51 protein-coding genes, 1 tRNA gene and 1 other RNA gene are annotated in these 56,383 nt (G+C 64.8%); 28 read left to right on the forward strand and 25 right to left on the reverse strand.

The genetic code is table 11. The annotated features are described in order from the left end of the window. Nucleotides 1–207: 207 nt before the first annotated feature. The gene (gene ybaL, locus XdyCFBP7245_RS17730) at nt 208–1,902 is read right to left on the reverse strand and encodes a YbaL family putative K(+) efflux transporter (RefSeq protein ID WP_104616825.1); all 1,695 of its coding nucleotides are present in this window, start codon (nt 1,900–1,902) and stop codon (nt 208–210) included. Between the two features lie 755 nt (nt 1,903–2,657). Between ybaL and XdyCFBP7245_RS17735 the strand changes: the two genes are divergently transcribed. After that, complete coding sequence (locus XdyCFBP7245_RS17735; RefSeq protein WP_104616826.1) at nt 2,658–3,851, forward strand: cytochrome P450; 1,194 nt, start codon at nt 2,658–2,660, stop codon at nt 3,849–3,851. Between the two features lie 167 nt (nt 3,852–4,018). Here XdyCFBP7245_RS17735 and XdyCFBP7245_RS17740 read toward each other — a convergent pair whose 3' ends face one another. The 4 genes from XdyCFBP7245_RS17740 to XdyCFBP7245_RS17755 all read right to left on the reverse strand — a co-directional run bounded on the left by XdyCFBP7245_RS17740 (nt 4,019) and on the right by XdyCFBP7245_RS17755 (nt 12,560). Then, nucleotides 4,019–6,418 (reverse strand): TonB-dependent receptor plug domain-containing protein, encoded by a 2,400-nt coding sequence (locus tag XdyCFBP7245_RS17740; RefSeq protein ID WP_104616827.1) that lies wholly within the window; start codon nt 6,416–6,418, stop codon nt 4,019–4,021. Nucleotides 6,419–6,744: 326 nt separating this feature from the next. Further along, nucleotides 6,745–9,132: a TonB-dependent receptor plug domain-containing protein gene (locus XdyCFBP7245_RS17745; protein ID WP_104616828.1), complete on the reverse strand. Its 2,388-nt coding sequence runs from the start codon at nt 9,130–9,132 to the stop codon at nt 6,745–6,747. A gap of 275 nt (nt 9,133–9,407) precedes the next feature. Continuing rightward, a complete protein-coding gene (locus tag XdyCFBP7245_RS17750; RefSeq protein WP_170068701.1) occupies nt 9,408–9,833 on the reverse strand; it encodes a VOC family protein in 426 nt (141 codons plus the stop codon). Between the two features lie 348 nt (nt 9,834–10,181). Then, nucleotides 10,182–12,560, reverse strand: coding sequence for a TonB-dependent receptor plug domain-containing protein (locus XdyCFBP7245_RS17755; protein WP_104616829.1), 2,379 nt, complete (start codon nt 12,558–12,560; stop codon nt 10,182–10,184). A 181-nt stretch (nt 12,561–12,741) separates the two neighbouring features. Between XdyCFBP7245_RS17755 and XdyCFBP7245_RS17760 the strand changes: the two genes are divergently transcribed. Continuing rightward, nucleotides 12,742–14,655 (forward strand): ABC-F family ATP-binding cassette domain-containing protein, encoded by a 1,914-nt coding sequence (locus XdyCFBP7245_RS17760; protein WP_104616830.1) that lies wholly within the window; start codon nt 12,742–12,744, stop codon nt 14,653–14,655. A gap of 50 nt (nt 14,656–14,705) precedes the next feature. Beyond that, nucleotides 14,706–15,206, forward strand: a complete 501-nt coding sequence (locus XdyCFBP7245_RS17765; RefSeq protein WP_104616831.1) for a YcxB family protein — start codon at nt 14,706–14,708, stop codon at nt 15,204–15,206. A gap of 360 nt (nt 15,207–15,566) precedes the next feature. Here XdyCFBP7245_RS17765 and XdyCFBP7245_RS17770 read toward each other — a convergent pair whose 3' ends face one another. Both XdyCFBP7245_RS17770 and ampR read right to left on the reverse strand, forming a co-directional pair. Continuing rightward, nucleotides 15,567–16,781: a lytic murein transglycosylase gene (locus XdyCFBP7245_RS17770; RefSeq protein ID WP_104616832.1), complete on the reverse strand. Its 1,215-nt coding sequence runs from the start codon at nt 16,779–16,781 to the stop codon at nt 15,567–15,569. A 181-nt stretch (nt 16,782–16,962) separates the two neighbouring features. Continuing rightward, nucleotides 16,963–17,832, reverse strand: a complete 870-nt coding sequence (ampR, locus tag XdyCFBP7245_RS17775) for a LysR family transcriptional regulator AmpR (protein WP_104616833.1) — start codon at nt 17,830–17,832, stop codon at nt 16,963–16,965. Nucleotides 17,833–17,932: 100 nt separating this feature from the next. Here ampR and bla point away from each other — a divergent pair, with 100 nt between their 5' ends. Further along, complete coding sequence (bla, locus tag XdyCFBP7245_RS17780) at nt 17,933–18,844, forward strand: class A beta-lactamase (protein WP_104616834.1); 912 nt, start codon at nt 17,933–17,935, stop codon at nt 18,842–18,844. Between the two features lie 143 nt (nt 18,845–18,987). Then, nucleotides 18,988–19,935 (forward strand): alpha/beta hydrolase, encoded by a 948-nt coding sequence (locus tag XdyCFBP7245_RS17785; RefSeq protein WP_104616835.1) that lies wholly within the window; start codon nt 18,988–18,990, stop codon nt 19,933–19,935. 69 nt (nt 19,936–20,004) lie between these two features. Here the strand turns inward: XdyCFBP7245_RS17785 and XdyCFBP7245_RS17790 are convergent, their stop codons facing one another. The 3 genes from XdyCFBP7245_RS17790 to XdyCFBP7245_RS17805 form a co-directional block, all read right to left on the reverse strand. Beyond that, nucleotides 20,005–22,152, reverse strand: coding sequence for a phosphocholine-specific phospholipase C (locus XdyCFBP7245_RS17790; protein WP_104616836.1), 2,148 nt, complete (start codon nt 22,150–22,152; stop codon nt 20,005–20,007). Nucleotides 22,153–22,462: 310 nt separating this feature from the next. Further along, nucleotides 22,463–24,874 carry a TonB-dependent receptor gene (locus tag XdyCFBP7245_RS17795; protein WP_104616837.1) on the reverse strand — a complete coding sequence of 804 codons (2,412 nt, stop codon included), beginning with the start codon at nt 24,872–24,874 and terminating at the stop codon, nt 22,463–22,465. 640 nt (nt 24,875–25,514) lie between these two features. Beyond that, nucleotides 25,515–26,759 carry an MFS transporter gene (locus XdyCFBP7245_RS17805; RefSeq protein WP_104616839.1) on the reverse strand — a complete coding sequence of 415 codons (1,245 nt, stop codon included), beginning with the start codon at nt 26,757–26,759 and terminating at the stop codon, nt 25,515–25,517. Between the two features lie 365 nt (nt 26,760–27,124). Here XdyCFBP7245_RS17805 and XdyCFBP7245_RS17810 point away from each other — a divergent pair, with 365 nt between their 5' ends. Further along, nucleotides 27,125–27,442 (forward strand): FmdB family zinc ribbon protein, encoded by a 318-nt coding sequence (locus tag XdyCFBP7245_RS17810; protein WP_104616840.1) that lies wholly within the window; start codon nt 27,125–27,127, stop codon nt 27,440–27,442. Between the two features lie 176 nt (nt 27,443–27,618). Here XdyCFBP7245_RS17810 and XdyCFBP7245_RS17815 read toward each other — a convergent pair whose 3' ends face one another. After that, nucleotides 27,619–28,395, reverse strand: coding sequence for a DUF3011 domain-containing protein (locus tag XdyCFBP7245_RS17815; RefSeq protein ID WP_104616841.1), 777 nt, complete (start codon nt 28,393–28,395; stop codon nt 27,619–27,621). A gap of 156 nt (nt 28,396–28,551) precedes the next feature. Between XdyCFBP7245_RS17815 and aspS the strand changes: the two genes are divergently transcribed. The 20 genes from aspS (at nt 28,552) to XdyCFBP7245_RS17915 (ending at nt 46,355) form a co-directional block, all read left to right on the forward strand. Next, complete coding sequence (aspS, locus tag XdyCFBP7245_RS17820) at nt 28,552–30,303, forward strand: aspartate--tRNA ligase (protein WP_104616842.1); 1,752 nt, start codon at nt 28,552–28,554, stop codon at nt 30,301–30,303. A gap of 413 nt (nt 30,304–30,716) precedes the next feature. Continuing rightward, nucleotides 30,717–31,244 carry a GNAT family N-acetyltransferase gene (locus tag XdyCFBP7245_RS17825; RefSeq protein ID WP_104616843.1) on the forward strand — a complete coding sequence of 176 codons (528 nt, stop codon included), beginning with the start codon at nt 30,717–30,719 and terminating at the stop codon, nt 31,242–31,244. A 62-nt stretch (nt 31,245–31,306) separates the two neighbouring features. Further along, nucleotides 31,307–31,382, forward strand: a non-coding RNA gene (locus XdyCFBP7245_RS17830) — sX9 sRNA. Between the two features lie 205 nt (nt 31,383–31,587). Then, nucleotides 31,588–32,271: an alpha/beta hydrolase gene (locus tag XdyCFBP7245_RS17835; protein WP_211287737.1), complete on the forward strand. Its 684-nt coding sequence runs from the start codon at nt 31,588–31,590 to the stop codon at nt 32,269–32,271. Nucleotides 32,272–32,360: 89 nt separating this feature from the next. Next, nucleotides 32,361–33,089, forward strand: a complete 729-nt coding sequence (locus XdyCFBP7245_RS17840) for a YebC/PmpR family DNA-binding transcriptional regulator (RefSeq protein WP_104616844.1) — start codon at nt 32,361–32,363, stop codon at nt 33,087–33,089. Nucleotides 33,090–33,219: 130 nt separating this feature from the next. Then, on the forward strand, nt 33,220–33,744 hold the full coding sequence (gene ruvC, locus XdyCFBP7245_RS17845) for a crossover junction endodeoxyribonuclease RuvC (protein ID WP_055849080.1): 525 nt from the start codon (nt 33,220–33,222) through the stop codon (nt 33,742–33,744). A gap of 118 nt (nt 33,745–33,862) precedes the next feature. Then, complete coding sequence (gene ruvA, locus XdyCFBP7245_RS17850; protein WP_055849084.1) at nt 33,863–34,447, forward strand: Holliday junction branch migration protein RuvA; 585 nt, start codon at nt 33,863–33,865, stop codon at nt 34,445–34,447. 54 nt (nt 34,448–34,501) lie between these two features. Continuing rightward, nucleotides 34,502–36,409 carry a potassium transporter Kup gene (locus XdyCFBP7245_RS17855; RefSeq protein ID WP_104616845.1) on the forward strand — a complete coding sequence of 636 codons (1,908 nt, stop codon included), beginning with the start codon at nt 34,502–34,504 and terminating at the stop codon, nt 36,407–36,409. A 2-nt stretch (nt 36,410–36,411) separates the two neighbouring features. Then, nucleotides 36,412–37,533: an SMI1/KNR4 family protein gene (locus XdyCFBP7245_RS17860; RefSeq protein WP_104616846.1), complete on the forward strand. Its 1,122-nt coding sequence runs from the start codon at nt 36,412–36,414 to the stop codon at nt 37,531–37,533. Nucleotides 37,534–37,572: 39 nt separating this feature from the next. Next, complete coding sequence (gene ruvB, locus XdyCFBP7245_RS17865) at nt 37,573–38,613, forward strand: Holliday junction branch migration DNA helicase RuvB (RefSeq protein WP_104616847.1); 1,041 nt, start codon at nt 37,573–37,575, stop codon at nt 38,611–38,613. Nucleotides 38,614–38,665: 52 nt separating this feature from the next. Continuing rightward, the gene (gene ybgC / locus XdyCFBP7245_RS17870) at nt 38,666–39,124 is read left to right on the forward strand and encodes a tol-pal system-associated acyl-CoA thioesterase (protein ID WP_104616848.1); all 459 of its coding nucleotides are present in this window, start codon (nt 38,666–38,668) and stop codon (nt 39,122–39,124) included. A gap of 11 nt (nt 39,125–39,135) precedes the next feature. Beyond that, a complete protein-coding gene (gene tolQ / locus XdyCFBP7245_RS17875; protein WP_104616849.1) occupies nt 39,136–39,915 on the forward strand; it encodes a protein TolQ in 780 nt (259 codons plus the stop codon). A 178-nt stretch (nt 39,916–40,093) separates the two neighbouring features. Then, nucleotides 40,094–40,543, forward strand: coding sequence for a protein TolR (tolR, locus tag XdyCFBP7245_RS17880; protein WP_104616850.1), 450 nt, complete (start codon nt 40,094–40,096; stop codon nt 40,541–40,543). Then, complete coding sequence (tolA, locus tag XdyCFBP7245_RS17885) at nt 40,533–41,576, forward strand: cell envelope integrity protein TolA (RefSeq protein ID WP_104616851.1); 1,044 nt, start codon at nt 40,533–40,535, stop codon at nt 41,574–41,576. Before tolR ends, tolA begins: the two co-directional genes overlap by 11 nt. A 268-nt stretch (nt 41,577–41,844) precedes the next feature. Next, nucleotides 41,845–43,164 carry a Tol-Pal system beta propeller repeat protein TolB gene (gene tolB, locus XdyCFBP7245_RS17890; RefSeq protein WP_039423448.1) on the forward strand — a complete coding sequence of 440 codons (1,320 nt, stop codon included), beginning with the start codon at nt 41,845–41,847 and terminating at the stop codon, nt 43,162–43,164. Nucleotides 43,165–43,221: 57 nt separating this feature from the next. Then, on the forward strand, nt 43,222–43,740 hold the full coding sequence (pal, locus tag XdyCFBP7245_RS17895) for a peptidoglycan-associated lipoprotein Pal (RefSeq protein WP_039423449.1): 519 nt from the start codon (nt 43,222–43,224) through the stop codon (nt 43,738–43,740). Nucleotides 43,741–43,746: 6 nt separating this feature from the next. Beyond that, a complete protein-coding gene (ybgF, locus tag XdyCFBP7245_RS17900; RefSeq protein ID WP_104616852.1) occupies nt 43,747–44,565 on the forward strand; it encodes a tol-pal system protein YbgF in 819 nt (272 codons plus the stop codon). 42 nt (nt 44,566–44,607) lie between these two features. Next, nucleotides 44,608–45,291, forward strand: coding sequence for a 7-carboxy-7-deazaguanine synthase QueE (gene queE / locus XdyCFBP7245_RS17905; RefSeq protein WP_104616853.1), 684 nt, complete (start codon nt 44,608–44,610; stop codon nt 45,289–45,291). Nucleotides 45,292–45,557: 266 nt separating this feature from the next. After that, the gene (queC, locus tag XdyCFBP7245_RS17910; RefSeq protein WP_104616854.1) at nt 45,558–46,232 is read left to right on the forward strand and encodes a 7-cyano-7-deazaguanine synthase QueC; all 675 of its coding nucleotides are present in this window, start codon (nt 45,558–45,560) and stop codon (nt 46,230–46,232) included. 47 nt (nt 46,233–46,279) lie between these two features. After that, nucleotides 46,280–46,355: transfer RNA gene (locus tag XdyCFBP7245_RS17915), tRNA-Lys, on the forward strand. A 119-nt stretch (nt 46,356–46,474) separates the two neighbouring features. Here XdyCFBP7245_RS17915 and XdyCFBP7245_RS17920 read toward each other — a convergent pair. The 14 genes from XdyCFBP7245_RS17920 to XdyCFBP7245_RS17990 all read right to left on the reverse strand — a co-directional run bounded on the left by XdyCFBP7245_RS17920 (nt 46,475) and on the right by XdyCFBP7245_RS17990 (nt 54,270). Further along, nucleotides 46,475–47,659: a site-specific integrase gene (locus tag XdyCFBP7245_RS17920; RefSeq protein ID WP_104616855.1), complete on the reverse strand. Its 1,185-nt coding sequence runs from the start codon at nt 47,657–47,659 to the stop codon at nt 46,475–46,477. Beyond that, on the reverse strand, nt 47,659–47,880 hold the full coding sequence (locus XdyCFBP7245_RS17925; protein ID WP_104616856.1) for a hypothetical protein: 222 nt from the start codon (nt 47,878–47,880) through the stop codon (nt 47,659–47,661). The genes XdyCFBP7245_RS17920 and XdyCFBP7245_RS17925 overlap by 1 nt, the downstream gene beginning before the upstream one ends. A 342-nt stretch (nt 47,881–48,222) precedes the next feature. Beyond that, a complete protein-coding gene (locus XdyCFBP7245_RS17935) occupies nt 48,223–48,447 on the reverse strand; it encodes a hypothetical protein (RefSeq protein WP_104616858.1) in 225 nt (74 codons plus the stop codon). Then, nucleotides 48,444–48,716, reverse strand: a complete 273-nt coding sequence (locus XdyCFBP7245_RS17940; protein WP_104616859.1) for a hypothetical protein — start codon at nt 48,714–48,716, stop codon at nt 48,444–48,446. Before XdyCFBP7245_RS17940 ends, XdyCFBP7245_RS17935 begins: the two co-directional genes overlap by 4 nt. Further along, a complete protein-coding gene (locus XdyCFBP7245_RS17945; protein ID WP_104616860.1) occupies nt 48,709–48,891 on the reverse strand; it encodes a hypothetical protein in 183 nt (60 codons plus the stop codon). The genes XdyCFBP7245_RS17940 and XdyCFBP7245_RS17945 overlap by 8 nt, the downstream gene beginning before the upstream one ends. Beyond that, nucleotides 48,884–49,309: a hypothetical protein gene (locus tag XdyCFBP7245_RS17950; protein WP_170068702.1), complete on the reverse strand. Its 426-nt coding sequence runs from the start codon at nt 49,307–49,309 to the stop codon at nt 48,884–48,886. Before XdyCFBP7245_RS17950 ends, XdyCFBP7245_RS17945 begins: the two co-directional genes overlap by 8 nt. Before the next feature lie 78 nt (nt 49,310–49,387). After that, nucleotides 49,388–49,660 (reverse strand): hypothetical protein, encoded by a 273-nt coding sequence (locus XdyCFBP7245_RS17955; RefSeq protein WP_104616862.1) that lies wholly within the window; start codon nt 49,658–49,660, stop codon nt 49,388–49,390. Then, on the reverse strand, nt 49,660–49,947 hold the full coding sequence (locus tag XdyCFBP7245_RS17960) for a hypothetical protein (protein ID WP_211287738.1): 288 nt from the start codon (nt 49,945–49,947) through the stop codon (nt 49,660–49,662). The genes XdyCFBP7245_RS17955 and XdyCFBP7245_RS17960 overlap by 1 nt, the downstream gene beginning before the upstream one ends. Next, on the reverse strand, nt 49,944–50,162 hold the full coding sequence (locus tag XdyCFBP7245_RS17965; protein WP_104567594.1) for a hypothetical protein: 219 nt from the start codon (nt 50,160–50,162) through the stop codon (nt 49,944–49,946). The genes XdyCFBP7245_RS17960 and XdyCFBP7245_RS17965 overlap by 4 nt, the downstream gene beginning before the upstream one ends. A 323-nt stretch (nt 50,163–50,485) precedes the next feature. Continuing rightward, entirely contained in the window at nt 50,486–53,182 is a 2,697-nt protein-coding gene (locus tag XdyCFBP7245_RS17970; RefSeq protein ID WP_170068703.1) for a toprim domain-containing protein, read from the reverse strand. Between the two features lie 9 nt (nt 53,183–53,191). Next, a complete protein-coding gene (locus XdyCFBP7245_RS24810; RefSeq protein WP_104616863.1) occupies nt 53,192–53,404 on the reverse strand; it encodes a hypothetical protein in 213 nt (70 codons plus the stop codon). Further along, the gene (locus XdyCFBP7245_RS17980; protein ID WP_104616864.1) at nt 53,401–53,679 is read right to left on the reverse strand and encodes a hypothetical protein; all 279 of its coding nucleotides are present in this window, start codon (nt 53,677–53,679) and stop codon (nt 53,401–53,403) included. Before XdyCFBP7245_RS17980 ends, XdyCFBP7245_RS24810 begins: the two co-directional genes overlap by 4 nt. 10 nt (nt 53,680–53,689) lie before the next feature. Beyond that, the gene (locus XdyCFBP7245_RS17985; RefSeq protein ID WP_104616865.1) at nt 53,690–54,010 is read right to left on the reverse strand and encodes an ogr/Delta-like zinc finger family protein; all 321 of its coding nucleotides are present in this window, start codon (nt 54,008–54,010) and stop codon (nt 53,690–53,692) included. A gap of 2 nt (nt 54,011–54,012) precedes the next feature. Next, nucleotides 54,013–54,270 (reverse strand): DNA-binding protein, encoded by a 258-nt coding sequence (locus XdyCFBP7245_RS17990; RefSeq protein ID WP_104616866.1) that lies wholly within the window; start codon nt 54,268–54,270, stop codon nt 54,013–54,015. A 70-nt stretch (nt 54,271–54,340) separates the two neighbouring features. Here XdyCFBP7245_RS17990 and XdyCFBP7245_RS17995 point away from each other — a divergent pair, with 70 nt between their 5' ends. Further along, nucleotides 54,341–54,778 carry a helix-turn-helix domain-containing protein gene (locus XdyCFBP7245_RS17995; protein WP_104616867.1) on the forward strand — a complete coding sequence of 146 codons (438 nt, stop codon included), beginning with the start codon at nt 54,341–54,343 and terminating at the stop codon, nt 54,776–54,778. A gap of 362 nt (nt 54,779–55,140) precedes the next feature. Next, entirely contained in the window at nt 55,141–55,434 is a 294-nt protein-coding gene (locus tag XdyCFBP7245_RS23855; RefSeq protein ID WP_146091692.1) for a hypothetical protein, read from the forward strand. Nucleotides 55,435–56,383: the final 949 nt, after the last annotated feature.

The following is a 56,383-nucleotide window of genomic DNA, read 5'->3' on the forward strand; positions in this document are numbered from 1 at the left end:
TGGCGAAACTCCGAAGATCCAAACGCGATTCTCCGGAACGATGCGGACATTCTGCCCTCTTAGGCCTCGTTGTTCAGACCTTCCCTAGCGCAACGTTAAGACTGCTGAGTTAACCGGTGCGCATTGCACCTGTGGACTGCGGCGCGATGTCTACGTTCGCCCAATGGCTGTATCTACGGTGTCGTCGGCTTTGCCGGCAGGCGGCGCTTACGACGCCGGCACGTTCAACGCCCGGTACGGCGGCGTGGACATCACCATCTCGGCCAGCGAGTAGGCCAGTTCGCGTTCGGCCAGTACGGCGCCATCGGCGCCGTGTTCGAGCAGATGCTTGACCTCGGCATCGCTATGCGCACGTGCCAGCAAGGTCAGCGACGGGTTGATCGCGCGTAACTTGGCCAGCGCCTCGCCCGCTTCCAGCGGTTGCGGGATTGCCAGGATCGCGATTTTTGCGTTCTCCGGACGTGCCTCGGCCAGCACCAGGTCGGCCGCTGCGCTGCCACGGATGCCGGGGATGCCGGCCGCATGCGCCTTGGCCACGTGGTCGCCGTTGTCGTCGATCACCAGCACCGGCACGCCACGGCTGCGCAGCAGCTGCGCCAGCGCGCTGCCCACGCGGCCGTAGCCGATGACGATCGCATGCCCGTCGGCCGGCAAGGGCGGGCCGGGCGGCAGTTCCGGTTCCACCTTGGCCGGTGCATCCTGGGCCTGCTTGGCCTGCCAACGGTCCAGCCATGAGAACAGGAAGGGGTTGGCCACGATCGACAACAACGCGCCGGCCAGGATCAGATCGCGCCCGGTCTCCGGCAGGATTGCCAGCTGTACGCCCAGCCCGGCCAGGATGAAAGAGAATTCGCCGATCTGCGCCAGACTGGTGGAAATGGTCAGCGCCGTGCCGGTGGGGTGGCCGAACGCACGCACGATCACAAACGCCGCCAGCGACTTGCCCAACGTGATGGTCAGGAAGGTGGCCAGCACCTGCCACGGATGCGCGACCAGGATCATCGGGTCGAACAACATGCCCACCGACACGAAGAACAGCACCGCAAACGCGTCGCGCAACGGCAGCGAATCGCTGGCGGCCTTATGGCTGAGCTCGGATTCCTTGAGCAGCATGCCGGCAAAGAACGCGCCCAGCGCAAACGACACGCCAAACAAGGTCGCCGACACGAACGCCACCCCCAGCGCGATACCGAGCACGGCCAGGGTGAACAGCTCGCGCGAGCCGGTCGCAGCCACTTTTTCCAGCGACCACGGAATCACCCGCCGGCCGACCACCAGCATCGCCGCGACAAACGCCACCATCTTGAGCAAGGTCAGGCCGAGTGCGGCCAGCAGCGAGCTGGACGCGCCGTCGTGCGCTGCTGGCGTACCGGTCCCGAGCGCATCCGCCAGCGCCGGCAGCAACACCAGGGCCAGTACCATCACCAGATCTTCGACGATCAGCCAGCCCACCGCGATGCGGCCGCGCTGGGTGTCCAGCAAGCGGCGTTCTTCCAGGGCGCGCAGCAGCACCACGGTACTGGCCACCGACAACGCCAGGCCGAACACCAGGCCATGAATCAACGGCCAGCCCATGCTCCAGGCCAGCGCCCAGCCGAGCAGTGTGGCCACCACGATCTGCGCCAGCGCACCGGGCACCGCGATCCACTTCACTTCCATCAGGTCTTCGAGCGAGAAATGCAGGCCCACCCCGAACATCAGCAACATCACGCCCAGCTCGGACAGCTGGTTGGCCATGGTCTGATCGGCCACGAATCCCGGTGTAAACGGCCCAACGCACACGCCAGCCAACAAGTAGCCGACCAGCGGCGAGAGCTTCATCTTCTGCGCGAGCGTGCCCAGGATGAAGGCGACCGCGAGGCCGACGGCGATGATGTCGATGAGGCTGGTGTCGTGGTGCATTCCAATCCGTTGTGAGAGTGTCCGAAGTGATGAAACGGCGTGGCCAGCCAAACGAACTGCGCCGGGCAGCGCCTGCGGGCATCGCGAATGAAGTGCTGGAATCCGGCGCGGGGGACCAGGGCCGCAGAGCGGTCCGGTTGGCCGGACGCCCATAGTACACAGCGCATGATTAATGCGATGCGACACGTAGCGCCTGCGGCCACGAGGATCGATCCGTTGGCGACGATGATGCGGGTCGCTCGAACCGATGCCGGCACTGCCAACCGACAGACCGATGCGGCCGCGGCGTCGCCCGACAGTGCAGCCATCGACAGCGGCCCCCATCGATAGCGCACTGCAACGGTGCCGCAGCGCGCACTGGCGTTGTGACGACACGCCGCGTAACCATGGCCGATTGCACGTTCCCGGGTGACCGGCGCAGGCAGTTGTTTGCGTGTGCACGCCATCGCTGGCGCTGGGCTGCAGCAGGCCCGAATCGATCGCGACGCGACTGCGCGCATTTCTCGCAACGCAGGTGACGTTGCGCATGCAACGTGGCAATCGTGGAGAAGGTCGCACGCTGTCATCGAGACCCGCGCATCGACGCAGCTGCGCCGGCGCACAGGGTTTGAAGTTTGACGACACGGCTTCGCGCCTGCGCAAGGCAGATGCATGGCGACGGCTGACAATCCAGGCATCGCTCCGTCCAAGCGGTCTGCAGTCCTTCCCTACGCCTACATCGCGCACCCCGCGATCACGCCCCACGAGCACAGGTCATGCACCTCAGCGACTTCGCAACCGAACAGTTTCGCCAGGACCCGTATCCGACGTATGCACGCCTGCGCGCCGAGGGGCCGCTGGTGAAGGTCGCAGAACGGCGTTTGATGACCGGCCACTACGCAATGGTCGACAGCCTGCTCAGCGACCGGCGCGTTGGCCGCGATTATCTGCAGAGCATCTGTCTGCGCTATGGCGAGGCCGCCGTGGAGATGCCGCTGTTTCAAGGTATGAGCCGCATGTTCCTGTTGGTCAATCCGCCAGTGCACACGCGTCTGCGCGGGCTGATGACCCAGGCATTCAGTGCGCGGCAGATGGAATCCATGCGCGAGGTGGCCAGCGACACCGCCGCGGCGTTGATTGCGAGCTTCCGTGCGCACGGCCACTGCGATGTGCTGCGTGACTTCGCTTTTCCGCTTCCCATTCGCATCATCTGCCGCATGCTGGACATCGACCCTGCCGATGCCACCACGGTCGGCCATGCGACCAGCGCGCTGGCCAAGGTATTCGACCCGCTGATGACGCCCGAGGAGCTGGAGGCCACCAACGCGGCGTATCTGCAGCTGGAAAGCTACTTTCATGCGGTGATCGATGCGCGTCGAAGCAGCGACGGCGACGATCTGATCTCACGCTTCATCCGCTCAGAAGACGAGGGGCACCGGCTGAGCAGCGACGAGATCGTCTCCAATGTGATCCTGCTGTTTTTCGCCGGCCACGAAACCACTTCCAACATGATCTGCAATGCCCTGGTCGCTCTGCATCGGCATCCCGAGCAGTTGGCGCTGCTGCAGGGCAACCCGGCATTGCTGCCGAATGCGGTGCTCGAATGCCTGCGCTACGACAGCTCGGTGCAGATCGCCGCACGCACGGTGTTGCAGGATTTCGAGCTCGCCGGGAGCGCGTTGCACGAAGGCGACATGGTGTACCTGATGCTGGGTGCGGCCAATCACGACCCGGCGCAATTCAGCGACCCGCAGGTGCTGGATATCCGCCGACAGCAGGGCCGCGCGCTATCGTTCGGCGGCGGTATCCATCATTGCCTGGGTAACCGGCTGGCGTTGATCGAAATGGAGGCAGCGCTTGCTGCACTGCTGGAACAACTGCCGGCATTGCGCCTGGAGCAGCGTGACACGCTGACATGGAACGACCGCGCCAATCTCCGCGGCGTGGATGCCTTGCTGGCCTCCTGGTAAGGCAATGGCTGCCGCGTTGAACGCACCGCGCGGCGGCGAACCGCCACACGCATAGTCGCGACCACGGCAACAGGCACCACCGGGCGACCGGAAATGCCCGCACCACGCCTGCGCTGATCGTGGTCTTCGATCAGCGCAGGCGCTCAACCAGTCAACACACCTGGCCATCAGAACCGATAGGTGACCCGGCCATACCAGTAGCGGCCGTTGAAGCCGAACGGCGACAACGACGAATACTGCAGGCCGCCGGCACGGTCGTCATAGGCGGTGGTGAGCTGCGCCTTGGTCGGGTACTGGTTGGTGATGTTGTCCGCACCCACGGTGAAGGTGAACTGGTTCCAGGTCTGGCTGGCGGCCAGATTCAACAACCAGCGCGCGTCGTAGGTCTGGTCCTGGCTGCCATCGACCGGGTCGCTGATGCGCTTGATCGATCCGTAGCGGGTGGCGTTGAAGTTCAGCCCAAATCCGCCGATCGACCAGTCCGCCGCAGCCATGTACTTGGTCCGCGGCGTGGCATCGGTGAGCAGGCCCTGGCTGGCGCGGCCGAAGTTGGGGTTGGACAGCTCCAGGATGGTGGTCTTGTTGTAGTTGGCGCTGGCGCTGAGATTGAGCTTGCCGTAGTTGCCCAGATCGGCCAGGTAGCTGTTGATCCAGTCCACACCGCGGGTGCGGCTGGTGGCGCCGTTGACGAAGAACTGCACCGCCGCCACCTGGCCGATCGGCTGCGCCAGCTGCAGCTGATCCGAATACAGGATCTGGTCCCAGATGCGGATCTGGTAGATGTCCAGGCTGGAGGTAAAGTTGGCGGTGGGCTGCCACACGCCACCCAGGCCGTAGTTGGTGGATTTTTCCGGGCTCAGCGGGCGTGCGCCGAGTGCGACGGCCACCGGATCGGAGGTGCGATAGGTGCCGACCTGCACCAGCTCGCCGTCCTGGATCAGCGTCACCACCGAAGCGTAGTTCTGTTGCGCCAGCGACGGCGCGCGGAAGCCGTTGGAGATGGTGCCGCGCAACGCGAACGTATCGGTGAAGGCGTAACGCGCCGACAGCTTGCCCGAGCGCGTGGAGCCGGCATCGCTGTAGTTTTCGAAGCGCCCGGCGATGCCGCCGGAGAGCTTGTCGGTGATGTCCGCTTCCAGGTTGGCGTAGACCGCGTTGCTATGACGGCCGAAGCGGCCGGCCACCGACGGTTCCAGGCCGGAGAACACCTGTGCGCCGCCGGGGTAGGGCGCGCCGGTGTCGGGATTGATGGTGTTGGGGTCGAAGAAGTACGAAGCCGGCGAGCCGGCGGTGATCTCATAGCGGTCCTGACGGTGCTCCGCGCCGAAGGCCACATTGACCGGATACGCCAGGCCCCAGTCGAATGACTTGTTGACGTCGACGTTGATCGTGCCCTGCTCGGTCTCGAAGCCGCCGGAGTTGAAGTCGGTCGGCGAGGCGCCGGTGGTGTAGTACAGATTGGTGTTGATGCTGTTGAGGATGTTGAAGGTCATGTCGTTCTTGCCGTAGGTGGCCGACACGTCCCAATTCCACTCGCTTTCGGTGCTGCCCTTCAGACCCAACACGGCCGAGCGGTCGTTGGTGGGGTTGTAGATCTGCGGCAGAAAGCCGTTGGGATAAATCGCCTGCACATTGCGCGCGGTGTTGTCGGCGGCGCGGTAATAGCCGTTGGAAGTGACTTCGCGACGGCTCATGCTCAGATGGCCGTACAGCTCCACATTGGGCGAGAACTCATAACCGAATGCGGCCAGGCCCTGATAGAAGTTGGACGCCGGGTCGCCGTGGCGTTGATACGGCACACCGCCCGGATTGGGCGTCCCCGGGACGGTGGTGGCGCGGTTGGTGTTTTCGCCGCGATTGGTGCTCATGGTGTTCTGGTAGTTCCACGACAGCCGCACCCAACCCGGTGCGGTATCGCCGCCGCTGCCGCCGAAGGCCAGACCCACCGAACCGTCGATGCCGTTCTGCTCGCCATCGCCCTTGTCCATGATGCCGCCGTTGACCGAGATGCTGTTGCTGCCCGCAGCCGCACCGTGTTTGAGCACGATGTTGACCACGCCGGCGATGGCATCGGAGCCGTATTGCGCCGATGCGCCATCGCGCAGCACTTCGATCCGCGCAATCGCCGACATCGGCAGCGAGTTCAGATCGGCCGGCGCCGAGCCGCGACCCACGTATGGGTTGTAGTTGATCAGCGAAGAGGTGTGATAGCGCTTGCCATCGACCAGCACCAGCACCGCATCCGGCGACAGCCCGCGCAGCGTGGCCGGGCGCGAGGCGTCATTGCCATCGGAGATCGCCGGGCGCGGGAAGTTCAGCGACGGCAGCAGCTTGCCCAGCGCCGTGGCGATGTCGGTGGCGCCGGTAGCCTGCAGCGATTGCTCGGTGATGATGTCGATCGGCGATTCGGATTCGGCCACCGTGCGGTCGCTGACGCGGGTACCGGTGACGATCAGGGTGTCCAGGGTTTTCTGTGGCTGGGTCGATTGCGACTGCGCACTGGCAGCGAAGGAACAGACGGTGAGTGCGACTGAAATCGCCAGCGAGAGTGCGTTGGAGGTGTGCATGGGAGTCAAGGCTCAAAGGGGATGAAGGACGCAGCGGTGAAGTGCGGGTAACCGGGGAAAGACAACTGCGTGGGGTGATCGGGCATGCACGCCGGGTCTTTGCGGCTGCAAAGCGGCAGGCGTCGCAATGCCGGCAATCTGCAACGCGCCATGCAGCGCGTTGTGCATCCTTGCGGGGCGTCCTTGCGAAAGCGGCGAAACGACGATTCGATCGCCTGCACTCCCCAGTCGCGAGAGTGCAGGCGCAAGACCGCTGCAGTCGGCGACGCGCTGTACTGCGCTGCCGTGCGAGGTAAGCGCTGGTCGTTACCGACCGGCGCCGGCGATTACCACTTGTAGTTCACGTTGGCGTACACCAGTGCACCGTTGAAACCGAACGGCGAGGCGCTGCTGTACGGCAGGTAGGTCCGCGTGCCCAGCCCGGCTTCCTGGCGGTCCGGATACTCGTTGAGCACGTTGTCGCCACCGACGGTGAAGTTCCAGGCGCCCAGCTTGTAGGAGGCGGCCAAGTCCAGCGTCCACTTGGCTGCGTAGGTCTGGTCGCTGCCGGCGTTGGTGCCGAAGGTGCTGAACTCGCCCCAGCGCGTGGCGGTGCCGGTGAACGACCAGTTGCCCGGTGCCCAGGTGCCGCCCAGGAAGAACTTGTCGCGCGGCGTGCCTTCGGTGATGCGGCCCAGTTCTGCGCGGCCGATGCGCACCGCAGTCGGGTCGATCGCCACCAGCGCTGCCGGGTTGTCGGCGATCTTCTCCACGTCGGTCTTGTTGTAGTTGTAGCCGGTGGTCAGCTCCACGCTGCCGCCATCCAGGTTCCAACGGTAGGTGCCGACCGCGTCCACGCCCTGGGTCTTGGTGTCCACCGCATTGGTGAAGTAGCGCCCGCCGCCGATGCCCGGGAAGCCATTGGCCTGCAGATAGTTGCGTGCCGCGACCGAGGTCAGGTTTTCCGACAGCACGATGCGGTCGTCGATATCGATGCGATAGGCATCGATGGTGATGTAGAGGTTTTCGACCGGCTGCAACACCACGCCCAAGCCGTAGTTCTTGGATTCCTCGGCCTTGAGCGGTTCGGCGCCGAGCGCGATTGCGGCAGGGTTGTCGGTGCGGAAGGTGCCGATCTCGAACGGAATCGCGGTCACCGAGCCGTTGGGCTGGGCCACGTTGAGGAACTGCGTGGCGATCGACTGGAAATTCTGCTGCTGCAGCGACGGCGCACGGAAGCCGGTGGATGCAGTGGCACGCAGCGCTACCTTGTCGGTGAACGCATAGCGCAGCGACAGCTTGCCGGTGGCGGTGTCGCCGAAGTCGCTGTACTTCTCGTAGCGCCCGGCCAGGCCGGCCGAGAACTTCTCGGTCAGATCCGCTTCCAGATCCACATAGGCCGAATGGCTGTTGCGGTTGTAGTAGCCGGCATCGGAGAGTTTGAAGCCCGGGAACACCTGCGCGCCAGGAATCAACGCGCCGTTTGCGGACGGAATACCGCCGTTGGCCGACGAGGCCGCATCGCCAGGCGACTGGTTGAACTTCTCGCCGCGCCATTCCGCACCGAAGGCCAGCGTGATCGGGTAGGCCAGGCCCCAATCGAGGGTCTTGGTGAAGTCGGCGTTGAGCACGTTCTGCGTCACTTCCAGCGTACCGGCATGGAAGTCGGTCGGGCTGGCCAGCCCCAGGCTGTTGTTCAAGCTGTTGCGCACATCGAAGGTGAGATTGTTCTGGCCGTAGTTGTAGCTCAGATCGATGTTCAAGCCGCCTTCGGTGGACGTCTTCAAGCCACCGACCCAGGACACGTCCTTGCTGACGTTATAGATCTGCGGCAGGAAGCCGTCCGGATAGATTTCCGGGCGATTGCGGTTGTCGCCGGCAAAGCGGAAATAGCCGTTGGACAGCACTTCGCGCCGGCTGACCATGCCGAACGAGTAGAAGGTCAGGTAATCGGTGGGGCTGTATTGGCCGTTGAACGAGATGGCACCCTGGTCGATCTCGGGGTCGCCGTAGCGCTGCTCCACGCGGCCGCCGAACGGCAATGCGCGGTTGGTCTGATCCGAATGCCCGGCCTGCGCAGCCAGATGCACCTTGCCGGTGCCGGCGAAGCTGAAGCCGGCATCGCCGGACAGCTGATACTGCTCGCCGTCGCCGGCGCTGTACTTGCCATAGCGGCCGTTGACGCTACCGCCTTCACCGCTGCCCTTGAGCACGATGTTGATCACGCCGGCAATCGCATCGGAGCCGTATTGCGCCGACGCACCGTCGCGCAGCACTTCGATGCGCTCCACCGCCGCGATCGGGATGGTGTTGAGATCGGCCGGCGACGAACCACGGCCCTGGGTGTCGTTGAGGTTGATCAGCGCGGTGCTGTGATAGCGCTTGCCGTTGACCAGCACCAGCACCTGATCGGGCGACAGGCCGCGCAACTGCGCCGGGCGCACCGCGTCCGAGCCGTCGGAGATGGCGGGCCGGGGGAAATTGAGCGAGGGGATCGCGCGTGACAGCGCGGTAGCCAACTCGGTGGTGCCGGTCGATTCCAGTGCCTGTGGCGAGATGATGTCGATCGGCGATGCCGATTCGGCCACGGTGCGGTCGGCCACGCGCGTACCGGTCACGATCAGCGTGTCGAGGGTTTTCTGGGTGGGAGCTTGCGACTGCGCAACTGCGGTTGAAGCGGAAAACGACAAGGCAACAACAACAGCGACTGCGAGTGGACTGGACTTGCAATTCATGCGGTAACAACTCCGAGTGGGGAACGGATGCACGCAGTGGGCCCCCCTCCCAGGCCGCGTCCGTTGCGGCAGCTGCGGTGCGTTCTCAACCATTAACCACGCGTAACCACATGTCAAATTTTGGTTACGTTGCGCATGCAACTGTCATCGAACGTATGCTCATGTCAACGTTGTCATCGTGCACCAAAGTGAGGCGTCGGTTGCAGTTCCCTACGCTGGGCAACGGATTGCGTTGCCCCATTTTGGACATCGATACCTGTTATGAAACTTGTGCATCAATCTGTGATCTGCACCGCATCTGCACTGCATTGCGCAGGACCGTGGAAGACCGCCTCGATGTTGTTGCCGTCCGGGTCGAGTACAAATGCCGCGTAATACCCCGGGTGATAGGGGCGCAAACCCGGCGCGCCGTTGTCGCGACCACCGTTGGCCAGCGCGGCACGATGGAACGCCTGCACCATCGCAACGTCGCGCGCTTGAAAGGCCAGATGATGGCGGCCGGTCAATACACCTTGCGCCACCGTGTCGCGGTTGGAGACGAACAGTTCGTCGGCCCAGAAGTCGCCATCGCCGTCGCCGCCGATGGGAATGCCAAGCACCGCGAGCACGGCCTGATAAAAGCGTTTGCTGGCGGGCAGGTCCTGCACCACCAGATGCAGGTGATCGATCAAGCGGCCCCGACTCAGCTGCGATGCTTCCATTGGCGTGCTCCGGCAATGACAGGAGCACCGGTCTTAGCACGCACCGGGCGTAAGCCTCGTCATCGCGTTGCCTGGGCTGTGTGGACGCATGGCAGCCAGCCAGCGCATCGCAGCTTGATGGCACGCCTGTGGTGTGCGTGCCGTGCACATGTCACGCAACGCAGAGCGGCATTCGGCGAGTGGTTGCGCCTGCCTGCGCGTCTGTCACAAGCGCACAACCGCAGAAATGCACACGCCCCGGACTGGCCGGGGCGTGTGGGCGAACATCGATGTCGGTACTGCAGCGCCGCACAGCATCAACGTGCAGCCGCGTTCCATCGTCAGCCGTCGCTAGCGGCGTTGGCGGTGTTACCAGCGGTAGTTGATCCGCCCGTAGACATACGCACCGTTGAAGCCGAACGGCGACAGATTGCTGTACGGAAACTGCCCGCTGGTGGAGTTGGCGAAGTTGTTCTCGTCCGGATACTCGTCCAGCAGGTTGTCTGCGCCCAGCGTGAGCGTCCAGCGATCGACCTTGTAGCTGGCCGAGGCATCCACCACCCACTTGGCGCCGAAGGTCTGGTCGCTGATCGCCGCCGCCGGACGCGTGCTGTACTTGCCGTAGCGCGTGGCGCCCAGCGCCAGCGTCCAGTGCTCGGAATTCCAGCTGCCGTTGACCAGGAACTTGTCGCGCGGGAAGCCTTCTTCGATGCGACCGCGCTCGGTGCGGTCGATGCGCTCCAGGCTTAGTCCGTTGGCCGACAACGCCGCCGGATTGGCCGCCACGCTGCGCACCTCGGTTTCGGAATAGTTGTAACCGGCGGTCAGTTCCACGCTGCTGGCGGCCAGCTGCCAGCGGTAGCTGCCGACCACGTCCACACCGCGCGTGCGCGTATCCACCGCGTTGGTGAAGTAGCGCCCACCGTTGATGCCGAAGATGCCCTGCGCTTCCAGCAGGCTGCGCACGCCGGCACCGGTGAGGTTGGACGACAGCACGATGCGGTCGTCCACGTCGATCTGGTAGGCATCGATGGTGAGGTAGAGCGCATCGGTGGGCTGCAACACCAGGCCAAGGCTGTAGGACAGCGAGGTTTCCGCATCCAGCGGTTCGGCACCGAAGGCGCGCGCCACGTTGCTATCGGCCGGGAAGGTGCGGATTTCGAACGGATTGGGGTTGCCGGCCAGGAAGGTGGTGCTGGTGGACTGGAAATACTGCTGCGCCAGCGACGGTGCGCGGAAGCCCGAGGCCACCGTGCCGCGCAACGCGATCTTGTCGGTGAACGCGTAGCGGCCGGACAACTTGCCCGAGGCCTGGCTGCCGAAGTCGTCGTAGTCTTCGTAGCGGCCGGCCAGGCCAGCGGAGAACTTGTCGGTGAAGTCGGCTTCCAGGTCGGCGTACAGCGCATAGCTGTTGCGCGAATACTGGCCCGACACGCTAGGGGCGAATCCGCCAAAGCCCTGCGCGCCACCGGCCAAGGTGCCGTTCTGCAGGTACGAACCCACTTCGCCCGGCGACTGGTTCCACTTTTCGTTGCGGTATTCGGCGCCGAAGGCCACCGTCACCGGATACGCCAGACCCCAGTCGAAACCGCGCTTGACGTCCAGGTTGACGATGTTCTGCGTGGTCTCCAACGCGCCGTCGTAGAACGACATCGGCGAGGTTGGCCCCAGGCTCACGTTGAGCGTGTTGCGGGTGTGGAAATCGATGCGGTTGTAGCCGTAGTTGTAGCTGGCGTCCCAGTCCCAACCGCTGGCGGTGGAGCCGCGGACGCCGGCCACCAGCGAGCGGTCCTTGGCGTAGCTCTGGATTTCCGGCAAAAAGCCCTGCGGGTAGATCGACAGGATGTTCTGGCTGCTGCCCGGCGCGCGGAAGAACGCGAACGAGGTGATGTCGCGGTTGCTGGCGGTGGCGAACGCGTAGCCGGTGATGCTGTCGCTGAACTGGTATTCGGTATTGAGCGAGGCGGCCTGCGCGTTGACGTCGGGGTCGCCGATCTTGAATGCCTTCTGGCCCACGGCCGGCTGCGACACGCTGGGCGCGCCGGCATAGCCGCGGGCGCGGTCGGTCGGGTCCTGCTGATTGAGCTGGGCGGCCACATGCAGCCAGCCGCGGTCGCCGCCGTAGGCCACGCCGGTGTCGCCGGACAGCTCGTAGTTGTTGCCGTCGCCGGCCGAATACTGGCCGAACCCGGCCTGCAGGCTGCCGCCCTTTTCCGCGCCCTTGAGCACGATGTTGACCACGCCGGCGATGGCATCGGAGCCGTATTGCGCCGACGCGCCGTCGCGCAGCACTTCCACCCGCGCGATCGCCGCCACCGGGATGGTGTTCAGATCCACCGCCGCCGCGCCGCGGCCGATGGTGCCATTGAGATTGAGCAGCGACGAGGTATGGCGGCGTTTGCCGTTGACCAGCACCAGCACCTGGTCGGGCGACAAGCCGCGCAGCTGGGCCGGGCGGATCGCGCTGGTGCCGTCGCTCAGCGCCGGGCGCGGGAAGTTCAGCGACGGCAGCGCGCGCGCCAGCGCGGTGGCCAGTTCCGGGGTGCCGGTGGCCTGCAGCGACTCGGCGCTGATGATGTCGATCGGCGATTGCGACTCGGCCACGGTGCGGTCGGCCACGCGGGTGCCGGTGACGATGACCGTATCCAGGGTATTGGCGGTGGCCGGCGCGGCGTCCTGCGCCAGGGCGGGAGACGCAATCAGTGCAGCGACCACGGCGGTCGCAAGCAAGGACAGGGGGTGATTCATGACAACTCCGAAAACGGCAGCCCGAGCGGGGCCAACTAGACTGGGCGGGTGGCGATCACGGCCGTGCGAAGCGCACGTGTCGTCCAACTTGAAGGCGCTAATTATTCGTTAACGCTAGAATGGCGTCGCAGGAATGCTGCTCATCTGCTCATTCCTTTTCGTTCTATCGGACTGTCCATCAATGATTTCCCTGCGCAACTTCTCCATGCGACGCGGCGAGCGTCTGCTGTTGTCCAACGTCGACCTGACCATGCATGCCGGCTACCGCGTCGGCGTGGTGGGGCGGAACGGTACCGGTAAGTCCAGCCTGTTCGCCGCGGTGAAGGGCGAGCTGGAGGCCGACAAGGGCGACGTGGATCTGCCCGGCAAGGTGCGCACCGCCAGCGTCTCGCAGGAAACCCCGTCGTTGCCGGACCCGGCGCTGTCGTTCGTGCTCGGCGGCGATATCGAGGTATCCGCGGTGCTGCAGGAAGAAGCGGCAGCCACCGCGCGCGAAGACTGGGAAGCGGTCGCCAATGCGCACCAGAAGATGGCCGAACTCGGCGCTTACGATGCCGAAGCGCGTGCCGGCAAGCTGCTGCACGGCCTGGGCTTCCCGGCCGACACGCACCACCGCGCGGTGTCGTCGTTCTCCGGCGGCTGGCGGGTGCGGTTGAACCTGGCGCGCGCGCTGATGATGCCCAGCGACCTGCTGCTGCTGGACGAGCCGACCAATCACTTGGACATGGACGCGGTGCTGTGGCTGGAGCAATGGCTGCTCAAGTACCCGGGCACCTTGCTGTTGATCAGCCATGACCGCGAGTTTCTGGACAACGTGGCCACCCACACGCTGCATCTGCATGGCGGCACCGCCAAGCTGTACGTCGGCGGCTACACTGATTTCGAGCGTCAGCGCATCGAACACCTGCGCCAGCAGCAGATCGCGCACGACAAGGAACAGACCGAGCGCGCGCATTTGCAGAGCTTCATCGACCGCTTCAAGGCGCAGGCCAGCAAGGCGACGCAGGCGCAGAGCCGCATGAAGCGTCTGGCCAAGATGGCCGGCACCGAGGCGGTGCGCGCCGAGCGCGAATTCCGCATCCAGTTCGCGCAGCCCAATCGGCTGCCGTTTTCGCTGATTCGATTGAACCATCTGCAAGCGGGCTATCCCGCTACCCTTCCCCCGCAAACGGGGGAAGGTGCCCGGAGGGCGGATGGGGGGAGCGCCGCGACCGTCATCCTGCACGACGTCGGATTCGGCCTGGAGGCCGGCGATCGCATCGGTCTGCTCGGTCCCAACGGTGCGGGCAAGACCACGCTGGTCAAGACCCTGGTCGGCGAGCTGGCGCCGCTGGCGGGCGAGCGCAATGCGCATCCGGACCTGCGCATCGGCTACTTCGCCCAGCACACGGTGGAGTCGCTGCACGAAGGCCAATCGCCGATGGATCACTTCCGCGATCTGTCGCCGGATGGCGCCAATCAGGCGTTCCGCGATTTCCTGGGTAAATGGAATTTCGCCGGCGACCGCGCCTTCGAAGTGGTGGACGGCTTCTCCGGTGGCGAGCGTGCGCGCCTGGCGTTGGCGTTGATCGCCTGGCAGCAGCCCAACGTGCTGCTGCTCGACGAACCGACCAACCATTTGGATCTTGAAATGCGCGAGGCCCTGGCCGAGGCGCTGAGCGACTTCGAAGGCGCCATCGTGATGGTCTCGCACGACCGCCATCTGATCGGCCTGGTCTGCGACAGTTTCTGGCGGGTGGCCGATGGCGTGGTCGAGCCGTTCGATGGCGATCTGGACGAATATGCCGCCTGGCTGCGCAGCCGCCCGGCCGCGCAAGGCACCAAGCAGAAGATGGCCGAAGTGGCACCGACCCCGCCACCGCCGACCAAACCGCTGCCGCCGAAAAAAGCCGTCAACCCGCACAAGCTGGCCAGCGCTGAAAAGCGCGTGGGCGAGCTGGAAGCGCTGCTGGCAGAGCTCGACCGCGAACTGGCCAACCCGCGTAACTACGCCGACACCGACAAGATGGCGGTGCTGGGCCGCGACCGCGAGGCGACGGCGCAGCAGCTGGCTACAGCGGAAGCGGCGTGGATGGAGTTGATCGAGAGCGCGTAACGCGCAGGCGTTACGATGCGCGTCGGGCCAAGCACAAGGAAGGAGCGAACATGATCAGCGTCACCATCAGTCTGGAAGACCATCTGGCCGCACAGCGCCTGCATGCACGGCAGACGGCCAAGCTGTTGATCGTGTTCCTGGTGGTCCTGCTACTGATCGGAGCGGGTTTGCTGCAACTGATCGGGGCCAGCGAAATCATCGGCCCGGTGCTGATCGGCGCCGGGGGCGGCGGCTTGATCGGCCTGGTGTTGTTGCACGTCTGGGGCTTGCCGCGGAAGATCAAACGCCTGCACGCCCAGCAGGCCTCGCTGCGGTATGCCTACACGTTTGCGTGGGACGAGACCGGGCTGGAGATCACCTGGGCGGACGGGCGGCTGCGCCGGCCCTGGTCCGATTACATCCGCTACCGCGAGAACGAGCGCGTGCTGCTGCTGTATCACAACGACCGCTTGTTCGAACTGTTCGCCCCGCATTGGTTTGCCGACCAGGCGCACTACGAGGCGTTTCGCCAGGTGGCGGTGCAGGGGATCGAGGCGTCCGCGCGCCGCTGAGCGGGTCGTTGAGTTCGCTCAGCCGGAGCGCTGTTGCTCGGCCACCATCCAGTCGCGCAACCAAGATGGCGGTACCGGGCCGCAACCGCGAGGCGGCGGCGCAGCGGCTGGCCGCAGCGGATGCGACGTGGATGGAGCTGCTGGACGGGGCGGACTGACAGCGCTGGCTGGCCGATTGCCGCGCTACACGCCGCAGCGCGGCCTCGCGCGGATCACGCGCTGCTTGCTGCTTGCTGATGCAGCACGCGCCGCAGCGCGGCGTCCGCCATACATGACGGCCTGATGCCGGAACCGCGCCGCTGAGCACGGCGCCTCGCCTCGCCGCCGCCGTCAATCACACGGCGCGGTCCACGCCTGCACTCACTTTGCCCGCAGACGCGTCAGCAACGAGGTGCTGGCGTAAGCATCCTGCGGCAATCCCTGGCTGCGCTGAAATGCACGGATGCCCTGGCGCGTCTGCGGCCCCAGCGCACCGTCGACTCCGCCGACGTCGAAGCCCTTGTCGGTCAGCCGTTGCTGCATTTCGGTGATGGCATCCACGCTGTTGAGCGGTGGATCGTCCTTCGGCCAGGGCTGCGCGACCCCGGCGCCGCCCGCATAGCCATCGGCCAACAACCCCACCGCCAGCGCGTAGGCGGTGGAATTGTTGTAGCGGAGAATGCTGCGGAAATTGTCGAACACCAGGAAGGCCGGCCCGCGATAGCCGGTGGGCAGCAGCACCGAGGCCTGTTCCTGGGCCAGGGCCGGCGCAATTGGCTTGTCCGCACACAGCACGCCCTGGCGTTGCCAGTCGGCGACGGTCTTCTTGATCGTCATATCTGCCTGCGCGTAGTCGAAGTCGGCCGCTAGGTGAACCTCCTGGCCCCACGGCAGGCGGCTGTTCCAGTTGCTCTTGTTGAGATAATTCGCAGCAGAGCCCAACGCATCTGCACTGGAGCGCCAGACGTCGCGCGTGTGATCCCCATCGGCGTCGACGGCATAGTCGCGGTAAGTGCTGGGAATGAATTGCGTCTGTCCCATGGCACCGGCCCACGAACCCACCAGTTGCGACCTGTCGATCCCTTTCTCCGTTTGCAGGATCTGCAAGGCGGCGAGCAGTTGCGCGTTGCCATAGCGTGTACGCCGGCCCGAGTGCGCCAGCGTTGCCAGTGAGCGGATCACGTAGCGGTCGCCGATCTGTGCGCCGTAGTCGCTTTCCATGCTCCAGATTGCGGTCAGGATGCGTGGATCCACGCCGTACTGCCGCTGCAGCTGCTCGAACAGCGTGCGCTTGCTGACCAGCAGTTGCTGGCCCTGCTGGATGCGCGAGGGCGTGACCCGGCCGTCGAGATACTCCCACAGGTATTGGGTGAACTCGGGCTGCTGCTGATCCAGCGCATGCACGGACGGGTCGGCGGTGACGCCGGCAAACGCGGTGTCCAGTGTGGTGGTCTCGATGCCGGCGGCAAGCGCGCGCTGGCGAAAATCGACGAGCCATTGTTCAAAGCTTTGGGTCGTCGCAGGATCCTGTTCGGCGGCGGCAGGAGTTGCGGAGCTGGGCGCGGTGACTTGTGCGGCGGCGTGGGTCGCGGTCATGCACGCGCCGGCAAGGATCCATAGACGAAGATGCTGCGAGAGGGGTTTCATGGGCATGCCTCGGACTGACGATGGCATGCATGCTAGTTGTCGTGTTGCCGAAATAAAGCTATGGCAGCTATTCGTTTTTGCGCTGTATTTCAGTGCGGAATCAATTGCGGCGTGCGCCAGGCCACTGTGTTCACGTCGACAGCGTGCGCACCAGCCAGCGGTGAAAGCCGAGCGCAGGGCCGCCGGCCGGCCGCGAACGCAGATGCGTCAGCCAATAACGCCCAGCGTCGATCTGGATCGGGAACGGGCACACCAGGCGCCCGGCATCCAGGTCCTGGCGAAACATCGGCAACGGCAATAACGCCACGCCGGCACCGGCTGCCGCCGCGCTGGCCAGGGTCAACGACGAATCGAACATCGTCCCGCGTGCGGCGACCTCGGCCACGCCCGCCGCGCGAAACCATTGCGGCCATTCGTCCAGGCGGTACGAGCGCAATAACGGCAAGTGCGCCAGATCGGCCGGCGTGCGCAGGCCACGCGCCATGCTGGGCGCGCACACCGGCGCAAACGGCGCCTCCATCAGCGCATGGGAGATCTGGCCCTGCCAGTCGCCGTCGCCGAAACGGATCGCCAGATCCAGCCCTTCGCCTGCCAGATCGACCCGGTTGTTATGGGTGGACAGGCGTAATTCGATATCCGGGTGCGCGGCATGAAACGCCGGCAATCGCGGCAGCAGCCAGCCGGTGGCGAAGGTGCCCACCACGCCCACGCTGAGCACTTCGCGATAGCGCCCATCGGCAAAGCGTTCCAGGGTGGCGGCGATGCGGTCGAAGGCCTCGCCGAGCACCGGTGCCAGCGCCGCCCCTTCGTCGGTGAGCGCCACACCGCGTGGCAAGCGGTGAAACAGGCTGGTGCCCAGCTGCTGTTCCAATGCCTTGATCTGGTGGCTGAGCGCGGCCTGGCTCACGCACAACTCGCCGGCTGCGCGGGTCAGGTTCTGATGACGTGCGGCCGCCTCGAAGGCGCGCAGGGCATTGAGCGGAAGGCGAGGGCGGGGCATGCGTAGAGATTAGTTGAATTCATGCCAGGGATCGAAACATCGCAATTCTCCGGCTGCCGGCCTGCGCCGATACTGCGGGCTCTCCCGAGGAGGCTGGCCCATGTTGAACCGTCGACAATTCTTGTGCGCAACCGGCGCGAGCGTGCTGCTTGCGGTGTCCCGACCCGCATGGGCGCTGACTCCCGCAATGTTGCCGGGCGACGTGTTGCGAGCGGAATGGGCCGAGATCGAACGCCGCAGTGGCGGCCGCCTGGGCATCGGCCTGCTCGACAGCGCCACCGGCAAACGCATCGGCCAGCGTGAGGACGAGCGCTTCCCGATGTGCAGTACCTTCAAATTTGTATTGGCTGCGGCGGTGCTGCAGCGGGTGGACAAAGGCGAGCTGACGCTGGCGCAGCGGGTCAAGATCCGCGCCTCCGACATGCTTTCGCATGCGCCGGTCACCGAGCGGCATGTCGGCGGGTCGCTGAGCGTGGCCGAGTTGTGCCGCGCCACCATGATCTACAGCGACAACCCGGCCGCCAATCTGCTGTTCCCGCTGGTTGGCGAGCCGGCCGGGCTGACTGCGTTTTTGCGGGGGATCGGCGATACGCACACCCGCAGCGACCGCCACGAGCCGGAAATGAACCGCTATGCCGAAGGCGAACCGCGCGACACCACCACGCCTGCGGCAATGGCCGCCACGCTGCGCACGCTGCTGCTCGGCAACGCGCTGCAGCCTGCCTCGCGCAAACAACTGGCCGACTGGATGATCGATAACCGCACCGGCGATACCTGCCTGCGCGCCGGTCTGCCGCACGACTGGAAGATCGGCGACAAGACCGGCAGCAACGGCACCGACACCCGCAACGACATCGCGATCCTGTGGCCGCCAAAGGGCAGGGCACCGCTATTGCTGACGACGTACTTGAACGGCGCCAAGGTCGACGATGCTGGGCGCGATGCGGCGTTGAAGGCGGTCGCAGCCGCCGTCGCGGACGCTGTCACTGCGGTGGACCTGTTCGCGCGATGACGGCCGGCGTGGCGGCGCTCGCCATCGGATCGCAACGCCCCCGTGCTTGCCGGCTTCATTTCGCGTGTCAGTCCGCAACGTGCTTCCTGTTCCGCTTCCACTCTTGAGGTTCGACGGTGCAAATAAGGTTGTGTCATTGGTGTATGGCAGTTGCGCTGCTGCTTGTTCATGGGTCTGTGCCGGCACGTGCCTGGCAACCGGCGCCGGGCCAGGTAGAGATACCGCTCTGGCCGCAGGCGGTGCCTGATGCCTTGCGCAATCCAAAGCCCGAAACGGTGGGCACCGGCGAGGGGCGATTGCCGTGGACCAAGGTGAGCGATGTCAGCCGCCCGACGATGACGGTGTATCTGCCAAAAAATCGCAACACCGGTGCGGCGGTGCTGGTGTTCCCCGGTGGTGGCTATCAAGTCCTGGCCATGGATCTGGAAGGGACGGAGATCTGTGATTGGCTGACCGGGCGCGGGATGACCTGTGTGCTGTTGAAATACCGTGTACCGAACTCGGGGCCGACCTGGAACAACGGTCGCCGCTATTACCCAAAGGTGCAAACAGCCTTGCAGGACGCGCAGCACGCGCTAGGACTGGTGCGCGCACGAGCCAGCCAGTGGGGCGTGGACCCGCACAAGATCGGTGTGCTTGGCTTTTCTGCCGGCGGTCATCTGGTGGCGGCGGCCAGTACGCACTTTACAAAGCGCACCTATCAGCCGGTGGACGCGTCCGACGCACAGAGTTGCCGGCCGGACTTTGCCATTGCCGTGTATCCGGGCCACTTGTGGGCGCACGAGGATGCGGACAGCGCCACACGCGATCCGACCCATCTGCCGCTGCGGCCAGACATCACCGTCACTGCACGGACGCCGCCGACCTTCTTGCTGCAGGCCGAGGACGATACGGTGGATGGCGTCAGTCAATCGCTGGCCTACTACGTGGCGCTCAAGCAGGCCGGTGTGCCGGTAGAAATGCATTTATATGCCGAAGGCGGACATGCGTTCGGTCTGCGCGCGGGCACACTGCCGATCGCGCAATGGCCGCATCTTGTGGAGACCTGGTTGGGGACGATCGGCATGCTGGATGCGGCCGGCACGCGCTGAGCGCAACGGTACCCAAGTGTGCTGGCCCGATAGCCACATGCGCACTCGGCGCATGCCGAGCCGCACGGCTCAGCCCAGTGGGCCAATCACGATAGGCCTGTCCTGCTGCAGCCGCGCCGGCCCCCCCATCGCCGGATCGCTGACGCTGTCTGCACCGGTTTCGATGCGACCGGCCAGACGTTGGCTTGCGCCGTCGTGTTCGATCCACAGGTCGTACCAGCCGCCGCTGGCTGCCGCTTTCCAGCTGCGTTGCCAGGTCTGGCCGCCCGCAAGCTGCAGGTGCTCGCGCGGTTGCGCCTGCGCATACGCGGCCGGTTGCAGTGCGATCTGGATCGGCGTGGTGCCGGTGTTGTGCAACGACAACGACAGCGCCGCCGGGTCGTCCGCTGCCTGGGTGATATCGGCCACCAGCACTGCAGCGCTCAGGTCGCCGCGATAGTGGCGATGGAATCCGTTGGGGCCGATCAGCCACAGATCGTAGCGACCATCGTAGGTGGTCCAGTCGCCGTCCACCGTGGCACCGTTGCCTACCGTGTAGCGGCGCGGGATCGCCGCCAGGTCGTAGCGGTCGTAGACATGCAGTACCGCCGCCGCGCCGCTGTTGCGCAGGCGTAGCTGCACCTCGCCGCTCGCTTGCACATGCGCCAGTTGCACGCTCGGGCGATACGGCACGGCGCGCGAACGGCGCACGCCGAACGGTTGCTCGGGTGGCTGCAACGTGGCCGGCAGCGGCGGCAACGTGTGCTCGCGTAAGGCTGCTGCACGCGCTGCCGCATCGCCCACATCGGGTAGCGATGCGACGAATGGGCGTGCATCGGCGTTGCGGAAATCGAATGCATTGGTCAGGTCGCCACATACCGCGCGCCGCCATGGCGTGATCTCCGACGCCTGCACGCCAAACCGCCGTTCCAGCAGGCGCAGCACCGAGGTGTGGTCGTATACCTGCGAATCCACCCAGCCACCACGGCTCCACGGCGAAATCACATACAGCGGCACGCGCGGACCAGGCCCGTACGGGCGGCCGCGCAGTGCGGGTAGATCCACTTTTTGCTCACCCGGTGCAGGCTGGCGATGATAGTCGTCGTCGGTGGCGATGCTGGAGGCGCCGGCAAACCCGCTGGTTGCGCGCGGGTCCGGCGATGGCGGCGCCGGCGGCGGCATGTGATCGAAGAAGCCGTCGTTCTCATCGAACATCAGCAGCAATGCAGTGCGGCTCCACACCGCCGGATTGGCGGTGAGCGCATCCAGCACGCGTGCGGTGTAGGCCGCGCCTTGCGCCGGGCTGGACGGGTCCGGATGTTCGCTGCCGGCCGCATCGGCAATGACAAAACTCACCGACGGCAGCCGATCGGCCATCACGTCTGCGCGCAACTGCTCCACGCCCCGCGTGCTGATGCCACGCGCACGCAGCTGCGCATCGTGACCGGGCGCGTTGCGGTAGGCCTGCCGAAACGCCTCGAACCCGGCCAGCGGGTTGTCGGTGAAGTTGTCGGCCATGTCCTGATAGATCTGCCAGCTCACGCCCGCGCGCTGCAGCTGTTCCACATAGGTGGTCCATCGATACGGCTCGGCAAACCCACCCAGCTCCGGAAAGTTGTCGTGCGAGTTACCGATCACCGGCCCGCCATGGCGCCCGTGCGGATCGTTGCCGCCCGTCCACAGGAACACGCGATTGGAATTGGTGCCGGTCTGGATCGAGGCGTGGTACGCATCGCAAATGGTAAACGCATCGGCGAGCGCGTATTGGAAGGGAATATCCGCCCGTCCGTAATAGCCCAGCGCGTGATTGTGCTTGGCTGCTGCCCACTGCCCGAGCCGACCGTGGTCCCAGGCCTGTTGTGCATCCGGCCAGCTATGCGGCGTGCCCTTGACGCGCATGAAGCCGAATTGCGCTGCGGTATCCAATGCAAACGGCGTGAGCCATTGCATGCCGTCTTCGCTGGGCTGCAGCCACACCGTGCGCGAGGGCGCACCGGGCAGCGGCGGGGCCGGGACCGGAAAGCGATCGCCGAACCCGCGCACGCCTGGCAGCGCACCGAAGTAATGATCGAAGGCGCGGTTTTCCTGCATCAGGACCACCACGTGCTGCAGGTCGTCCAGTGTGCCGCTGCGGCGGTCCGGCGCGATGGCCGCGGCGCGCGCGATGCTGGGCAACAGTGCGGCTGCGCCGCTGGTCAGGCCGGCTTGCAGCAAACGGCGGCGGGGCAGGTCGATCATCGTGTCACCTCTGGGTGGCTGAACCCGTCCGAGTCCCTTCCCCCGCCTGCGGGGGAAGGGGCCCGAAGGGCGGATGGGGGGGGCTGTGCCCTCACCCTAGCCCTCTCCCGCAGGCGGGAGAGGGGGCGGATTGCGGGGGGATTTCCCCGCATCCTGCGTTACTGGCCGAACCGTCCGAGTCCCTTCCCCCGCCTGCGGGGGAAGGTGCCCGAAGGGCGGATGGGGGGGACTGTGCTCTCACCCCAGCCCTCTCCCGCAAAGCGGGAGAGGAAGACAGTCCCGGCGTGCACGTCAGCATGGCAGGTTGCCGTTACAGATCCAGCGTCAGCGTCAGCCCCAACGTGCGCGGTGCGGCGATGAAGGCGCTATCGCTGCCGTCCACGCCTTCCAGATAGCGCTTGTCGGTGAGGTTACTGACATTGAGCGCCAGTTGCAGGCCCTTGAGTTGCGCCGACAGCTGCGACAGCTCCACGCCCAGATTCGCATTGAAGGTGGTCACCCCATCGAGCGCGGCGCGGTTGGACGCATCCAGATAGCGCTTGCCCAGATAACGACCGGACACGCCGAAGCGCCATGCCTCCCCACGCCAGTCGGCCGAGACCACCAATGTGTTGCGCGGCTGGCCGATCACCTGCGCGCCGGGCGTGATATCCAGGGCGGTATCGCGCGCAGCATCGCCGCTGCCCAGGTAATCGGCCTTGTTGTAGGTGTAGGCGCCATTGAGGCGCCAGCCGTTGTCCCAACCGTAACCCAGCGCCGCTTCCACGCCGCGTGCATGCACGCCGCCGAAGTTTTCGTACACGCCGTCGGTCTCGCCCAGGTAGTCGATGCCGCTGACGAAGTTGGCCGGCACATACACGATGCGATTGTCGAAGCGGATGTCGTATAGCGTCACGCTGCCGGTCAGCGGCCAGCGGCTGATGCGCAGACCCAGCTCGACATTGTCGGCGGTTTCCGGCTGCACGCGGCTGAGTGCGACCGGGTCGGTTTCGCCCAGCACGCCGGACGGAATCGCGGCAAAATTCTGCGAATACCCGGCGAAGGCTTCCAGCCCCTGCACCGGCGTGGTCCAGGTCAGGCCGGCGGACAGCAGCGGGTCGGAGTGCGCATCCGACTCCACATGCTGCGCATCGCCGATGCGGCGGTCGCGGGTCTGTTCGAGGAAGAACTGCTTAACGCCCACGCGCCAGGCGAAGGCGCCGTAACGCATCACATCTTCGACGTAATACATCTGCTCGTCGGTCTGGTAGTTGTCCTTGAACTGCACCCAGTACGGCTGATGGTCGAAGCTGATGTTGGTACCGACGTTGAGCAGGCGATGCCAGTCGCGGGTGACGCTGCGGTCGTACCGTTCCAGCCACGCGCCGGCACGCGCAGTGTTGTCGATCGGGCCCAGATCGTGGCGCCATTCCACATCGGCCATCGCACCGGCGCGGTGATTGTCGTAGTGGCTATGGCGATACGACTGCACCGGTACCGAACCTGCCGGATAGCACGCCGGATTGGATTCGGCCGGCACCGCCGGACTGCCGGCGCAACCGGTCAGCAGCGTCGCGGCCGCACCGCCTGGGGTCAGGTAATACAGCTTGCCCAGGTCGCTGCCGGCATACACGGTGTTGCCGCCGCGCGCCTCCGATTCCGGAGCGCCCGCGCCATCGTTGGTGACGTCCACCAGATACGGCGGAATCCAGTCGCCGCGGCCTTGCATGCGATGCGCGTAGCCAGTGAGCGTGGTCTTGAACCCGTTGCCGCCATCGAAGGCGCCGCGCAGATAACCGAAGGTGTTCTTGCGCAGTGCGCGCGAGCCGGAGCGGTAGTTCTGATCCAGATACGGAATGCCGGTGAGCGTGCCGGTCAGCAAGTCGTGTTCCGGGTCGCGTGCGAACTGCTCGGGCGTCACGCTGGTGTATTCGGATTCGTCGGCATCGTCGTAGGACACGTAGCCGCTGAGCGTCCACTTGTTCAACGCGCTGACGAACTTGCCGGCCAGATGGTCGCGGCTGGTGTGGCCGCTGCCGTCGATCCAGTCGTCGTTGCGCGCCGACGAACCGCTGATCCACGCGCGCGTATTGCCGCCGAGCAGGCCAGTGTCGTAGCGCGCGTAATACTTGCGCGCCTGGTTGTCGCCGATGCCGCCGATCACCCGCACGCGCTGTTCTTCGAGCGGCTCGCCGGTGAGGTAATTCAGTGTGCCGCCCAGCGCCTCGTTCGAGCGCGACGCGATATCGGCGGTGCCCTGGCTCACTTCCACCGTTTCCAGATCCGGCATGTCGATGAAGCGGTTGGCCTTGGAGCCGCCGCCATATGCCGAGCCACCGTTGGGCACGCCGTCGACGGTGGTGCCGATCTGCTGCGTGTCGCGGTTGCTGACAAAGCCACGCATGCTGATCTGCGTACCCCAATCGGACGAGCCGAATGCATCGGCTTCGGTGACCACCACGCCGGGGAGTTCGTTGAGCGCGTCGTTGACGCTGCCCAGCACGAACTGGCGGTCGAGCATTTCCTTGCTGACGGTGGTCTTGGAGTACGTCATTGCCTGCCCGACCACCTGCACCTGATCGAGCGTGGACACCTGCTCGCCGCTGGCAAGTACTTCTGAACGCGGCGCTGCCGGTGTGGCGCCATCCGGTGCCTGCTGCGCGTAAGCGGGCAGGGCGAATGGAACCAGCAGCAGGGCAAGCGTGGCCGGATGTCGCACGCGCGGGCAGGTGGTCGAATCCATTGCAATCCAACGAGCGGGGGAGGTGGCCGCAGACTGCCGTGCTTGCATTGCGTGATGATGACCGCGCTGCAGATGGGCTGCGATCACTGGGTGGATGTGCGCAGCTTCTCTGCCAGGACGAATACGATCTTGGCGACGCTTAGATATTCCAAGGCTGTCGGTTGAGGGCGCGATGTCCTCACCGCTTGCGGGACACGCTGTGAATCCATCCATGGACGCTCCGTGGCGGCATCCATGCCGCCACAGGGTCCCGCAAGCGGTGAGAACACCGCGCCAGAACGTGTGCTGCTCGCTTTATTGAAAGCCGCGCACACCGACCCTCTTCACCGGTCCTTGCCCGCCCACCGTCGCGGGACCTTTGGCGGCATGGATGCCGCCAAAGAGCTTACATGGACGTACTTGCAGCGTGTCCTGCGATGGTGGGCGGGCAAGGGCCCTGCAGCAAAGCGTAGATCCACCGCTTTGCAATCGAGGCATGCAAAGCGCCCAGCATCAACGCACATGGTCCCTCTTGGCATAAAGGTTGCCGACAGAATGTCGCGAGCCGCAAACGTGCGCAACCCATGCAGACCAGACAGATGCACGGGTATGGCGCGCAGCTCACCAGCCTCGCCCACCTGACATCTGCGACACCGTGTTGTCAGCTTCTCTTGGCGTGTGGTGTTGCTTCGATCTGCTGGGTTTCCGGCATCAATTCCAGTGCCGATGGCGTGGTGCGCAGCATCGGCCGGAACGCGATGGGATGCGTACGACGACGCGCAAACCGCAGCAAGCGCGACAGCGTGAAACCGGCCAGCGCCAATAACATCACTGCGAAATAAACCGGGAGCGCTGCAGGGCCGAACTTCTGCATCGCCCCGCCTGCCAGCGCCGGACCGATGGCAGCGCCCACGCCATGCACCAGCAACAGACTGCTGCAGCCCGATAACAAGTCTTCGCGCGGCAGGTAATCGAGCATGTGCGCCACCGCAAACGGGTACAACGAAAACGCCAGCCCGCCGTACACGAAAAACAGCATAAACAAGACGGTGGTCTGCGATTGCACCATCGGCACTGCGGCAGCGATGGCGATGGCGGCGGCCAGCACGCTCACCGCGACCAGGCCGATGCGTCGGTCGTGCCCGTCGCTGATGCGCCCGATCGGCCATTGCAGCACGGCACCGCCCACGATTGCGGTGAGCATGAACATCGCCACGCCATCGGCATCCAGTCCGATGCGGTTTGCATACACCGGCAATAAGCCCCAGAACGCACCCATCGCCAATCCCGACAATCCGGCGCCGACGGTGGCGACCGGCGCCAGCGCATACAGCGTTTTCAGGCGCAGGCGCGACACCTGCGGCACCTCCGGCGGAATCAAGCGCGTGGTGACGACCGGCATCACCGCCGCGCAGATCAGGATGGCGGTCAGCGTAAACATGGCCGGTGCTCGCGCGTCGCCGGCGGTCAGCAGAATCTGGCCCAGCGCCAGCGCCGACAGATTGATCGCCATGTACACCGAGAAAACACGGCTGCGTCGGCGTGCATCCGGCTCGGCGTTGAGCCAGCTTTCGATCACCGTGTACAAGCCCACCAGGGCGGCGCCGGTGACCAGGCGCAACACACCCCAACCCCAGGGATCGAGCCAGATCGGATGCAACAACACCGCAATGGCCGCCAGCGATGCGTAGAACGCAAATGCGCGGATATGCCCGATGCGTCGGATCAACGGCGGCGCGAAAAACGTGCCGAGAAAAAAGCCGGCGAAGTAACCGGACATGATCAGGCCCAGCGCACGCGCATCGAAGCCCGCCTGGCCGCCGCGCACGGCGAGCAACGTACCGAGCAGCCCGCTGCCGGTCAGCAACAGGGCAACGCCCAGCAACAGGGCGGTCAGCCGCAACATGGATGCGGCCCTCGCAGGGAAAAAGGCGCGTCGATCACGTCATCGAGTGTAGCAGCCACGCTGCTGAGACTGGATCGATGTGGCTCGCACAACGCGATCAGCTGGCGATGGCTGAGAGCGGATCGCTGCCGATGGAGTGGGGTTGCGCTATCACCATGTGTTGGCGGATCCATGCATCGCCAGCCTCAAGCCGCCAGTCTGCGAGAGGCAGCCAAGTGGTAAGAGGCCAGACGCGCAGTGGGTCGGTCACTGCCCACCACTCTCTGCCAGCCCGACCATGCGCCGGTGCGCGATTGGGTCATTGCGCCGCCATGCCTACATCCGTCTAGAATCGGCGCCCTTGCATCGTCTCCAGCGGATCTGTCATGCCCATCTACGCGTTCCAGTGCACCACCTGCGGCCACTCGTTCGACCGCCTGCAGAAGATGGCCGACCCAGATCCGCAGATCTGCCCGTCCTGCGCTGCGGCCACCATCAAGCGTCAGGTCACCGCGCCGTCGTTCCGCTTGTCCGGCAGCGGCTGGTACGAGACCGATTTCAAGTCGGCCGGCGAAAAGAAGAAGAACCTGACCGAGAGCAGCAGCGCGGGCGGCGGCGATGCCAAGCCGGCGGCGGCCAGCGACAACAAGCCCGCCGCTGCACCGGCAGCGCCTGCCGCAAAGCCGACATCCGGCGCGGCGTGACGCGCAACCTGCGCGGCCGCGTGATCAGCGCGACGGGCCTGGCGCCGTGGCTGCCGGCCGTCGCTATCAGTTGTTGCGCACCCGCCACGTAACCGCAGCGCACCAACGCAAACAGGCCGGATCATGGCGAACCGGCCTGTTGTGACAAGCGCAAAAGACGCGAAGCGTGCAAAACCTCAGCGCGCGTCGAACCGCGCGCGGCAGCCATCGTTGACCCACACCGCCGAACGACGTGGGTCGAAGCCCCAGGTGCGGCCTTCTTCGCAACGGGTGTCCGACAACTGGCGGGTCAGCACCGGGCGGCCGGCGCGCACGTCCCAGTCGCAGCTGCGCAGGCGGCGGTCGTCGCTGCTGCAGGTCACCGAATAGTCCCTACGCGGCCGATCGCCGCCGCCGTAACCGTCATCGCGATCCCAGCCACCGCCGCCACGGGCCTGCGCAAAGTCGGCGCGGCAGCCGTCGTCCACCCAGATCCGGCCGTTTTCCTGGTGCCAGTTGCGGCCCTCCACGCAGGGCGTGCCGGAGAGCTGGCGCACGATCGTTGCGCGCCGCCAGCCGGTGTTGCAGATCGCCTGACGCTGGTCGCGGCTTTCGCAGCGCACGGTGCCGGCGGCCGCATTGCCGGGACGGTCGTCGCCGCCATTCCAGCCGCCACCGCCCCAGCCACCGCGGGCCTCGACGAAGCGGCCGCGGCAGCCGTTGTCCACCCAGACGCGGCCACGGTCGCTGCCCCAGTTGCGGCCTTCGATACAGCGGGTGCCGGAGATGTTTTCCACCAGCGCCGCGCGCCCCCGGAACGGGGTGTCGCACTCGCGGCGGCGGTTATCGTTGCTGGAGCAGGTGATGCTGGGGCCATTGAAACCGCGGTCCTGCGCGGCGGCGGGGCGGCTGACCAGGGCGCCGGCGAGGGCGGCAAGACTGAAGCCGGAGATCAGCAGGGCGGTGCGCAGCATCGTGACGTCCTTGGTACGGGAGGGGCGTGGCGCCTATTCAGCCGGGCGCTGACTTAAGCGCCGGTGACCGTCGCCGCATTTGCTCCTGCCGCCCGCCGGCCCCAGAATATCCGGCTTTCCGGCGCTGCCTGCGTCGGGTTTTCAGCGGAGCTTTCGATGCGTACCCACTTCTGCGGCCTGGTCGACGAGACCATGATCGGCCAAACCGTCACTCTCGCCGGCTGGACCGACGTGGCCCGCAACCTGGGCGGGGTCTGCTTCATCGACCTGCGCGACCACGAAGGCATCGTGCAGGTGACCGTGGAACCGGAGAACGCCGAGGTGTTCCCGGTGGCCGCCAGCCTGGGCTACGAAGACGTGCTGCAGGTCGAAGGCGTGGTGCGTGCGCGGCATGCGGTCAACGACAAGCTGCGCAGCGGCAAGGTCGAAGTGATCGCCACCCGCATCAGCATCCTCAACAAGGCGGCGCCGCTGCCGTTCCATGCGCACGAAAATCCGGGCGAAGAAACCCGCCTGAAGTACCGCTATCTGGACCTGCGCCGTCCGGAAATGCAGCGCATGCAGCGCACCCGCATCAAGCTGGTGCAGGCGCTGCGCCGCCATCTGGACGCGCGCGATTTCCTGGACATCGAAACCCCGATCCTGACCAAGGCCACCCCGGAAGGCGCACGCGACTTCCTGGTGCCGGCGCGCATGCATCCGGGCGAGTTCTACGCCTTGCCGCAGAGCCCGCAGCTGTTCAAGCAGATTTTGATGGTGGCCGGCTTCGACCGTTACTACCAGATCGCGCGCTGCTTCCGCGACGAAGCGCTGCGCGCCGATCGCCAGCTGGAATTCACCCAGCTCGATATGGAATTCGCTTTCGTGCGCGAGCGCGATGTGCAGGATTTCGTCGAAGACATGATCCGCGCCATCTTCAAGGAAGTGGTGGACGTCGAGCTTGCTGCGCAGTTCCCGCGCATGACCTGGGCCGAGGCAATGCGTCGCTATGGCTCGGACAAGCCGGACCTGCGTATCGCGTTGGAACTGATCGATGTGGCCGAGCTGGTCAAATCCAGCGAGTTCCCAGTGTTCACTGCCGCCGCCAACGATGCCGACGGCCGCGTGGCCGCGCTGCGCATTCCCGGTGGCGCAGCGCTGTCGCGCAAGCAGATCGACGAGTACGCCGCGCACGCCGCCAAATACGGCGCCAAGGGGCTGGCCTACATCAAGCTGTCGGAAACCGGCGAAGTCAGCTCGCCGATCGCCAAGTTCTTTTCCGAAGAAGCGTTTGCCGCGTTGCTCAAGCACGTGGGTGCAAGCAACGGCGATATCGTGTTCTTCGGTGCCGGCGGCTACAACACCGTGTCCGACTTCATGGGCGCGCTGCGCCTGAAAGCCGGCAAGGACTTCAAGCTGGTCGCCGATACCTGGGCGCCGCTGTGGGTCACCGATTTCCCGATGTTCGAGTGGGACGACGAAGCACAGCGGTGCGTCGCCCTGCATCACCCCTTCACCGCACCGGCGGTGGACGATATCGCCGACCTGCGCGCCAACGCCCGCACTGCGGTGTCGCGCGGTTATGACATGGTGCTCAACGGCAATGAAATCGGCGGCGGCTCGATCCGTATCCACCGCCCGGACATGCAGAGCGCGGTGTTCGAGTTGCTCGGCATCGGCGCGGAAGAAGCGCGCGCCAAGTTCGGCTTCCTGCTGGATGCGTTGAACTACGGCGCACCGCCGCACGGCGGCATCGCCTTCGGCATCGACCGCATCGCCGCGCTGATGGCCGGCACCGAATCGATCCGCGACGTGATCCCGTTCCCCAAGACCACCGGCGCGCAGGATCTGATGACCGACGCCCCGTCGCCGATCCCCGCCGATCAGCTGGCCGAAGTGCACGTGCAGGTGCGCCCCAAGCAGGTCTGACCTGCGCGAGCGGATGGCCATGCGGTGTGCGTGGTCATCTGTACAAGTCGCCCAGCGCAGCTAGCGCTGCGCGCGTTTGTGGAACCGCCAGCGCCTGGGTCTGATGCGGTGCAGGGTCACGGCCATCCAATCCCCGCCGATCGACCGGCGGCGGGGCGCCTGCAGGTCCGTTTCGAACCGGTCGGCGTTGCGCTAGTACATGGCCATGCCTCGCATGTGATGGTTATCTTTCCGACGCGCTGCCGTGTGCAGCAAGCGTCGCGCGCTTTGCCAAAACCATCAGCGCCCACACCGAATCCTGCACATGGGTAATCCAAGCACCGCAGATGCTTGCCCGATTCCCGATTCCCCAACTTGCAGAGCCGCCGCCGCATGCGAGAAGCTGCCACGTCCACCCGGCACGAGAGGCCCGCATGACCCGCATCCGCCGCGCCACGCCGGACGATGCCGAAGCGCTGTCGCTTCTGGCTGCGCAGACGTTTACCGAAACCTTCGGGCATCTGTATCCGGAAGAAGACCTGCGCGGTTTTCTGCAAGAGACCTATGCGGTGGAGCGTGCGCGTATCGTGCTGGCGCATCCGGACTACGCGATCTGGTTGCTGGAGCTGGACAACCTGCTGGTTGGCCACGCCGCCGCCGGCCCATGCGGTTTGCCGCACGAGGAGGTGCGCCCCGGCGACCGGGAGCTCAAGCGCCTGTATCTATTGAAGGACTACCAGAGCAGCGGCTGGGGCAGCCGGCTGTTCGAAACCGCCTTGGAATGGCTCGAGCGCGACGGCCCACACACCTTGTGGATCGGCGTGTGGTCGGAAAACTTCGGTGCGCAACGCTTCTACGCCCGCTACGGCTTCGAAAAAATCGGCGAATACGATTTCCCGGTGGGCAAGATCGTCGACCGCGAGTTCATCCTGCGCCGCAAGCCGGTGCTGGCGGCGGACTAAGCGCGACGACCCAAACGACTGCACGCGCATCGGACCAACGCGGCCGGTGCCCTGCAATCGGCATGGATCGCTCGGACACGCCGTCTCCCTTGCGCCGTCCACACTCGCCTGGCAGCTGCTCGCTACGGTGTATTCGCCGCTCCAGGCCAGGCCTGCCTTGCCGTTGCGGCGCGGCAAGGCATTCTGTCCTGTCCTGTCCTGTCCTGTCCTGTCCTGGCGCGGCTGCGCTTGCCGCAAGATCGGCGCAGCGAACCTGCGATCGCAATCGCGTAGTCGGTGCTGCAGACCCTACGCGCGTCAGACATTCGCCCGACGCTCACCTCTCATCCCGGTACCCACGCCTTTGTCCAGCCCATCGTCGGCCATCCCTGTCATCCCTCGGCGCAGTCCGCGCAAGCACGCGGCCACCGCCACCGCCACCGCCGATGTGCTGCTGGTGCACGGCATCTGGAATACCGCGCACTGGCTGTTGCCGCTCGCGCGCCGGATGCGCGCCGATGGGCTGGCGCCTGCGTTATTCGGCTATGCCAGCGTGCTCGGCGGGCCGGCGCAGGCGGTGCCGCGCTTGATCGAACGCCTGCGCACCAGCCGCGCGCAATTGCTGGTCTGCCACAGCCTGGGCGGGCTGATGGCCCTGCAGGCCTTGTGCGATGCCCCCGACCTGCCGGTGCGTCGCGTGGTCTGCCTGGGCTCGCCTCTGTGCGGCAGCGCCGCTGCGCGCGGGCTGGCCCGGCGCGGGGGCGTCTGGGCGATGGGCCGCAGCGCCGCCCTGCTGCAGCAAGGGTTTGCGCGCTGGGACGGGCCAGCCGAGATCGGCCAGGTCGCCGGGTGCGTGCCGCGCGGGGTCGGCCGCTGGCTGGCGCCGCTGGCCGCTGGTTCGGACGGTACCGTGACCCTGGCCGAAACCCGTCTGCCCGGGCTACGCGACCACTGCGTGGTGCACGCCAGCCACAGCGGGCTGTTGCGCTCGCCAGAAGCCGCCCGGCAGGCGCTGGCCTTCCTGCGCAGCGGCCGCTTTGCGTCTTGAACATCCGCTGGCGGATGTCGCGGCCCCGGTGAGTGCAAGCAATCAGGTAAAATCCGCGCCCTGTCATCCAAGCCAGTCTGGAATCACCCATGGGTAGAGGCCCCTCGATCGAAGGCCGCAAGAACGCCTCCGACGCCAAACGCGGCAAGATGTTCACCAAGATCATCCGCGAGATCAGCGTTGCCGCGCGCGCCGGCGGTGGCGATCCGTCCAACAACCCGCGCCTGCGCACCGCCATGGACAAGGGGCTGTCGGCGAACATGTCCAAGGACGTGATCGAACGCGCCATCAAGAAGGCCACCGGCGAGCTGGAAGGCGTGGAATACGAAGAAGTGCGCTACGAGGGCTACGCGCCCGGCGGCGTGGCGGTGATCGTGGACTGCCTGACCGACAACCGCGTGCGCACCGTGGCCGACGTGCGCCATGCCTTCAGCAAATGCGGCGGCAACATGGGCACCGATGGCTCGGTGGCTTTCATGTTCAAGCGCCTGGGCGTGCTCAGCTTCGCCGCCGGTAGCGACGAAGACACCCTCACCGACGCGGCCATCGAAGCCGGCGCCGACGATGTGGTGGTGTATCCGGAAGACGGCGCCATCGACGTGCTGACCGCCCCGGATGCCTTCGCTAAGGTCAAGGACGCCCTGGCTGCCGCCGGCCTGGAGCCGGCCCACGCCGAAATCACCTTCCGCGCCGAAAACGACATCGCCGTCGACGGCGACACTGCCCTGCAGGTCCGCAAGCTGCTCGACCTGCTCGAAGACCTTGACGACGTGCAGGACGTGTATTCGAACGTCGATCAATCGTCGTTTGGCGCCTAAGGCGCCGGGAATCGGGAATGGAGAATCGGGAATCGAAACGGCTGCATCCTGCAGTGCTCGGCAACGTCGAGCACGCCAGTAGGCCGCTTTACCCATTCCCGATTCCCGACTCCCGATTCCCGGCCCCTCGATGACCCGCATCCTGGGCATCGATCCCGGCTCCCAGCGCACCGGGGTCGGCATCATCGACATCGACGAGGGCGGTCGCAGCCGGCATGTGCATCACGCACCGCTGGTACTGCTGGGCGAGGGCGATTTTGCGCAGCGGCTCAAGCGCCTGCTACACGGTTTGGGCGAGTTGATCGAGACCTACCGGCCGGATGAAGTGGCGATCGAAAAGGTCTTCATGGGCAAAAGTGCCGCTTCGGCGCTCAAGCTCGGCCACGCACGCGGCGCGGCGATCTGCGCGGTCGTCATGCGCGATCTGCCGGTGCACGAGTACGCTGCCACCGAGATCAAGCTCGCGCTGGTCGGCAAGGGCGGCGCGGACAAGGTGCAGGTGCAGCATATGGTCGGCATCATGCTCAACCTGAAAGGCAAGCTACAGGCCGACGCCGCCGATGCACTGGCGGTCGCCATCACCCACGCCCACGTCCGCGCCACCGCGCAGCGTCTGGGCGTCACTACCCAACAGGCCTGGAGCCGCAAGAAATGAGAATCGGGAATCGGGAATCGGGAATCGGAAACGCCGAGAGCGGAGTCCACAACGGCGCGTGCTGTGTCGATTCCCCATTCCCGATTCCCCAATCCCGGCACCGCAGCGGCGGTGCCGCGTGATCGGCCGTCTGCGCGGGATCCTGGCCTACAAGCAGCCGCCGTGGCTGGTGATCGACGTAGGCGGGGTGGGGTACGAGCTGGAGGCGCCAATGAGCACCTTCTACGATCTGCCCGATGTCGGCCGCGACGTCATCCTGTTCACCCATTACGCGCAAAAGGAAGACAGCGTCGCGCTGTACGGCTTCCTGCGCGAGGGCGAGCGGCGGCTGTTCCGCGACGTGCAAAAAGTCACCGGGATCGGCGCCAAGATCGCGCTGGCGGTGCTGTCCGGGGTCAGCGTGGACGAGTTCGCCCGCCTGGTCACCGGCGGCGACATCACCGCGCTCACTCGCATTCCGGGCATCGGCAAGAAGACCGCCGAGCGCATGGTGGTCGAGCTGCGCGACCGCGCCGCCGACTTCAGCAGCGGCGCGCCGATCACCGGCCAACTGGGTCCGGATGCGGTGTCCGAAGCCACGGTCGCCTTGCAGCAACTGGGTTACAAGCCGGCCGAGGCCGCGCGCATGGCACGCGAGGCCGGGGCAGAAGGCGACGAAGTCGCCACGGTCATTCGCAAGGCACTCCAGGCCGCGCTGCGTTAAGCGGGCTCGGCCTTTCTCATTCTTCACGCCCTTCAGCGATAACCTGCCCACTCAATGTCACAGACCTCCACTCCCGCAGCTGGCCACGGCCACGCGCCTGCCAACAGCCATATGGCCTTGGTCATCGGCGCCATCGGCGTCGTCTTCGGCGATATCGGTACCAGTCCGCTGTACACCCTCAAGGAGGCGTTTTCGCCGCACTACGGGTTGACCAGCGATCACGACACCGTGCTGGGCGTGCTGTCGCTGGCGTTCTGGGCGCTGATGATCACCGTCACGCTCAAGTACGTCACCATCATCATGCGTGCCGACAACGAGGGCGAGGGCGGCATCATGGCGCTGATGGCGCTGACCCAGCGCACCCTCAAACAGGGCTCGCGCTCGGCGTACGTGGTCGGCATCCTCGGGATCTTCGGCGCCTCGCTGTTCTTCGGCGACGGCGTGATCACGCCGGCCATCTCGGTGATGGGTGCGGTGGAAGGCCTGGAAATCGCCGCGCCCAGCCTGCACCCCTTCATCGTGCCGATCACCGTGGTGGTGCTGCTGATCGTGTTCATGGTGCAGCGCTTCGGCACCGAAACGGTCGGCAAGGTGTTCGGCCCGATCACCTGCCTGTGGTTTTTGTCGCTGGGCGCGATCGGCATCTGGAACATCGTCGATGCGCCGGAAGTGATGAAGGCCTTCAACCCGTGGTGGGCGATCCGCTTCTTCATGCAGCACGGCTGGCACGGGGTGTTCATCCTCGGCGCGGTGGTGCTGGCGGTGACCGGCGGTGAAGCGCTGTATGCGGACATGGGCCATTTCGGCGCGCGTCCGATCCGCCATGGCTGGTACTTCTTCGTGCTGCCGATGCTGCTGCTCAACTACCTGGGCCAGGGCGCACTGGTGCTCAACCACCCTGCCGCACTGAAAAACCCGTTCTTCGAAGCGGTGCCCAGCTGGGCGCTGTACCCGATGATCATCCTGGCCACGCTGGCGGCGGTAATCGCCTCGCAGGCGGTGATCACCGGTGCGTATTCGGTGGCCCGCCAGGCCATGCAGCTGGGCTACATCCCACGCATGCAGATCAAGCACACCTCGCGCACCACCATCGGCCAGATCTACGTGCCCGGCATCAACTGGCTGTTGATGGTGATGGTGATCGCGCTGGTGCTGATCTTCCGCAGCTCCACCAATCTGGCCGTGGCGTACGGCATCTCGGTCTCGATGACGATGCTGATCGACACCTTGCTGCTGGCCCTGGTGGCGCGGTCGCTGTGGCCGCGCTGGCGCAACTGGGTGCTGCCGCTGTGCGTGGTGTTCTTCATCATCGAGCTGGCGTTCGTCATCGCCAACGGCGCCAAGCTGCTGCAGGGCGCGTGGTTCCCGCTGGCGCTGGGCATCGTGGTGTTCACCCTGATGCGTACCTGGCGGCGTGGCCGCGCGCTGCTGCGCGAAGAGATCCGCAAGGACGGCATCCGCATCGACAGCTTCCTGCCGGGCCTGATGCTGGCGCCGCCGGCGCGCGTGCCGGGCATGGCGGTGTTCCTGACCGCCGACCCGATGGTCGTGCCGCATGCGCTGATGCACAACCTCAAGCACAACAAGGTGCTGCACGAACGCAACATCTTCCTCAACGTCGACACCTTGCCGATTCCATATGCGCCGGCTGACAAGCGCCTGCAGATCGAGTCGATCGGCGACGAGTTCTACCGCGTCTACGTGCGTTTCGGCTTCATGGAAACGCCCGACGTGCCGCTGGCGCTGATGCGCTCCTGCGACCAGGGCGGCATCCATTTCGACCCGATGGACACCACCTTCTTCGCCAGCCGCGAAACCATCGTGGCCAGCGCCAACCGCGGCATGCCGATCTGGCGCGACAAGTTGTTCGCGCTGATGCATCGCAATGCCGCGCCGGCCACCGGCTTCTTCCGCATCCCCGGTAACCGCCTGGTCGAGTTGGGCGCGCAAGTGGAGATCTGAGCGTGGCTGGTCTGCAGTGGATGGTCTACGGCCGCTCGCCGAGCCTGGACACCTTCTGGGACGAAGCGCTGAATCTCGGGCGTGCACCGGCGAGCGAGGCTGGCATTGCCGCCGCGCAAGCGCGGCTCGAGGTGCATCTGCCGACGTGGCTACGCACGTTGTATGCGCGCTATGACGGTGGCGCGGTGCAGATGGCGCGGGGACGGTCGCTGCAGCAGCCGGACGACTGGCTCACCGCCGAATGGTTGATTCCGCGCGCGCGCCTGCTTGGCAGCACGGAGCTGTTTTCCTTCGCCGAGGTACGCGCTCGTGAGGAGTACCGCGACGATGCGTTTGCCGGTCTGGCCGCTGGTGGCGACGACCGCCGCCTGATCGTCATCGCCGCCGACCACCGCTCACCCAGCCGGGCCTTGTGTCTGGATGATTCCGTACCCGGCGCCGAGCCCACTCTCGTCTATGTCGACGCCGGTGCAAACCGCCGGCTGATCGTGTTCGATAACGTGGACGCTTTGCTGTCGCAGCTGGTCGATGTCGTGTACTGGTCGCCGGCATTGCAGGCCAAGCACGATGAGAACGAGCTGGTGCAATGGCAGCCTCAGCCGCCGGCATTGCGCACCTTCTGGAGCGGCCCCGGGCATTGGAACGACACCGCAGCGGCCGCAGATGCCGGTGCGCTGGCCGCTGCCGAAACGCGGCTGGGCGTGCGCTTGCCGGCGTTGTTCAAGCGCCTGTACAGCGTCCAGGACGGCGGCGACACGGGCTGGTGCTGGGTGCCGCGCACGCGCTTTGCTTCCGCGCATTACGTGGATTGGGAATGCGTGCTGGTGGATCGTTATCTATCGCCGCTTGCGCAGATCGGCAGCGTGCTGGACCTGGCCGCGGCCTTCGAAGACCCGGACGACTTCAGTGCGGCGGCGTGCCTGCATGCCGGCCTGGACCAGGTGCTGGTGCTGTCGTGCCACACCATCGATTGCCTGCTGTGCCTGGACTATCGCGCGCGCGGCCCGCAGTGCGAGCCGGAAGTCGTCTATTTCGAAAACTGGGAGGGGCTGGTCCCGACCTGGCGCGCGCCCAGCTTCGATGCGTTCTTCAGCGTGCTGCGGCAGGCCGATCTTGATTTGTAGAGGCTGCGCCGCCCGCGCGCGGCATGCGAAGATGGCGGGATGACCGAACAGCGCATCATCGCCAGCAGCGCCACCCGCGAAGACGATGCCGCCGATGCGAGCATCCGCCCCAAACGTTTGGCCGATTACCTCGGCCAGCAGCCGGTGCGCGAGCAGATGGACATCTACATCCAGGCCGCCAAGGCGCGCGGTGAGGCGATGGATCACGTGCTGATCTTCGGCCCGCCTGGCCTGGGCAAGACCACCCTCAGCCACGTCATTGCCAATGAGCTGGGCGTCAACCTGCGCTCCACCTCCGGGCCGGTGATCGAAAAGGCCGGCGATCTGGCCGCGCTGCTGACCAACCTGCAGCCGCACGACGTGTTGTTCATCGACGAAATCCATCGGCTGTCGCCCGTGGTGGAAGAAGTGCTGTACCCGGCGATGGAAGATTTCCAGATCGACATCATGATCGGCGACGGCCCGGCCGCACGCTCGATCAAGATCGATCTGCCGCCGTTCACGCTGATTGGCGCCACCACCCGCGCCGGCCTGCTGACCGCGCCGTTGCGCGACCGCTTCGGCATCGTGCAGCGGCTGGAGTTCTATTCGCCGGCAGAGCTCACCCGCATCGTGATCCGCTCGGCCGCGATTCTGGGCATCGACTGCACGCCCGACGGCGCCGCCGAGATCGCGCGTCGCGCACGTGGCACCCCGCGTATCGCCAACCGGCTGCTGCGCCGCGTGCGCGATTTCGCCCAGGTCAAGGCCGCCGGCCATATCGATCTGCCGGTGGCGCAGGCGGCCATGCAGATGCTCAAGGTCGACCCGGAAGGCTTCGACGAGCTGGATCGCCGCATGTTGCGCACCATCGTCGAACATTTCGACGGCGGCCCGGTGGGCGTGGAATCCTTGGCCGCCTCGTTGTCGGAAGAGCGCGGCACGCTGGAAGACGTGATCGAGCCTTACCTGATCCAGCAGGGTTTTCTGATCCGCACCGCGCGCGGCCGCATGGTCACCACCAAGGCCTATCTGCACCTGGGCCTGAAGCCGCCGCGCGACCGCGCACCAGCCATCGGCGAGCCGGGAGACCTGTTCTGATGACGCTCCGCTTGTCGCTCGCCCGGGCCGTCTCGATCAACAATCCGTCCCCATGACCGCCGATTCCCCATTCCCGTCTCCCGATTCCCCGCCTGTATTCAGTTGGCCGACACGCGTCTACTGGGAAGATACCGACGCCGGCGGGGTGGTCTACCACGCGCGCTACGTTGCTTTCATGGAGCGCGCGCGTACCGAGTGGATGCGCGCGGCCGGTTACGGGCAGGATCTGATGCGCCAGGACCACGGTCTGGTGTTTGCGGTTCGCTCGATGCAACTGGATTTCCTCAAGCCGGCCCGGCTCGACGACGCGCTGTCTGTGTCGGCGGTATTGCTGAAATGCAAACGGGCCAGCCTGCTGTTTGCGCAGTCGGTCCGTCGCGAAGGCGAGGTGCTGTTGACTGCCGAGGTGCGCATCGCCGCACTCGGCACCAGCGACTTCCGCCCGCGCGGCATGGACGATGCGCTGTATGACGTGTTGAAAGCTTTAGAAACCCCAGAATCAGATGACTGAGGAACGAACGGATGTCGATTGCATTGCTCCTGGCCCTGCAGGACACGGTAGTGGAAGCACTACCGCAGGAAGTCACCGCGGCCGCGGCGCAAACCGCCACGGCGGCGCATAACAGCAGCATCAACTATGTTGATCTGATCCTGCGCGCCAGCATCCCGGTGAAGATCATCGTGCTGTTGCTGCTGATCGGCTCGTTCATCAGTTGGGTGATCATTTTCCGCAAGGCGCGTGCGTTCAAGCAGGCCAACCGCGAGGCGGACGAGTTCGAAAACCGCTTCTGGTCCGGTGCCGATCTTGCCAAGCTCTACGCTTCGGCAACCGACCGCAACCGCAGCGTCGGCGGTCTGGAATCGATGTTCGAAAGCGGGTTCCGCGAATTTTCGCGGCTACGCGATCGCCGCCGCCTGGATGCGCGCGTGCAGCTCGAAGGCGCACAGCGCGCCATGCGGACCGCCTTCACCCGTGAGGTCGATCAGCTGGAGCGCAATCTCGAATTGCTGGCCAACATCGGCTCCACCGCGCCGTACGTCGGCCTGGTCGGTACCGTGTTCGGCATCATGGTGACCATGCACGACATGGTCAGCAGCGGCGAGCAGGCCGGTATCGCCGCCGTGGCACCGGGTATTTCCGAAGCCTTGTTCGCCACCGCCATCGGCCTGTTCGTGGCGATCCCGGCGGTGTGGGCCTACAACCGCTTCACCACCCGCGTGGAACGGCTGTCGGTGCGCTACGAAACCTTCGCCGACGAGTTCAGCTCCATCCTGCAGCGCCAGGCTGGCGCGGACGAGTAATGCGCCTCTCTCGCAAGCTCTCTGGCCTGCGCGCGCGCGTTGCAGACGCCTGCGCAGCGCAGCGGCTGGATACGTCCAGCGCCAATGTGCATGCGCCGGTCTGCGTCGCTTGGACAGGCGAGCCACTGGCGACAGAGCGCACACGTGGGTGCGAGGGATTAATGAGGAACGTTTCGCGATGATTTCCGGTATTTCCCGCCGTAAGAAGCGCAAGCTCAAATCCGACATCAACGTCGTGCCATACATCGACGTGATGCTGGTGCTGCTGATCATCTTCATGGTGACCGCGCCGCTGTTGACCCTGAGCACCGACGTCACCCTGCCGAGCTCGCGCGCCAAAGCGCTGGAAAGCAAGCAGGACCCGATCGTGGTGGTGGTCGCCGCCGATGGCCAACTGGCATTGCAGCTGCCCAAAGGCAAGCCGCAGGCCATGGACGTCGATGCGCTGCAGGCGCAGCTGGCCGCCATCGTGGCGCAGGACAAGGACGCACGCGTCGTGGTGGCCGGAGATCGCGCCGCGCCGTACCAAAAGATCATGGACGCCATCGACGTGCTCAAGCAGGCCAAGGTCGAGAAGGTCGGCCTGATCTCCGACTCCGGCGGCACTGCAGGCAGCGATGCACGCTGACGCACTCCCCACCCAGGGCGCGCGCGAGGATGGCTGGTTGCGACCGGTCATGCTGGCCTTGGTCGTGCATATTCTGGTCGCGCTGGTGTTCATCGCCGGCTGGCTGTGGTCGCCCGAACGCTCGGTCGAACCGGCGGCGGGCGACCCCAGCATGGAAGCCTCGCTGGACGTCTCTGCCGCCGAGGCGCGCGTGGCCCGTCAGGCGCTGAAGGCCACGCCGTTGGAAGCACCGCCGCCGCCGCCGCCGGCGCCATTGCCCGAGCCAGCCCCGGAAGACAGCGTGCCGCCGCCGCAGCCGATTCCCGAGCCGCGGCCACAAGATGCGCCCACGCAGCAGCAGGCACAGGCGCAGGAACGCGTTGCCCAGCCGGACAAGGTCGACCAGGACAAGGTCGATGCGTTAGCCATTTCAGAAGAGAAGGCCAAGCAGGAGCAGGAAGCCAAGCGTCGCCAGGAGCAGATCGACCTGACCGAGCGTAAGCGTCAGGAAGAGGCCGAGCAGAAGCTTCGCCTGGCCAAGCAGCAGGAAGAGGCCGACGCCAAGAAGAAGCAGGCCGCTGCCGAGCAGGCTGCCGACGCCGAGCGCCAGAAGAAGATCGCCGACATCCGCCGCCAGCGTGAGCAGGCCACCAAGGAGGCCGCGCTGGCCGAGCAGAAGCTGCGCCAGGTTGCGGCTGCGCGCGCACAGCAGGCCTCTGCCGCGGCAGCGACCAGTGCGCAGCCGACTGCAGGGCAGGGCGGCACCAGCACCGACCTGGCGGCCAAGTACGCTGCTGCGATCCAGCAAAAAGTGCTGTCCCAGTGGGTGCGCCCGCCATCGGTGCCGCCGGGGCAAAAGTGCACCATCAACATCCGTCAGTTGCCCGGTGGCAGCGTGATGGAGGCCAAGGTCGCGCCGGGTTGCCCGTACGACGAGGCCGGCCAGCGCTCGATCGAGGCTGCGGTGTTGAGCGCACAGCCGCTGCCGTATCGCGGGTTCGAATCGGTGTTCCAGCGCAATCTGACCTTCGTATTCACCGCGCAGGATCAGTGAGCGCGGCGGTGGATCGTGGTGCGGCAGCTTGCGAGCGCTGCGCCGGGGTATGAGGCGTCTGATGACAACCTGGTCTATGCGTTGTCGTCTCATGTCTTGCCGGCGTGGATTGCGGCTCGGTAGCGCCCGACCGGCGTCAGGCTTGCCGGAGTTGCCTCGCCGTTAGACCGCTCGCTCCATTTTCACGTTGTCTCGTTCATGATTGCGAGTATGTTCACTCGCTGATTGGTATCCCTTGCACACTTTTCCTGCCCGATCCGAGCCGTCCATGAAAAAACCGCTGCGTTGGCTAGCTGCCTTGACCGCCCTGTTGTTGCCGCTGAGCGCACTCGCGCAACAGCAAGGGCTCACCATCGACATCGTGGGCGGTAGCGCCTCGGCGACGCCGATCACCGTCGTCCCCATGCCCTACCAGGGCTCCGGCACTGCACCGCAGACCGACGTGTCTGCCGTCGTCGGCGCCGACCTGGATCGTTCCGGACAGTTCCGCACGTTGCCGGTGGCGCAGATCGTCGAAAAGCCGACCCGCGGCACCGAGGTGCAATTCCAGACCTGGCGCACGCTCAAGCAGAACTACATCGTCGTCGGCCGCGTGATGGATGCGGGCGAGGGCGCGTATCGCGTCGAGTACGAACTGTTCGACGTGGCCAAGGGCGAGCGCATGCTCGGTCTGGCGATGACCGCGCGCGCCAATGCGATGCGCGACGTGTCGCACCAGATGGCCGATGCGATCTACGAAAAAATCACCGGCGTGCGCGGCGCGTTCTGGACCCGTATCGCCTACGTGACCGCCAGCGGTAAGGGTGGCGCCATGCGCTACGCGCTGATGGTGGCCGATTCGGATGGCTACAACCCGCAGACCATCGTGCGCTCGGCCGAGCCGCTGCTGTCGCCGAACTGGAGCCCGGACGGCAAGAAGCTGGCCTACGTGAGCTTCGAGCGTGGCAATTCCTCGATCTACCTCCAGGACATCGCCACCGGCGCACGTGAGCTGGTCTCTAGCTTCCGCGGCATCAACGGTGCACCGTCGTTTTCGCCGGATGGCCGTCGCCTGGCGCTGGCGTTGTCGCGCAGCGGCAACCCGGAGATCTACGTGATGGATCTGGGCAGCAAGCAGCTGACCCAGCTGACCAACCACTTCGGCATCGATACCGAGCCGACCTGGGCGCCGGATGGCGGCAGCATCTATTTCACCTCCGATCGCGGCGGTCGCCCGCAGATCTATCAGGTGGCAGCCAGCGGCGGCAGCGCCAATCGCGTCACCTTCCAGGGCAATTACAACGCGACTGCCAGCGTGTCGTTCGACGGCAAGAAGATCGCCGTGGCACAGGGCAGCGGCAACAGCTACCGCATCGCCATGATGGATCGCAGCCTGGGTTCGCCCAGCTGGAGCACGCTCTCGCCGGGTTCGCTGGACGAATCCCCGAGCTTTGCGCCCAACGCCAGCATGGTGCTGTACGCCGCACGTGAGGGTGGCCGGGGCGTGCTTTACGCCGTGTCCGCCGACGCTCGGGTCCGCCAGCGTCTGGTTCTGGCCGATGGTGATGTGAGAGAACCCGCTTGGGGGCCTTACCGAACCGCGCATTAATGTTAATATTTCGCTGCGTTAAACCACTCATTGGCCCAGAGCCTCCATAGGTATCCCATGAACAAGTCCACCCGCGTCTTGCTTGTCTCCCTGTTGTCCGTTGCCGTGCTGGCTGGTTGCTCGAAGAAGGTGAAGGAAACTCCGCCTCCCGCAACCGATACCACCGCCGGTTCCTCCGTTCCCACCGGCCCGGCCACCTCTGGCCTGTACGGCCCGGGCGACCTGGATACCGATGCTTGCCTGCGCCAGCGCGTTGTCTACTTCGATCTGGATCAGGACTCCCTGAAGCCGGAATTCCAGGCCATCATGGCGTGCCATGCCAAGTACCTGCGCGACCGTCCGTCCTCGCGCATCACCCTGCAGGGCAATGCTGACGAGCGCGGTTCGCGCGAGTACAACATGGGCCTGGGCGAGCGCCGCGGCAACGCTGTGTCGTCGTCGCTGCAGGCTGCCGGTGGTTCGGCCAGCCAGCTGACCGTCGTCAGCTACGGTGAAGAGCGTCCGGTCTGCACCGAAACCAGCGAAAGCTGCTGGTCGCAGAACCGTCGCGTTGAAATCGTGTACACGGCTCAGTAAGAAACGATGCGCTTTCGAGTGACATCTCTGTTCGTCGCGGCGGCCCTTGTGGTCGCCGCGCCGGCATACGCCCAGCGAGCCAGTCTCGCTGATCGTGTGGCGGTGCTCGAGCAGCAGCAGGCCAACAGTCAGGCCAACAACGATCTTCTCAACCAGTTGCAGCAGGCGCGTTCGGACCTGCAGGGCTTGCGTGCGACCGTTGAACAGCTGCAGCACGACAACGAGCAACTCAAGCAACAGTCCAAGGACCAGTATCTGGACCTGGACGGGCGTCTGAACCGGTTGGAAGGTGCAGGTGGCGCAACGCCTCCGCTGCCTTCTGCCACCGGCAGCGTCCCCCCAGCCCCGGCTCCGTCCGCGCGGCCTGCAGCGGCGGCCACTTCCGAGAAGCCGCCGTCCGTCCATGGCGATGCAGGGACCATGGCTGTCAGCAACGATGAGCGCACTGCCTACAACGTCGCGTTCGATGCATTGAAGAACGGCAAATACGACGACGCGTCGCAGCTGTTTTTGAGTTTTCTCGAGCTTTATCCCAATGGTGTCTACACCCCCAATGCGCTGTATTGGCTGGGTGAGAGTTATTACGCCACCCGTAATTTCCAGCTTGCCGAGGCGCAGTTCCGCGATCTCGTCAGCCGCTATCCCACGCATGACAAGGCCGCTGGCGGTCTGCTGAAGCTCGGCCTGTCGCAGTACGGCGAAGGCAAGAACAACGAAGCCCAGCAAACCTTGCAGCAGGTCGTCTCGCAGTACCAGGGCTCGGACGCAGCACGTGTCGCCCAGGAACGCCTGCAGTCCATCCGTCTCGGCCAGCAACTGCGCTGAGCCCGCGCGTCGTCGCCTGTTGGCGCGGCGCATACTTTGCCCATGAACGCCGCCGCCGTCCCCAGCGAGATCGTCCAGTCGCCGTTGCCGCGATTGAAGATCACCGAAATTTTCCTGTCCCTGCAAGGCGAAGCCGAAGCGGCTGGCTGGCCGACCGTGTTCGTGCGCCTGACCGGCTGCCCGTTGCGGTGCAACTACTGCGATACCGCTTACGCCTTCCACGGCGGCCAGTGGCATGACATCGACGCGATCGTGGCCGAGGTCGCCAGCCATGGTGTGCGGCATGTCTGCGTGACCGGCGGTGAGCCGCTGGCGCAAAAGCGCTGCCTGGTATTGCTGCAGAAGCTGTGCGATGCGGGTTTCGACGTGTCGCTGGAAACCTCCGGCGCACTGGATGTTTCCGAGGTCGATGCCCGCGTCTCGCGTGTGGTCGACATCAAGACGCCCGCTTCCGGCGAAGAGCAGCGCAATCGCTGGGACAACCTGGCATTGCTGACCGCACGCGACCAGATCAAGTTCGTGATCTGCAGCCGCGCCGATTACGAATGGTCGCGCGAGATCGTCGCAACGCACGCGCTCGACCGTTGTTGCACGGTATGGTTTTCGCCCAGCAAGAGCGAAGTCACGCCGCGCCAGCTCGCCGACTGGATCGTGGCCGATCGCCTGCCGGTGCGCTTCCAGATGCAGCTGCACAAGATTCTCTGGGACGACGAGCCGGGCCGCTAAGCGCGAGGAATAGAGCGACTGGTCGTCGTGCCGGATGGCTCGATCAAACGCGATTGCGCCGGAACTGTGTGAGGTGTCATTGGCCATCGCCAGCGGCGTGCTCTTGATGCACTAGCGTCTGCATTCTGACCTCGGCTACAAAGCAGTCTCCAGCGCCTCCGTTGTGTTGCCTCGGTTGATGAGCGTGCCGAACAGACCGCTCGGCATCGCGGCCCGGCGCCGACCCTGCTAGCCTTTGCGTCTTCCGTTGTCGATGCCGTCCTGAAATGAAAAAAGCTGTCGTTCTGTTATCCGGAGGCATGGACTCCGCCGCTGTCATTGCGCTCGCGCAGGAGCAGGGCTTTGCCGTGTACGCGCTGAGCGTGCGCTACGGTCAACGCCACACCTCCGAACTGGATGCGGCCGCACGCGTTGCCGCGGCGCAGGGCGTCGTCGCGCACAAGGTGGTCGATGTGGATCTGCGCAGCATCGGCGGCTCGGCGCTCACCGACGACATCGAGGTGCCGGAGGCCGGCGGCGACGGCATCCCGGTCACCTACGTGCCCGCGCGCAACACCATCATGCTGTCGCTGGCGCTCGGCTGGGCCGAAGTGGTCGGCGCCAACGACCTGTTCTGCGGTGTCAATGCGGTGGACTACTCCGGCTATCCGGACTGCCGCCCCGAATTCGTGCGCGCCTTCGAAATACTGGCCAACCTGGCCACCAAGGCCGGCGTGGAAGGCGCAGGCCTGCGCGTCCACGCACCGCTGCAGTTCCTCAGCAAGGCGGACATCGTGCGCGAAGGCGTACGCCTGGGCGTGGACTTCGGCCTCACCGTGTCCTGCTACCGCGCCGACGCCGACGGACGTGCCTGCGGCCACTGCGACGCCTGCCGGCTGCGCGCCGCCGGCTTTGCCGACGCCGGCGTTCAGGACCCCACGCATTACACGATTTCGTCTTGACGCCTGTGTAGGGTAGAATGCGCACCCCGACGCGCAGTCGGGTCAGTGGGCCGTTAGCTCAGTCGGTAGAGCAGAAGACTTTTAATCTTTTGGTCGATGGTTCGAATCCATCACGGCCCACCATTAGAATCAGCAACTTAGACGGCGCCTTAGGCGCTTTTTTTGTGCTTCCGGGAAAATTGCCGGGAAAATACTGGCCAGGAACGCTCTTCCATGGCCAAGTGATCAGAGCGGCGCCCGCTCTACGAGGTCCGGCGAGGCGGCTTTACGACTGGCACGTCGTGCGAATAACGCCGGGTCATTTGCTGCGTTTTATGGCCGGCAGCTTCTTGCTTGTCAGCCAGAGTGCCTTCCGTGTCGGTGATGCCACGGTGCTTCAATCCGTGGAGGCTGAACCTCTGGGCTTCTTCGATCACGCCTTCCCGAATGGCGAGCCTGATCATGCGTTGCCACGCGCTATCGAGTGCTGACTTCGTCAACGGCGTGCCCGATTGGCTGACGACCAGTCGGCGCTGCTCCGGCTTAAGAGGGATGGGCCGCTCGTGCGCAGCCATCGTCCGCCTACGGTACTCAATCAGCCACGCCCATGCGCTGCGCAGTTCTCCGTTCCAGATCGTGACATTGTCGCGCGAGCCCTTTCGCCGCGTCGCCAAGATGCCCTGCTCGCCGGCATGCGCGTCAGTGAGATCGGTCACTTCAGCCCCGCGCAACCGCAGGTTGTAGGCCAGGACCATCACCGCATGCAGATATGGCGAGACGCTGCCCTTGGTGTGCGCCTCGAAGGTGGCGCGCTGTTGTGCAAACCGCAATATCGCGGTGAAGGCATCCTGCTCCGGCATCGTGTGAGCCGCCACTTCCTTCGCCTGGCGTACGCCCTTGGCTGGGTTGTGTTCGCACAACCCAAAGCGGATTCCCCAACCAAATAGGCGGCGAAGGTAGCGAAGTACGTGGTTGGCCTTGCTTGGGCGCGGCTCGATTGCGGGCTGCATAGCAGTGGCCTCACGCCCTGCTGCGAGCGTCTCCACCAAGCGCTGCATTGCCGGCACATTGATCCGGGCCACTTGCATTCGCCCAAGCTGGCTGCCGTCTTTCAGCACATAGGCGCAGGCTGCTTGGCCGCTTTGCTTGTAGTCCTTCTGAGTGCCAGGCGCGAGCGTCTTGAACTCGGTGGATCCGTGGAAGCGCTCATTCAAGAAGGCCAGGGTGCCTCTTTCGACCTCGCCCCGTGAACATTCCACAATCGCATGGAGTTCCGAGAGGCGCGAATGCTTGTGTGCAACCGTCCTCTTTCTTGAACGGCCTCCTTCGGGGTGTGCCTCGATGACGTACCAGCGGCCATCCTCCCAATAGATACCCTGCGGCAGGGCCTTTTGGTCGATATGTGCCGGCATATTTGGGTTGAACTTCCTTTTTCTACCGCGTCCCATCAGATGAGCTCCATGGCATTTTCGTGGTTGACCGCAGGCTCGGTGATGCCGAGCGCGGCGTTGACGGCATCAATCGTTGTCCAGATCCGGCCCTTACGGTCATAGCAGTACCGGATGCCCTCGCGGTCCGCCCAGCGGCAGACAGCCGTGAGACGTGGCGCGGGGCCGTCCGGTGAGCAGATCCGCTGCAGATCGGCAAAATGCAGTATTCGCCCCGTCATAGCAGCTGCCCCAGCTGCTGCCGGCGGCGCGCATCACAGACCATGCGCAACGCTTCCATCTTTACGGTTGCGATCATCGTCGGTGCGTGCCTTTGAAGCGCAAGCCGAGCTGCACGACGTTCTGCGGGGAGGATTGCGGCTGACGAGGCGCACGGATGCGATGAGCACGCCGCCATTCGGTCATGGCCAACTCGAAGCTGGGGTGCTTCTGCGTCCGCCCACACGCGCACTCGATGAAGTGCCCGCCGCCTGCCTCAGGGCGGCGGGCATCGAGCATGTGGCGAGCCACGTGGCCGTTCGTGCAGGGTGGCAGAGGAGTGTCGTGGTCGACCTGACGCTGCGTCACGGTGCCTCCGCGCGCAGCACGCGCTCGGCTTCCTGCAGATGCTGCAGGGTATCGGAGTCGATACGATCCAGTGCCTCGGCGATGGTGTAGTCCATCTTGGCCAGCCAATCGGCACGATTCAGCACCAGAGCGGCGGTCAGTGCCTCCCCGGTGGATAAAGGGCCAGGCCCTCCCATCCGCGCGGCGGCGCGAGCAACCTCGATCGTGCGCTGCAGGTTCATGGCTGCGTCCTCCACGCGGCGCCGCGCTGGGCGCGTGCTTCCTCGACACGGATGACGCGCAGGCCCCAGCGAACCGACCAGGTCCGCGCCTGCTGTTCGTCGCAAGTCAGGATCAGCTGCCCGACAGGCTCCAGGCGATCAGCGCGGAAAGTGAACAAGAGATCCTCAAGCTCGATGACCTCCTGCAGGCCGAGCTCCTGACGTAGAGCCTTCGCGTTGAGAGATTTGCCGCTGCCCTGCGGGCCGAGAAGGATGACGGACTCAGCCATGTGCAGCCCCCCGACGCACAGCCATGCGGGTACGGCGACGCAGGCGCTGTGGCACCTGACCAACAGCCAGGCCGGTCTGGGTGAGGCGCGGGCGGCGTGACGTCCACAGCTTGTAGACCAGCGCGCCGCCGGCCGCCGGCGACAGGATCATTGCCAACGCGAGCAACTCAACCATGTGCCACCTCCCTTGCGGCCTGCGCTACGGCAGCCGCAGCAGCTGCAGTCGGCCTGCGCGGCAGCATGTTGGCCAGGTCGAACGGGAAGTCCAGGCCGTCCATGAACTCGGCCAACTCCGTGCTGATGCGGTCTTCTGCCGTGGTCCACAGGCGGGGGCCGTCGATGAGCTTCCAGCCGGTGCCGGTGCCGCGACGCCGCTCCCAGGACTGACGCACCTGGCGAAGCGGTCCCATGTTCAGAGTGGCAGTGACCACGACCGCACCATGCGTGACGTGCATGGTGATCGTCGATGAGCAGTCGCCCATGCTGCGATCGTAGGCGACCACGGGCGGCGTGCTAGCCTCCGCGCTAGGTCCGGTGCCCAAAGCCAACAGACGTGCTGCCGTGGCTGGACATGTTCCAGTTTGCTGTTGCATATCGACTCTCCAAAGTTGCGTTGGTGGAGGGCCTTGGGGCGGTGTTACAGCACCGCCCGCCGGCCCGCTGAAACGGGGTTAGATCAGGTCGGCGCCAGATGGCGGATTGCTGGGATCAGGCTCGCGCAGACGCTGCGCGCCGCTGAGGACATCCAGCAGTTCATGGCGGATGTAGTCGGCAACGGCTGCCGGCCCGTCGTGGTTGATGCCTGCTTCGATCGCGACATCATTCGTCAGCGCGGCAAGCAATGCGGCAGCGTGGTAGGCACGCCAGAGCCGGTACTGTTCTTCTTCGCTGATCGCGTAATCAGCGTCTTCCGGCAGCTGTGTATTCGGGTGAGCGGCGTCCATCAAGCCACCTCCAACGCCGGCATGCGCTCGATCACCCATTCCTGCAGCGCGGCGGCTTCGGCTTCCTGCATGACCACGTGCAACGAGCCGATGACCAGGCCAGTGCCGTCATCGACAAGGAACAGTTGGGTCGGATCTTCAATTGCGCTGCAGGCGAACATGACCGGCGCGCGATCATTCAGGCCATCTGCGTACAGTTCGGCCAGTACGTCGGTGGTACGGATCTGCAGCGATAGATAGACGCCGGGGGCGACACGCAGCGCCTTGTGCATATTGCGTCGGCTCACTGGCGCACCTCAGCCAGGTCGGCATTGATGCTGGAAATAGCGGCCTCGACATCGGCCAGCGTCAGCGCCTCGGGCGCTTTGCCAATGGCCTGCAGCTTGGCCTGCAGGGCGAGCCAGGCGGTGTGATTCCAGTCGAGGGTGTCGGCGATCAGGCCGAAGAAATGGGCGATCTGGCGCGCGGCATTAGCCGGCGCTTCTTGAGCGTCGTAGGACATGGTGGATTCCTTGAGTTCATTGGAATCCGCCCCCCCGACGCCAATCGGGGTGGCGGACGGTGCGGGTTGGCGTACCGGACTCAAGGAACCGGCGGACCTTGCGGCCCCCACGCACCGCCCGCCGTAGAACTGGCAGGCACGCGCCCGAACGAGCGCCGGGCGATAAAAAAGCGCCGAGCATCGATCGATGGGCGCTGTTGCGCCTTGAGAAGTCGGGACGCCAATCCCGGTCGCCGATTTTGCGGCGACGCGGTAATGGTCGCTCCGCTCCTGGGTAGAAGTCAACGAAAATTTCTCAAAATTTCCCACATGTACAGGCGCGCTCATTTGGCGAACACCCAGCACTTCACGGTAGTGCCGACGCCTGTCATTTCGTCCTTAAGGACGGCGCTGTTGACGGCCACGTTCGCGCCAATGAACTTGTGCCGGCGCGAGTCACCGAGCAGCGCACGCAGCACCTTGAGATCGGGCACGGACTGACTGAACTGCGCGGCCCGCGCAGCGAAGTGATTGAGGTTGATCGCGATGCGCTGCGCGTCGCGGCTGTGGTTGACGACGGCTTTACCGTGGCCGGTGGCTTCGAGGTATTCGTAGACCTCCCAGAACTCGTTGACCATCGCGTGGTCGGCGCTGATCGCCTTCTGCCGTTCCAGGGCCATGTCCAACAGCGCGAGCCGCGTCTGCTCGACCATGTCGTCAGGGATGTTGATGACCAGGCGCAGGCAGTCGAACAGCGCCAGCATCTGGGCGTGGTTCTTGATGACGCGTTCAAGGCGCAGATGCTGCTGCGCGCGCAGCTTGGCCTCGAAGACCTTCACCCGCTCGGCGAACAGATCGAGGATCGCGCGTTCTTGGCGAATGGCACGCACGAGGAAGTGGCTGACTTCTTCGACCTGCAGCGCATTGAGGTTGTCGGCCGCGATGCGGCTCTCGGTCGTAACCAGCGGCCGCTTGAAATGCAGCTTCACGATGCGCGTGAGGATCGCCTCGCTGGCATCCACCGCTGCGTTCTGGGTGATGACGATCGTGCCGCGAAACGGCGGCTCGTAGGTCTCGTTGCCGCCATTGCGCACACCGCGTGTTGCCAGCGTGCCGCCGCCGAAGAAGTCCTTCAGCTCATCCCACTCGAACGTCTTGGAATGCGCCTTGTCTGGCTCGCTGCGATCGGCTTCTAGCAGGACGACGGGCATGCCGGATACCTGGCCCATGGCGCGTGCACGGCCGGCCTTGGACGACTTGGCCGGGTCGAAGCCCTCGTAGTCGGAGCGGCCCAACAGCTTCCACAGGAACGTCAGCAGCGTGGTCTTGCCGGCGCCGGCTTCACCGGTGGCTTCGAGGAACGGAAAGCTCTTGTGTCCGGCGCGGATCTGCTCGGCGAACAGCGAGCCAAACCAGAACGTCATTGCGACCATGCCGTGCGTGCCGAAGCACTGCCACAGCCACGGCAGCCAATCCGCGCGGAATGCCTCAGCGTCGCGTTGGATCTCCAAGCGGATGGATTTTTGCGTGGTCTTCAAGCGCAGCTTGTCGAACTCGAAGTAGTCCTCTTCGTTCGCTGTCACCAGCTCGCCATCGCGCACAGCCATATCGCCGAGCAGGTAGGCGCGGTGCTCTTTGCTGTAGCCCACGAAGTCGATGGCATCCACCGTCTTGATCGCTTCGGTCTGCTCTTCGATCAGGCGGTCCAGCTGGTGGCCGGTACCGGTGAACATGGCGCCAGCGGCCAGGGAGATCAGGCGTTTTTTGAACTCGGAGGCGCTAGCGACATGACCACCGGTAAAGGTGCCCTTTACGCTGGGGCCGTCGTGTGGGAAGTCGACGCGGAAGTAGTACCAGCTTTCGTCGGTGACCTCCTGACGCTGGAAATACAGCGCTTCCGGATAGCAGTTGGCGATTTTCTGGACGGAGCACGCAGCACGTTTGATCTTCCTCAGATCCTCGGCCGCCACCTCGTCGCCGTCGTCGGCATCGAGGTCGCCCAGCTTCTCCTTGCGCAGCTTGTGGAAGCGCTGGGTGTCGAAGTCAAACCAGTACAGGCGCGAGCGGTACTCCAGCCAGAAGTCGTTACGGCCGTCGTGCTCGAACATCAGCAGGCCCTTGTCCACCGCCGAACGGGCCACAAGCAGGTCGCCCTGGTAGCGGGCCTCCTTGAGGTCGTTGTCCCACTGCTTGGAATCATCCGACGCGATCGCACGCAGATGCAGGTCGTTCCAGTCGGTCTTTCTGCTGTCGCGCTGGACGATCTGGGCGGCCCGCGAGTCGAAGCCCAGCGCCGCTGCGCGCTTGATGTGCTTATGGGTATACGCGCGGGCGCCCGGCTCGTTGTCCAGTGCCCAGACGAGCGTCGGAAGATCGGCCATGCGGGCCTTGGCAAGCTCGCGCAGCGATTCTTCTGGGAATGCGTTGGAGGACATGGCCGACACCGCGCACATGCCGTGCTGCAGGAGCGCGATCGCATCGAAGATGCCTTCCACGATCCACACTTCGCGCGCCGTCTGCATCGCGGTCAGCGATGCCGGCGCCGCCCACCACACGCCCGCATAGCTCTGGCCTGGCGCAAAGCGCGCCTTCTGCTTGCCGAAGCGGTGCGGACGATCGATCAGGCGCTCCCACCAGCCACCCTTGACCAGCGGAAAGCGCACCGTCGCGGTACCGGCGCTTATCTTGCGATCGTAGTGGCTGTCCTGGGTGTAGAGACCTTTCAGCGGCGCCAGGTCGAAACCACGAGAGAACTGCAGATATGCATCGGCCGCAGCATTGGGTGCAGCTGCCGTGGGCTGGAAGCGCTTGGACCAGTCGTCGAACAGGTCGTCGTACAGATCCTTGACGTGCAATTCGCGCCCGCACTTGGATTGCCGGCCGCACTTCACCACCCATGGCTTTAGATGGTGGGTGTAGAGCTCTTTCTTGCTGCATGACGGGCACTTGCCGCCGCGCATGTACTCGGTGCCGCTACGGTGCTTGAGTCCGTAATCCCGTTCCAGACGGGATAGCACCTGTTGTCGCAGATCCTCTTGCATCGAACTTCCTTAGACGCCGAGCGGGCGCGCAGACGCGGGCACAGAGGTGGCGTTGTCGATCACGACATAAGCGCCGCCTGCACGACGGTGTGCGTCAACGGCAGCAGCGAGCAGGCGTGCTTCTTCATGCTTGGCGTGCGGCGCGAGGCGCTGCGGGACATTACTTGCCGCATCCACGAAGCGCGGCTCTTGTGCGGTGAACCAGCTGTTGGCGTGTATCACGAGCCGACCTCCCTGTTTGCGTGTTGGAGAGGGGGCAGCGCGGTGGCGGATTCGGTCAGCACAACAAGGCGCTTATCCACGCTGTCAGACGTTGCGAGGCCCTCGCGCATGAGGGTGGACACAGCGAGCGCACCAAAGCGTTGCGCCGTCTCCGGCGCGGCAGTGCGGCCGATGTAGCCGTGTTCGGTCTTCACCAGTCCGCCATGGATGAGGGCAACTTCCAGGCAAAGCTTCGCCGTGGGCGGCAATGCCGCCCAATCAAGGGTCTTTCGCATTAGGGATGGCTCAGATGTGAGGGAAGAACGACTCGCCGCCGACGGGAATCAGATCCAGCTGGCGGTCGCCGAGCGACTCGCGGTAGGCCTGCAGCGCCTGGGCGCGCTCATACGCAGGGGTCGGTGGAAGCTCGCTGTGCGAGGTGGGCACGCCGCTTGGGCTGGCAATGCCGGTCAACTCCGAATGACCGGTGTACGTCGCACCACACATCGGGTTCTCGCAGACATAGGAGTCATGCCGAAGGAACTTATGCGCGAGGAAGCTGGTGCGTTTGATGAGTCTTGCGCTGCAAGCCTCGCAGCGGAAAACAATTTTTTTTCGACCGAACATGCTCACCCCCTTGAGCTCTTGGCGGTTGGGATTTGTGTGGCACTATTGGGTGGTGCCTTGAGACCCAATGCGACTGCCGCTTTATGCGACTCGCCGTATTTGCCTTGAGAGCGGCCACGGAGCAAGTCATGCACGACCGACCGATCCACGCCGTTCTGCCGGGCGAATGCCGAGACCGTGATGCCGTTCGCTTCAAGCCACTGTCGCGCCTGATCCGGGCTGCGGGTCGTGAACTGCTGCATTTGACTCTTACGGGGCATGTGGCGGTTCCGTCTACTTTTGGGAATTTTGTGGACTTAACTCAACATTGTCAAGTAAGGAAAAGCCTGTATGACCGTAGGGAAACGCCTGAAGGATGAGCGCAAGCGGCTTGGCCTGACGCAGGACGAGATGGCTGTGCAACTCGGCCTCACGCGCTACGCGCAACTGAACTTCGAGAAAGACATCAATCTGCCGGGCGGAGCGTATCTACTGGCTGCCCTCGATCGAGGCGTCGATGTCATGTACGTACTCACGGGACATCGGGCGCAGTTGGATCCTGCCGATCTGCGTCTGCTGTCGGCGTTTAATAAAGCGTCGCCAGTTGCACGCAGCAAGGCGCTTGAGGCGCTGGGCTTGCTTGCAGATGCATCGCCTTCTACAGAGAGTGCCAGCCCAGTGTTGTCGTTCAGCGGCAACGAAATCGGCTCTGTGATTTCCACAACTGCACCGATCGATCAGAGCAACATGCAAATTGTTGTTGGTGGGCGCAAAAAAAAGAGCAAGTGATCAGCATCGCGGTTGGACAGCTGCTCGTGGGAAATTGGCCGTTATCGGCTATACCAGCGTGAACTGTAGGCCCCACAAGACATAGGCAACAAAAAAAGCCGCCGGTCTAGAACCGGCGGCTTCCGTTGAGGTGTCGGTGCCTCACTCCCTGTGATCGAGCCGTCGCCGTCCTGGCAACGCGAGATGACCTGACATCCTTAGATCGGAACGCTACAACGAATAAATTGTGTTGTCTGTCAGATAAGCCTTACACGCGGAGTAGGAATTGCACTTGATTTGCATCAAGCGTGCGATGGGTCCTATCTGAGATAATGATCCCGATCAGTAGCTTTAGCGCCGCGTTGCTCAAGCGGTCCGACTTGATGAAAGCCCTTCCGGAGATGCACATGGATGATGCAATGGTTCGCTTATGGGGCGAATACGTTTTAACTGCGCACGTTGTTTGGCTTGGCGATGAATGCTGTGCAGAAATTCTTGTGTCTAAAAGTGGTGGTATCACGTTACGGCAGCACAGATTGCCGACGGCAGGATTCACTTCACACGCAGAGGCGACTTCGTACGCGCAGAGCCAAATGCGCCAATGCAGAGTTGCTGGCGACGGCACGCTGCTGCTGCCAGTCGTCGCCGAAACGCCGTTGTTGCAGAAGCGACAATGAAGGCGCACAACGCGCTTTCCAGTTCAGGGGATGTGGCGAACTGCTTTACCCGTTGACGGTGTGGGTCGCCATCGCGACGTGTCAGCGTGGCCTTGGGCAGTAGCTAGCCGGTTGCCAACGACATGCCGGTGCCGGGCGGCACAATCTTTGCGGTCGCCACCATTTGCAAAGAGTGCAATATCACCTGCACTCAAGGTGACGCACTCATCTGTAAACTTCGCTTCTAGCACCAAACATTCTCGGTGCAAAAGGCTGTGAATCTAAACTGAGAGGAGCATTGGCGCCGCGGCGTCACGCTGAGATACAAATTGTATTTCTCCTTGGCGTTGCAATAAGCCTTTATCGTGGAGATTTTTTACATGACAAGTCCGATTCGTGGCGCCTCAAGCAGTAGCTATCACTACTCCAATGAAAGCAATCCAGAAAGCTCGCCGCCGCAGCAGAGACAACCACCTAATCTGCCGCCGTCTGCTCAGTTCGCCGGTCTTCAGCACTTGAGCAGTCGCCGTCGTCGGCCTGGAGAGCTTTTAAATGTAAGATTCTCGCCGGAGGAGCCCACTGTTCATGATGTGCCTCGCGAGGATCGAACGCCTGGTGTTGTGCTGAGAGATGACACTGCACTTAGTGCAAGCGCAGGCCAGCTCTACGCTAAGTATCCGCGAGGTCTTCCCGACGATGTCAAGATGTCTACTAAGCGAGATCCCAAGCTTTATGCTGCATACAAAGACATATTAAAAAATAATGGTTATAAAGGTTAGAGATTAACGGTAAAATTATCTTGACCGGGCTGGCGCATTGTTGGCTCGGTCGCATCCGCGTTCCAATATTGCGGCGCGGTCTGAGTGATAACGTGTTTGGCTAAGGAACCTCTGAACAAAGCACGGCAGGTGCGCGACACTACTCGCCTCGTGTTGAGGAATCATCCATGCAACTGACGTTCGGCGACGCT

The organism is Xanthomonas dyei (assembly GCF_002939865.1).
Classification (GTDB): Bacteria; Pseudomonadota; Gammaproteobacteria; order Xanthomonadales; family Xanthomonadaceae; genus Xanthomonas; species Xanthomonas dyei.

Excerpts from the sequence above, each read along its gene's own strand:
- ybaL (WP_104616825.1), bottom strand. The coding sequence starts at position 1,902 with ATGCACCACGACACCAGCCTCATCGACATCATCGCCGTCGGCCTCGCG.
- XdyCFBP7245_RS17735 (WP_104616826.1), top strand. The coding sequence starts at position 2,658 with ATGCACCTCAGCGACTTCGCAACCGAACAGTTTCGCCAGGACCCGTAT.
- XdyCFBP7245_RS17740 (WP_104616827.1), bottom strand. The coding sequence starts at position 6,418 with ATGCACACCTCCAACGCACTCTCGCTGGCGATTTCAGTCGCACTCACC.
- XdyCFBP7245_RS17745 (WP_104616828.1), bottom strand. The coding sequence starts at position 9,132 with ATGAATTGCAAGTCCAGTCCACTCGCAGTCGCTGTTGTTGTTGCCTTG.
- XdyCFBP7245_RS17750 (WP_170068701.1), bottom strand. The coding sequence starts at position 9,833 with ATGGAAGCATCGCAGCTGAGTCGGGGCCGCTTGATCGATCACCTGCAT.
- XdyCFBP7245_RS17755 (WP_104616829.1), bottom strand. The coding sequence starts at position 12,560 with ATGAATCACCCCCTGTCCTTGCTTGCGACCGCCGTGGTCGCTGCACTG.
- XdyCFBP7245_RS17760 (WP_104616830.1), top strand. The coding sequence starts at position 12,742 with ATGATTTCCCTGCGCAACTTCTCCATGCGACGCGGCGAGCGTCTGCTG.
- XdyCFBP7245_RS17765 (WP_104616831.1), top strand. The coding sequence starts at position 14,706 with ATGATCAGCGTCACCATCAGTCTGGAAGACCATCTGGCCGCACAGCGC.
- XdyCFBP7245_RS17770 (WP_104616832.1), bottom strand. The coding sequence starts at position 16,781 with ATGACCGCGACCCACGCCGCCGCACAAGTCACCGCGCCCAGCTCCGCA.
- ampR (WP_104616833.1), bottom strand. The coding sequence starts at position 17,832 with ATGCCCCGCCCTCGCCTTCCGCTCAATGCCCTGCGCGCCTTCGAGGCG.
- bla (WP_104616834.1), top strand. The coding sequence starts at position 17,933 with ATGTTGAACCGTCGACAATTCTTGTGCGCAACCGGCGCGAGCGTGCTG.
- XdyCFBP7245_RS17785 (WP_104616835.1), top strand. The coding sequence starts at position 18,988 with ATGGCAGTTGCGCTGCTGCTTGTTCATGGGTCTGTGCCGGCACGTGCC.
- XdyCFBP7245_RS17790 (WP_104616836.1), bottom strand. The coding sequence starts at position 22,152 with ATGATCGACCTGCCCCGCCGCCGTTTGCTGCAAGCCGGCCTGACCAGC.
- XdyCFBP7245_RS17795 (WP_104616837.1), bottom strand. The coding sequence starts at position 24,874 with ATGGATTCGACCACCTGCCCGCGCGTGCGACATCCGGCCACGCTTGCC.
- XdyCFBP7245_RS17805 (WP_104616839.1), bottom strand. The coding sequence starts at position 26,759 with ATGTTGCGGCTGACCGCCCTGTTGCTGGGCGTTGCCCTGTTGCTGACC.
- XdyCFBP7245_RS17810 (WP_104616840.1), top strand. The coding sequence starts at position 27,125 with ATGCCCATCTACGCGTTCCAGTGCACCACCTGCGGCCACTCGTTCGAC.
- XdyCFBP7245_RS17815 (WP_104616841.1), bottom strand. The coding sequence starts at position 28,395 with ATGCTGCGCACCGCCCTGCTGATCTCCGGCTTCAGTCTTGCCGCCCTC.
- aspS (WP_104616842.1), top strand. The coding sequence starts at position 28,552 with ATGCGTACCCACTTCTGCGGCCTGGTCGACGAGACCATGATCGGCCAA.
- XdyCFBP7245_RS17825 (WP_104616843.1), top strand. The coding sequence starts at position 30,717 with ATGACCCGCATCCGCCGCGCCACGCCGGACGATGCCGAAGCGCTGTCG.
- XdyCFBP7245_RS17840 (WP_104616844.1), top strand. The coding sequence starts at position 32,361 with ATGGGTAGAGGCCCCTCGATCGAAGGCCGCAAGAACGCCTCCGACGCC.
- ruvC (WP_055849080.1), top strand. The coding sequence starts at position 33,220 with ATGACCCGCATCCTGGGCATCGATCCCGGCTCCCAGCGCACCGGGGTC.
- XdyCFBP7245_RS17855 (WP_104616845.1), top strand. The coding sequence starts at position 34,502 with ATGTCACAGACCTCCACTCCCGCAGCTGGCCACGGCCACGCGCCTGCC.
- ruvB (WP_104616847.1), top strand. The coding sequence starts at position 37,573 with ATGACCGAACAGCGCATCATCGCCAGCAGCGCCACCCGCGAAGACGAT.
- ybgC (WP_104616848.1), top strand. The coding sequence starts at position 38,666 with ATGACCGCCGATTCCCCATTCCCGTCTCCCGATTCCCCGCCTGTATTC.
- tolQ (WP_104616849.1), top strand. The coding sequence starts at position 39,136 with ATGTCGATTGCATTGCTCCTGGCCCTGCAGGACACGGTAGTGGAAGCA.
- tolR (WP_104616850.1), top strand. The coding sequence starts at position 40,094 with ATGATTTCCGGTATTTCCCGCCGTAAGAAGCGCAAGCTCAAATCCGAC.
- tolA (WP_104616851.1), top strand. The coding sequence starts at position 40,533 with ATGCACGCTGACGCACTCCCCACCCAGGGCGCGCGCGAGGATGGCTGG.
- tolB (WP_039423448.1), top strand. The coding sequence starts at position 41,845 with ATGAAAAAACCGCTGCGTTGGCTAGCTGCCTTGACCGCCCTGTTGTTG.
- pal (WP_039423449.1), top strand. The coding sequence starts at position 43,222 with ATGAACAAGTCCACCCGCGTCTTGCTTGTCTCCCTGTTGTCCGTTGCC.
- ybgF (WP_104616852.1), top strand. The coding sequence starts at position 43,747 with ATGCGCTTTCGAGTGACATCTCTGTTCGTCGCGGCGGCCCTTGTGGTC.
- queE (WP_104616853.1), top strand. The coding sequence starts at position 44,608 with ATGAACGCCGCCGCCGTCCCCAGCGAGATCGTCCAGTCGCCGTTGCCG.
- queC (WP_104616854.1), top strand. The coding sequence starts at position 45,558 with ATGAAAAAAGCTGTCGTTCTGTTATCCGGAGGCATGGACTCCGCCGCT.
- XdyCFBP7245_RS17920 (WP_104616855.1), bottom strand. The coding sequence starts at position 47,659 with ATGGGACGCGGTAGAAAAAGGAAGTTCAACCCAAATATGCCGGCACAT.
- XdyCFBP7245_RS17925 (WP_104616856.1), bottom strand. The coding sequence starts at position 47,880 with ATGACGGGGCGAATACTGCATTTTGCCGATCTGCAGCGGATCTGCTCA.
- XdyCFBP7245_RS17935 (WP_104616858.1), bottom strand. The coding sequence starts at position 48,447 with ATGAACCTGCAGCGCACGATCGAGGTTGCTCGCGCCGCCGCGCGGATG.
- XdyCFBP7245_RS17940 (WP_104616859.1), bottom strand. The coding sequence starts at position 48,716 with ATGGCTGAGTCCGTCATCCTTCTCGGCCCGCAGGGCAGCGGCAAATCT.
- XdyCFBP7245_RS17945 (WP_104616860.1), bottom strand. The coding sequence starts at position 48,891 with ATGGTTGAGTTGCTCGCGTTGGCAATGATCCTGTCGCCGGCGGCCGGC.
- XdyCFBP7245_RS17950 (WP_170068702.1), bottom strand. The coding sequence starts at position 49,309 with ATGCAACAGCAAACTGGAACATGTCCAGCCACGGCAGCACGTCTGTTG.
- XdyCFBP7245_RS17955 (WP_104616862.1), bottom strand. The coding sequence starts at position 49,660 with ATGGACGCCGCTCACCCGAATACACAGCTGCCGGAAGACGCTGATTAC.
- XdyCFBP7245_RS17965 (WP_104567594.1), bottom strand. The coding sequence starts at position 50,162 with ATGTCCTACGACGCTCAAGAAGCGCCGGCTAATGCCGCGCGCCAGATC.
- XdyCFBP7245_RS17970 (WP_170068703.1), bottom strand. The coding sequence starts at position 53,182 with ATGCAAGAGGATCTGCGACAACAGGTGCTATCCCGTCTGGAACGGGAT.
- XdyCFBP7245_RS17980 (WP_104616864.1), bottom strand. The coding sequence starts at position 53,679 with ATGCGAAAGACCCTTGATTGGGCGGCATTGCCGCCCACGGCGAAGCTT.
- XdyCFBP7245_RS17985 (WP_104616865.1), bottom strand. The coding sequence starts at position 54,010 with ATGTTCGGTCGAAAAAAAATTGTTTTCCGCTGCGAGGCTTGCAGCGCA.
- XdyCFBP7245_RS17990 (WP_104616866.1), bottom strand. The coding sequence starts at position 54,270 with ATGCCCCGTAAGAGTCAAATGCAGCAGTTCACGACCCGCAGCCCGGAT.
- XdyCFBP7245_RS17995 (WP_104616867.1), top strand. The coding sequence starts at position 54,341 with ATGACCGTAGGGAAACGCCTGAAGGATGAGCGCAAGCGGCTTGGCCTG.
- XdyCFBP7245_RS23855 (WP_146091692.1), top strand. The coding sequence starts at position 55,141 with ATGAAAGCCCTTCCGGAGATGCACATGGATGATGCAATGGTTCGCTTA.